Source organism: Barnesiella sp. ET7 (assembly GCF_024733785.1).
Classification (GTDB): Bacteria; Bacteroidota; Bacteroidia; order Bacteroidales; family Barnesiellaceae; genus Barnesiella; species Barnesiella merdigallinarum.
In genome coordinates this window covers 1-57,671 of the sequence record NZ_JANRHM010000011.1, presented here as the reverse complement: position 1 = coordinate 57,671, position 57,671 = coordinate 1, and the positions used below count along the sequence as shown (strand labels likewise).

General features: G+C 52.1%; 49 protein-coding genes and 1 pseudogene. 23 read left to right on the top strand and 27 right to left on the bottom strand.

Features of this window, described 5'->3' with window-relative positions:
• Positions 1 to 698 precede the first annotated feature (698 nt).
• Together NW211_RS08565 and NW211_RS08560 are read left to right on the top strand one after the other, a co-directional pair.
• Positions 699 to 1,280, top strand: a complete 582-nt coding sequence (locus tag NW211_RS08565) for a helix-turn-helix domain-containing protein (RefSeq protein WP_258327565.1) — start codon at positions 699 to 701, stop codon at positions 1,278 to 1,280.
• An 867-nt stretch (positions 1,281 to 2,147) separates the two neighbouring features.
• Positions 2,148 to 2,402: a hypothetical protein gene (locus tag NW211_RS08560; protein WP_258327564.1), complete on the top strand. Its 255-nt coding sequence runs from the start codon at positions 2,148 to 2,150 to the stop codon at positions 2,400 to 2,402.
• 79 nt (positions 2,403 to 2,481) lie between these two features.
• Here the strand turns inward: NW211_RS08560 and NW211_RS08555 are convergent, their stop codons facing one another.
• Both NW211_RS08555 and gyrA read right to left on the bottom strand, forming a co-directional pair.
• A complete protein-coding gene (locus NW211_RS08555) occupies positions 2,482 to 3,702 on the bottom strand; it encodes a lipopolysaccharide assembly protein LapB (protein ID WP_158096819.1) in 1,221 nt (406 codons plus the stop codon).
• A gap of 95 nt (positions 3,703 to 3,797) precedes the next feature.
• Positions 3,798 to 6,296: a DNA gyrase subunit A gene (gyrA, locus tag NW211_RS08550; protein WP_258327563.1), complete on the bottom strand. Its 2,499-nt coding sequence runs from the start codon at positions 6,294 to 6,296 to the stop codon at positions 3,798 to 3,800.
• A 212-nt stretch (positions 6,297 to 6,508) separates the two neighbouring features.
• Here gyrA and NW211_RS08545 point away from each other — a divergent pair, with 212 nt between their 5' ends.
• Positions 6,509 to 9,073 carry an ATP-dependent Clp protease ATP-binding subunit gene (locus tag NW211_RS08545; RefSeq protein WP_258327562.1) on the top strand — a complete coding sequence of 855 codons (2,565 nt, stop codon included), beginning with the start codon at positions 6,509 to 6,511 and terminating at the stop codon, positions 9,071 to 9,073.
• A gap of 102 nt (positions 9,074 to 9,175) precedes the next feature.
• Positions 9,176 to 11,230 (top strand): molecular chaperone HtpG, encoded by a 2,055-nt coding sequence (gene htpG, locus NW211_RS08540; RefSeq protein ID WP_258327561.1) that lies wholly within the window; start codon positions 9,176 to 9,178, stop codon positions 11,228 to 11,230.
• 156 nt (positions 11,231 to 11,386) lie between these two features.
• On the opposite strand, the gene NW211_RS08535 is transcribed toward htpG, so the two are convergent.
• Positions 11,387 to 12,298, bottom strand: a complete 912-nt coding sequence (locus tag NW211_RS08535; protein ID WP_087407448.1) for a dihydroorotate dehydrogenase — start codon at positions 12,296 to 12,298, stop codon at positions 11,387 to 11,389.
• Positions 12,286 to 13,065, bottom strand: coding sequence for a dihydroorotate dehydrogenase electron transfer subunit (locus NW211_RS08530; RefSeq protein WP_258327560.1), 780 nt, complete (start codon positions 13,063 to 13,065; stop codon positions 12,286 to 12,288). The genes NW211_RS08535 and NW211_RS08530 overlap by 13 nt, the downstream gene beginning before the upstream one ends.
• A 313-nt stretch (positions 13,066 to 13,378) precedes the next feature.
• Between NW211_RS08530 and NW211_RS08525 the strand changes: the two genes are divergently transcribed.
• Positions 13,379 to 14,581 (top strand): class I SAM-dependent methyltransferase, encoded by a 1,203-nt coding sequence (locus tag NW211_RS08525; RefSeq protein ID WP_258327559.1) that lies wholly within the window; start codon positions 13,379 to 13,381, stop codon positions 14,579 to 14,581.
• Here the strand turns inward: NW211_RS08525 and smpB are convergent.
• Both smpB and NW211_RS08515 read right to left on the bottom strand, forming a co-directional pair.
• Positions 14,571 to 15,023, bottom strand: coding sequence for an SsrA-binding protein SmpB (gene smpB, locus NW211_RS08520; RefSeq protein ID WP_087407444.1), 453 nt, complete (start codon positions 15,021 to 15,023; stop codon positions 14,571 to 14,573). The genes NW211_RS08525 and smpB overlap by 11 nt on opposite strands.
• Positions 15,024 to 15,047: 24 nt before the next feature.
• Complete coding sequence (locus tag NW211_RS08515; RefSeq protein ID WP_087407443.1) at positions 15,048 to 15,608, bottom strand: hypothetical protein; 561 nt, start codon at positions 15,606 to 15,608, stop codon at positions 15,048 to 15,050.
• Positions 15,609 to 16,027: 419 nt separating this feature from the next.
• Here NW211_RS08515 and NW211_RS08510 point away from each other — a divergent pair, with 419 nt between their 5' ends.
• Both NW211_RS08510 and NW211_RS08505 read left to right on the top strand, forming a co-directional pair.
• Entirely contained in the window at positions 16,028 to 17,236 is a 1,209-nt protein-coding gene (locus NW211_RS08510; protein WP_087407442.1) for a pyridoxal phosphate-dependent aminotransferase, read from the top strand.
• Positions 17,229 to 18,476 (top strand): ABC transporter permease, encoded by a 1,248-nt coding sequence (locus tag NW211_RS08505; RefSeq protein ID WP_258327558.1) that lies wholly within the window; start codon positions 17,229 to 17,231, stop codon positions 18,474 to 18,476. Before NW211_RS08510 ends, NW211_RS08505 begins: the two co-directional genes overlap by 8 nt.
• Positions 18,477 to 18,495: 19 nt before the next feature.
• On the opposite strand, the gene nhaA is transcribed toward NW211_RS08505, so the two are convergent.
• The 11 genes from nhaA to hisH all read right to left on the bottom strand — a co-directional run bounded on the left by nhaA (position 18,496) and on the right by hisH (position 28,971).
• Complete coding sequence (gene nhaA, locus NW211_RS08500; protein ID WP_258327557.1) at positions 18,496 to 19,845, bottom strand: Na+/H+ antiporter NhaA; 1,350 nt, start codon at positions 19,843 to 19,845, stop codon at positions 18,496 to 18,498.
• Positions 19,846 to 19,924: 79 nt separating this feature from the next.
• Positions 19,925 to 21,712: a translation elongation factor 4 gene (gene lepA / locus NW211_RS08495; RefSeq protein WP_258327556.1), complete on the bottom strand. Its 1,788-nt coding sequence runs from the start codon at positions 21,710 to 21,712 to the stop codon at positions 19,925 to 19,927.
• A gap of 179 nt (positions 21,713 to 21,891) precedes the next feature.
• Entirely contained in the window at positions 21,892 to 22,440 is a 549-nt protein-coding gene (locus NW211_RS08490; RefSeq protein ID WP_087407438.1) for an NADH peroxidase, read from the bottom strand.
• A gap of 37 nt (positions 22,441 to 22,477) precedes the next feature.
• Positions 22,478 to 22,894: a Fur family transcriptional regulator gene (locus NW211_RS08485; RefSeq protein ID WP_087407437.1), complete on the bottom strand. Its 417-nt coding sequence runs from the start codon at positions 22,892 to 22,894 to the stop codon at positions 22,478 to 22,480.
• An 89-nt stretch (positions 22,895 to 22,983) separates the two neighbouring features.
• A complete protein-coding gene (gene lysA / locus NW211_RS08480; protein WP_258327555.1) occupies positions 22,984 to 24,120 on the bottom strand; it encodes a diaminopimelate decarboxylase in 1,137 nt (378 codons plus the stop codon).
• A 62-nt stretch (positions 24,121 to 24,182) separates the two neighbouring features.
• The gene (locus tag NW211_RS08475; RefSeq protein ID WP_087407435.1) at positions 24,183 to 25,508 is read right to left on the bottom strand and encodes an aspartate kinase; all 1,326 of its coding nucleotides are present in this window, start codon (positions 25,506 to 25,508) and stop codon (positions 24,183 to 24,185) included.
• Between the two features lie 91 nt (positions 25,509 to 25,599).
• Positions 25,600 to 26,271, bottom strand: coding sequence for a cell division ATP-binding protein FtsE (locus NW211_RS08470; protein WP_087407434.1), 672 nt, complete (start codon positions 26,269 to 26,271; stop codon positions 25,600 to 25,602).
• Positions 26,272 to 26,277: 6 nt separating this feature from the next.
• Positions 26,278 to 26,871, bottom strand: coding sequence for a bifunctional phosphoribosyl-AMP cyclohydrolase/phosphoribosyl-ATP diphosphatase HisIE (gene hisIE / locus NW211_RS08465; RefSeq protein WP_087407756.1), 594 nt, complete (start codon positions 26,869 to 26,871; stop codon positions 26,278 to 26,280).
• A gap of 19 nt (positions 26,872 to 26,890) precedes the next feature.
• On the bottom strand, positions 26,891 to 27,646 hold the full coding sequence (gene hisF / locus NW211_RS08460; RefSeq protein WP_258327554.1) for an imidazole glycerol phosphate synthase subunit HisF: 756 nt from the start codon (positions 27,644 to 27,646) through the stop codon (positions 26,891 to 26,893).
• 6 nt (positions 27,647 to 27,652) lie between these two features.
• Positions 27,653 to 28,384 (bottom strand): 1-(5-phosphoribosyl)-5-[(5-phosphoribosylamino)methylideneamino]imidazole-4-carboxamide isomerase, encoded by a 732-nt coding sequence (hisA, locus tag NW211_RS08455; protein ID WP_258327553.1) that lies wholly within the window; start codon positions 28,382 to 28,384, stop codon positions 27,653 to 27,655.
• The gene (hisH, locus tag NW211_RS08450) at positions 28,381 to 28,971 is read right to left on the bottom strand and encodes an imidazole glycerol phosphate synthase subunit HisH (protein WP_258327552.1); all 591 of its coding nucleotides are present in this window, start codon (positions 28,969 to 28,971) and stop codon (positions 28,381 to 28,383) included. Before hisH ends, hisA begins: the two co-directional genes overlap by 4 nt.
• 325 nt (positions 28,972 to 29,296) lie before the next feature.
• Here hisH and NW211_RS08445 point away from each other — a divergent pair, with 325 nt between their 5' ends.
• Positions 29,297 to 30,187: a CPBP family intramembrane glutamic endopeptidase gene (locus tag NW211_RS08445; RefSeq protein ID WP_258327551.1), complete on the top strand. Its 891-nt coding sequence runs from the start codon at positions 29,297 to 29,299 to the stop codon at positions 30,185 to 30,187.
• Here the strand turns inward: NW211_RS08445 and lptB are convergent.
• Positions 30,159 to 30,896, bottom strand: a complete 738-nt coding sequence (lptB, locus tag NW211_RS08440; RefSeq protein WP_087407755.1) for an LPS export ABC transporter ATP-binding protein — start codon at positions 30,894 to 30,896, stop codon at positions 30,159 to 30,161. The two genes, NW211_RS08445 and lptB, sit on opposite strands and share 29 nt — an antisense overlap.
• A 325-nt stretch (positions 30,897 to 31,221) precedes the next feature.
• Between lptB and NW211_RS08435 the strand changes: the two genes are divergently transcribed.
• Together NW211_RS08435 and NW211_RS08430 are read left to right on the top strand one after the other, a co-directional pair.
• Positions 31,222 to 31,962 (top strand): ABC transporter permease, encoded by a 741-nt coding sequence (locus NW211_RS08435; RefSeq protein ID WP_162611666.1) that lies wholly within the window; start codon positions 31,222 to 31,224, stop codon positions 31,960 to 31,962.
• A complete protein-coding gene (locus tag NW211_RS08430) occupies positions 31,962 to 32,789 on the top strand; it encodes an ABC transporter ATP-binding protein (protein WP_258327550.1) in 828 nt (275 codons plus the stop codon). The genes NW211_RS08435 and NW211_RS08430 overlap by 1 nt, the downstream gene beginning before the upstream one ends.
• Positions 32,790 to 32,885: 96 nt before the next feature.
• Here the strand turns inward: NW211_RS08430 and NW211_RS08425 are convergent, their stop codons facing one another.
• Positions 32,886 to 33,947, bottom strand: coding sequence for a leucine-rich repeat domain-containing protein (locus NW211_RS08425; protein WP_087407427.1), 1,062 nt, complete (start codon positions 33,945 to 33,947; stop codon positions 32,886 to 32,888).
• Between the two features lie 130 nt (positions 33,948 to 34,077).
• A complete protein-coding gene (locus NW211_RS08420) occupies positions 34,078 to 34,917 on the bottom strand; it encodes a S1 RNA-binding domain-containing protein (RefSeq protein ID WP_258327549.1) in 840 nt (279 codons plus the stop codon).
• A 222-nt stretch (positions 34,918 to 35,139) separates the two neighbouring features.
• Here NW211_RS08420 and NW211_RS08415 point away from each other — a divergent pair, with 222 nt between their 5' ends.
• The 3 genes from NW211_RS08415 to NW211_RS08405 are packed head-to-tail and all read left to right on the top strand — an operon-like array spanning position 35,140 to position 37,265.
• Positions 35,140 to 35,985 (top strand): DUF3298 and DUF4163 domain-containing protein, encoded by an 846-nt coding sequence (locus tag NW211_RS08415; protein ID WP_258327548.1) that lies wholly within the window; start codon positions 35,140 to 35,142, stop codon positions 35,983 to 35,985.
• 6 nt (positions 35,986 to 35,991) lie between these two features.
• On the top strand, positions 35,992 to 36,621 hold the full coding sequence (rsmG, locus tag NW211_RS08410; RefSeq protein ID WP_258327547.1) for a 16S rRNA (guanine(527)-N(7))-methyltransferase RsmG: 630 nt from the start codon (positions 35,992 to 35,994) through the stop codon (positions 36,619 to 36,621).
• A gap of 5 nt (positions 36,622 to 36,626) precedes the next feature.
• On the top strand, positions 36,627 to 37,265 hold the full coding sequence (locus tag NW211_RS08405) for an MBL fold metallo-hydrolase (protein ID WP_087407423.1): 639 nt from the start codon (positions 36,627 to 36,629) through the stop codon (positions 37,263 to 37,265).
• Here the strand turns inward: NW211_RS08405 and NW211_RS08400 are convergent.
• The 3 genes from NW211_RS08400 to NW211_RS08390 form a co-directional block, all read right to left on the bottom strand.
• Positions 37,260 to 38,678: a tetratricopeptide repeat protein gene (locus NW211_RS08400; protein WP_258327546.1), complete on the bottom strand. Its 1,419-nt coding sequence runs from the start codon at positions 38,676 to 38,678 to the stop codon at positions 37,260 to 37,262. The two genes, NW211_RS08405 and NW211_RS08400, sit on opposite strands and share 6 nt — an antisense overlap.
• Positions 38,679 to 38,757: 79 nt before the next feature.
• Positions 38,758 to 40,464, bottom strand: coding sequence for a glutamine--tRNA ligase/YqeY domain fusion protein (locus NW211_RS08395; protein WP_258327545.1), 1,707 nt, complete (start codon positions 40,462 to 40,464; stop codon positions 38,758 to 38,760).
• Between the two features lie 110 nt (positions 40,465 to 40,574).
• Complete coding sequence (locus NW211_RS08390; protein WP_087407420.1) at positions 40,575 to 40,943, bottom strand: hypothetical protein; 369 nt, start codon at positions 40,941 to 40,943, stop codon at positions 40,575 to 40,577.
• Positions 40,944 to 41,069: 126 nt separating this feature from the next.
• On the opposite strand from NW211_RS08390, the gene NW211_RS08385 reads away from it, so the two are divergent.
• Entirely contained in the window at positions 41,070 to 43,550 is a 2,481-nt protein-coding gene (locus NW211_RS08385) for an endonuclease MutS2 (RefSeq protein WP_258327544.1), read from the top strand.
• 13 nt (positions 43,551 to 43,563) lie between these two features.
• On the opposite strand, the gene NW211_RS08380 is transcribed toward NW211_RS08385, so the two are convergent.
• Entirely contained in the window at positions 43,564 to 44,229 is a 666-nt protein-coding gene (locus tag NW211_RS08380; protein WP_258327543.1) for a DUF2461 domain-containing protein, read from the bottom strand.
• A gap of 213 nt (positions 44,230 to 44,442) precedes the next feature.
• Here NW211_RS08380 and NW211_RS08375 point away from each other — a divergent pair, with 213 nt between their 5' ends.
• Positions 44,443 to 46,401, top strand: a complete 1,959-nt coding sequence (locus tag NW211_RS08375) for an OPT family oligopeptide transporter (RefSeq protein WP_258327542.1) — start codon at positions 44,443 to 44,445, stop codon at positions 46,399 to 46,401.
• A 93-nt stretch (positions 46,402 to 46,494) separates the two neighbouring features.
• Here the strand turns inward: NW211_RS08375 and NW211_RS08370 are convergent, their stop codons facing one another.
• From NW211_RS08370 to NW211_RS08360, 3 genes are read right to left on the bottom strand one after another with little or no spacing between them, the layout of a single operon-like run.
• Entirely contained in the window at positions 46,495 to 47,253 is a 759-nt protein-coding gene (locus tag NW211_RS08370; RefSeq protein WP_258327590.1) for an MBL fold metallo-hydrolase, read from the bottom strand.
• Between the two features lie 9 nt (positions 47,254 to 47,262).
• Positions 47,263 to 48,276, bottom strand: coding sequence for a UDP-N-acetylmuramate dehydrogenase (gene murB, locus NW211_RS08365; protein ID WP_087407753.1), 1,014 nt, complete (start codon positions 48,274 to 48,276; stop codon positions 47,263 to 47,265).
• Between the two features lie 4 nt (positions 48,277 to 48,280).
• Positions 48,281 to 49,213 (bottom strand): hypothetical protein, encoded by a 933-nt coding sequence (locus tag NW211_RS08360; RefSeq protein ID WP_143240879.1) that lies wholly within the window; start codon positions 49,211 to 49,213, stop codon positions 48,281 to 48,283.
• Positions 49,214 to 49,384: 171 nt separating this feature from the next.
• Between NW211_RS08360 and NW211_RS08355 the strand changes: the two genes are divergently transcribed.
• The 8 genes and pseudogenes from NW211_RS08355 (at position 49,385) to NW211_RS08320 (ending at position 57,642) form a co-directional block, all read left to right on the top strand.
• Positions 49,385 to 49,813 carry a hypothetical protein gene (locus tag NW211_RS08355; protein ID WP_143240878.1) on the top strand — a complete coding sequence of 143 codons (429 nt, stop codon included), beginning with the start codon at positions 49,385 to 49,387 and terminating at the stop codon, positions 49,811 to 49,813.
• Positions 49,809 to 51,071, top strand: a pseudogene (gene bioA / locus NW211_RS08350) (adenosylmethionine--8-amino-7-oxononanoate transaminase); the annotation flags it as partial. The gene NW211_RS08355 and the pseudogene bioA, both read left to right, overlap by 5 nt.
• Complete coding sequence (locus NW211_RS08345; RefSeq protein ID WP_258327589.1) at positions 51,071 to 52,234, top strand: 8-amino-7-oxononanoate synthase; 1,164 nt, start codon at positions 51,071 to 51,073, stop codon at positions 52,232 to 52,234. The pseudogene bioA and the gene NW211_RS08345, both read left to right, overlap by 1 nt.
• The gene (gene bioC / locus NW211_RS08340; protein WP_258327540.1) at positions 52,231 to 53,616 is read left to right on the top strand and encodes a malonyl-ACP O-methyltransferase BioC; all 1,386 of its coding nucleotides are present in this window, start codon (positions 52,231 to 52,233) and stop codon (positions 53,614 to 53,616) included. Before NW211_RS08345 ends, bioC begins: the two co-directional genes overlap by 4 nt.
• Before the next feature lie 2 nt (positions 53,617 to 53,618).
• The gene (gene bioD, locus NW211_RS08335; RefSeq protein ID WP_258327539.1) at positions 53,619 to 54,266 is read left to right on the top strand and encodes a dethiobiotin synthase; all 648 of its coding nucleotides are present in this window, start codon (positions 53,619 to 53,621) and stop codon (positions 54,264 to 54,266) included.
• A gap of 191 nt (positions 54,267 to 54,457) precedes the next feature.
• On the top strand, positions 54,458 to 55,627 hold the full coding sequence (locus NW211_RS08330; RefSeq protein ID WP_258327538.1) for an NlpC/P60 family protein: 1,170 nt from the start codon (positions 54,458 to 54,460) through the stop codon (positions 55,625 to 55,627).
• 8 nt (positions 55,628 to 55,635) lie between these two features.
• Positions 55,636 to 56,766 (top strand): dipeptide epimerase, encoded by a 1,131-nt coding sequence (locus tag NW211_RS08325; protein WP_087407409.1) that lies wholly within the window; start codon positions 55,636 to 55,638, stop codon positions 56,764 to 56,766.
• A gap of 90 nt (positions 56,767 to 56,856) precedes the next feature.
• On the top strand, positions 56,857 to 57,642 hold the full coding sequence (locus NW211_RS08320; protein WP_258327537.1) for a formate/nitrite transporter family protein: 786 nt from the start codon (positions 56,857 to 56,859) through the stop codon (positions 57,640 to 57,642).
• The last annotated feature ends 29 nt before the right edge of the window (positions 57,643 to 57,671 follow it).

Genomic DNA, 57,671 nt, shown 5'->3' with positions numbered 1-57,671 from the left:
TTTTTTTTCTATTTCGTATTGGTTTGTATAGCTGTTTGTATTTGTATAATTGATTGTATATAAAAACAGTAGATTCGAAATTGTGCCGTTTTGATGCAAAATCCTTGAGCTATTTACGAAACGATTTACATCGGTACATCAAAAATAAATCGTAGGCGAGATAAGCCTCCAAAAAAGTAGGAGCGATGCAATTATTATTAAAATTACATTTGCAAATCAATAATTTACAAATACAACTCGATAAAAATTTACCGTTGTAGTTATTCTTTTAATTCAAATGTAAATAGAGTAGGGGGTGGGAGATAATTTTGTAAATACAGCATAAACAAGTCGATAAACATTAGTTATCTGTAATATTTTATGTTATATATGCTTATATATCAATATATTATATATATATATGTGTAGTTTTTATTTATAATAAAATATCATCATCAGTCAAAATCCTTATCAAATTGGCGTATATGATATTTTTTTATATACTTATTATCAATAACTTAAGATATATTTTATAAAGTATAAATTTAATATATGTGATACCCGAATTACAAATGTGACATCTACCTCGCATATTCAATTTGCAAATTTGCGGGTACTGCTGTTTACATCTGTTATTTACGAAAGCTACTCACAGGATTTTGATTTTTAAATTGTATTGATTACATTTGTAACGTTTTTCAGGCTTAAAAATCTGCTTTATGGGAAATGATAAAACTGTGGCACTTGCCGTGGCCGATCGTATCAAACAATTTATCGACTACCTGGGAATTACCATTACACAATTTGCCGACAACACCGGGATACAACGTCCGTCGATGTCGCAGATGCTAAGTGGTCGCAACCAGAAAATCAGTATCACGACTATCGGTAAGATACATGAGAGGTACCCCGACCTCTCTATTTATTGGCTGCTGTATGGTAATGGCCCGATGCTCCTGTCAGAGTCGAATGGCGCCTTTTCCGCAGCAATCGAATCGTCGACTATCATCCCGACCGAAGATGATTCGGGTTTACCTGCTGGTGGCTCTCCGTTCATGTCGCTATTCGATGACGAGAGTGGTAAAAATACGGCCGAGGATACGAGCAAACCCGAATATGCGAAGGAAAATAGCTCAAATAGGGCTATAAATTTTGCAAATTCTGCTGAAAATGAGAGTGAAAGATCGAAAAATATCCCGTATATTCCACCTCGTGAAGCCGATGCTAAAAATAGACGAATCGTCAAAATCATGATTTTCTACTCCGACAACACTTTCGAGAGCTTCTCTCCCGAGTCTTAGATTCAAGAGTTTCAATTACGCTCGATTTTTTTTGCTTTCAGGTTCTCCCTAACATCTGTTGGACCCCGTAAATCCAGTCTGGGCAAATTTTAAGCTAAACCCGCTCTCTTTATTGCGGTGCTCGCTATTATCCTGCTGGTACACCTCAGCTACAAGAACCATCGACTACATACGTCGGCCTCCATCGGTCAACCTTTCCGGTCAATCTATCCTGTCGATTCGGAAGATGCCGACCAGTGGGGGCTATTTTATGAATAGGACGGTCGCAGTGTGAGGCTTAAAGTAGGCTTAAAGAATGAGTCCTCGGCACGAGCTGGGATAATTTTCAGTGGGTGCATATCTCTTATAAACGAGAGTAGAATTGTAAAAAATAAAATGTTCTATAATTTATATTATGATAAATAGGCAATCGAGAGAAATATACGAAGATGAATATTTGTTGGAAACCGAGAGATGAATAGATGATACCTGACCAACAATGGATATCTCTGTTATAGCAGAAACGGCTTAATGGTGATTGCAGGTCTTCAAACCTAATCTACATTTGTGGCATTTGAGCCTCCTTTAAGCCGTTTTTATCGTAGTTATTTATTGCCGGTGATACCTTTCCCAAGCATGGAATAACGAGCGGTTATACGCGTATTTTCAATGGTTGCATATAATCTTTATACGTGAAGTGCAGAATTGTAAAAACGAAATGTTTTATGTTTTGTGGGTTTCAAGTGCTGCTTTGCGAGCTTTTATATGTTGCATGCGAGCCCTAAAATATTGCGGATTAGGTTTGTTTTTATCCTCTCCTTTCATATCTTTGGATGGATGTAATTTATTCTCGCTTTCTCGATTTATGGTATACTAAAAAGGAGGATTATGATGGAAAATATCGATTTGAAGAAACTGAGTGCTGAGCAGCTTTGCGACCTATTCAACGATGAAACTGCCCAGGTTAAGCATTGGGACATTATTCAGGAGTTTATCGATCGGAAAATATCCACAGTCAATATTCAACGAGCTTCGGGTAGTATGAATGGTCGCCCTATGCGCATCTGGTATAATGAAGGCCGGAATTGTATAGAGGTTCGTGGGCGTGTATTTTTCGAGGGCACAGATCTTTTACAATGGTAGCAAGTCGCTCCATCGGTATAAAAAAACAGCCACTCTCCGAAAGAATGGCTGTTTTTTTTATGGTTTTACCGATTGACTATTATTGGCCTTCGATAGCTTTCAGTTTCTCGGCATCGTTCAAGTTGTAATAGATGTTGCGCAACGCATACTTATAGTCCGGTTCATCGGGTTTCAGTTCGTATGCTTTTTCGTAGTACGGACGCGATTTTTCGAACAGAGGAATTACCTCTTTTTCACGAGCTTCGGTATATTTTACGTTGTCGGTAATCGAGCTGATTTCGTTGTTTTTCTGTACGGCGAGGTTGAAGTAGATACGACCCATGTTGCCCAGAGCATCGGCATAGGTAGGATTGATTTCGATAGCCTTCTCGAAGCACTCGATCGATTGGTCGTATTTCTTTTGCGACTCGTACAGATTACCTTTTACATTCCAATACTCGGCTTTGTCGGGTTCTTCGGCCAAGATGGCATCGAGCGTGGCGATAGCCTCGTCGTACTTACCGCTGTAGATATAGAGGTTAATCAGTTTCAGCGTGTAGGTATTTTCTTTTTGCATTTTGGGCTGGCCGTTCTCGTCCATCACCGTGTTGCCCATTTCGTCTTTAACCTCTACCATTTCGTTTTTGAACAGCTTCTCGCCTTCCTGGAGGGTTTGAATCAGGTTGACCGTGTCTTGAGTTTGCTCATATTCGTAAACGAGGTATTTGTAGATGTCGTTCTGGTTGTAGCCGTTGCCTTTAGCGTCGTTCAGTGCGCTGATAGCCAGAGCGTGATCTTGTGTCTGCAAGGCAGCCAAAGCCCGGTTGAACTCCAGAATGGCGATAGTCGAGTCGGCAGGAAGACCGCTTTTCTCACCCTTCATAATCGAGAGTTTGGGAATGTCCAGGTAGATACCCCACACATCGTAGGCTTTCTTGTAGTCTTTCTGTGTGAAATAGTATACGCCGGCATTGGCAAATCCATCGATGTTTTGTTTCAGTGTTTTACGAATGTCTTTTACATATTTGGGCTTTACTTTGCCTTTTTCGTTAGGCAGCGTATCGAGCGCGATAGATTTCAGGAAATACTCGTAGCTTTTTACCAGAGCGTCGTACATGGGACCGTCGCCGTCTTTCAACGTCATACCCAATGTTTTCTGAACATTGTCTTTTTCGAAATAGGTGTTTTCGATGAAACCGGCTACATACCAAGTCTTGGCATCGTCTTTCGATTCGGGATCGGTCAGTGCACCCTGAATGGTGGTACGGGCCTCCTGGAAGTTAGGATTCTCCATCTTGGCTTCGCTGAAAGCTCGGTTCACCGCTTTCTTTTGGCCAAATGCGCAAATGACTGAAAGCAGTAATACTGCGGTTAATGTTGTTTTTTTCATTGCGTGTTTATTTTAGGATTAACAATTTATTCTGCAATTTCGGTGACGCTGTCGTCCTGCATGTTCTCGTCGACACTGTCCGACAAGACTTTGCAGACCGAAGCAATTTCGTCGTTCCGTTTTTCGAGGTTGATTAACCGAACACCTTGCGTAGCTCGGCCCATGACACGCACGTCGGCTACCTTCATGCGCAACGTGATACCCGACTTGTTGATGATGACCAGGTCGTTCTCGTCGGTTACACACTTAATGGCAACCAGATAACCGGTCTTGTCGGTGATATTCAAGGTTTTCACACCCTTACCACCGCGGTTGGTTATGCGGTAGTCTTCGATGAGCGAGCGTTTGCCGTATCCCTGCTCCGAAACCACCATGATGGTCTCTTTCTCGGGGTCGTTTACGCAAATCATTCCTACTACGGCATCGTCGTCGTTGTCGAGGGTCATACCCTTTACACCGGTAGCATTACGTCCCATTTCACGTACGGCGCTCTCGTGGAAGCGGATGGCCCGGCCGTGACGGTTGGCAATGACAATCTGGCTGTCGCCCGTGGTGAGCCGCACTTGTATCACCTGGTCGTCTTCGCGAATGGTGATGGCATTCACACCGTTCTGGCGAGGACGCGAATAGGCTTCGAGTTTGGTCTTCTTGATGATACCCTTGCGCGTACAGAAGAGCAGGTTGTGCGACATGTTGTATTCGGGGTCTTGCAACCGTTTCACGCGGATAAAGGCATTTACCTTGTCGTCCGAGTCGATATTGAGCATATTCTGTATGGCCCTACCCTTCGAGCTCTTGGAGCCTTCGGGTATCTCGTATACCTTGAGCCAGTAGCATTTACCTTTCTGCGTGAAGAAGAGCATGTAGTTGTGCATCGAAGCGGGATAGATATATTCGATGAAGTCTTCTTCGCGGGTGTTGCTGCCCTTGGCCCCTACTCCACCCCGGTTTTGTGCACGGAATTCGGAGAGCGGCGTACGTTTGATATAGCCCATGTGCGAGATGGTGATAATCATCTCGTCGTCGGCATAGAAGTCTTCGGCATTGAACTCTTCGGACGAGTAGACGATTTCGGTCTTGCGCTCGTCGCCATATTTCTCTTTGATTTCGATAAGCTCGTCTTTTATCACCTTCATGCAGACCGCTTCGTCGGCCAAAATCTGGTGATAATAGGCAATCATCTTTTCGATTTCGGCATACTCGTTTCTCAGTTTGTCCTGGTCGAGACCGGTCAACTGACCGATACGCATATCGACAATGGCCTGAGCCTGCTTGTCGCTGAGCGAGAAGCGCTCCATCAGGCGCGTGCGGGCCTCTTCGCGAGTCTGCGAAGCTCTTACAATCTTGATAACCTCGTCGATGTGGTCCGATGCAATAATCAGACCTTCGAGTATATGGGCCCGCTCCTCGGCTTTGGCCAGGTCGAATCGAGTCCGGCGCAAAACCACTTCGTGACGGTGGTCAACGAAAGATTCGAGCAGTTGTTTCAGGTTCAAGGTTTGAGGACGACCATGTACCAGTGCAATGTTGTTGACGCTGAACGACGACTGCAGGTCGGTCATTTTGAACAACTTGTTCAGCACCACGCTGGCGTTGGCATCTTTCTTGACTTCGATAACGATGCGCATGCCGGCACGGTCGGACTCGTCGTTGATGTTCGAGATTCCGTCCAGACGTTTCTCTTCGACCAGGTCGGCGATTTTCTTAATCAGTTCCGACTTGTTGACGACATAGGGAATTTCCGATACGATAATCGATTCGCGACCCGTCGAGCTGTCTACCTCGATTTCGGCTTTGGCACGGATGACGATACGACCGCGGCCTGTTTCGAAAGCATCCTTTACACCGGCATAGCCGTAGATGATGCCCCCTGTGGGGAAGTCGGGAGCCTTGATATATTGCATCAACTCCTCGATGGTGATGTCGCGGTTGTCGATCAGAGCAACCGAAGCATCGATACACTCCGACAGGTTGTGAGGCGGCATGTTGGTCGCCATACCTACGGCAATACCCGAGGCCCCGTTTACCAGCAGTTGCGGTATGCGGGTGGGCAATACGGTAGGCTCTTCGAGCGTGTTATCGAAGTTGGGGGTAAAATCGACCGTATCCTTTTCAATATCGCGAAGCGTCTCTTCGGCAATGCGCGAGAGTCGCGCCTCGGTATAACGCATGGCGGCAGGGCTGTCGCCGTCGACCGAACCAAAGTTACCCTGGCCGTCGACCAGCGGGTAACGCAAGGACCACGGTTGGGCCATACGTACCAGTGCATAGTATACCGACGAATCGCCGTGCGGGTGATACTTACCTAATACGTCACCGACGATTCTCGCAGATTTCTTGTAAGGTTTATCCGATGTGTTTCCCAGTTTGTCCATACCGAACAACACCCGGCGGTGTACCGGCTTGAAACCGTCGCGCACATCGGGCAAGGCTCGAGCTACAATCACCGACATGGAGTAATCGATGTAGGCCGATTGCATCTCTTGATTGATGTCTATCTTTAGAATTCTATCCTGGTCAATCATTTATTAGTGAAAATTGGTTATACATTGATTCTTTAGCGTACAAAGATACCAATTTTTTGAAAAAACCGAGGTATCTCCCTCAATAAATAATCTTCGGCAAATGGGAAAATTCGGCATGTTATTTGTTATACACAAGAAATAATATTTACCTGCCAATATTTGGCGTAAAGGTGGTATATTTGCTAAATCAATATAAGGAGACAGATTTGTTTATGGAAAGAAACTTTTCACAACATGTAAAGGAAATTCTCGGTTACAGCCGGGAGGAAGCCGAACGCCTTCAAAATTCCAACATCGTTCCCGAGCATTTGTTGCTGGGGATTATACGCGATGGGGCCAATCGGGCTGTCGATGCCTTAGTGGGGCTGGGTGCTTCTCTTCGCACGATAAAGAGTTCGCTGGAAAATGAACTATCCGCTTCCAACAATCACATGGAACAGCAGTCGAGCGAGCTGACTATCAGTAAAAGCACAGACAGAGTGTTGAAAATGAGTATGCTCGAGGCTCGATTTATGAAGAGCCAAGAGACCGACTCGGAGCACTTGTTGCTGGCCATTTTGAAAGAATCGGATTCTCCGGCTGCGAAAATACTCCATACGAACGACATCACCTACGACGAAGTGTCGGCCTTTTTAAAAGGTGAAGCGACTGGCGAAGCAGAGGCCGAACAACACCCCTCCCCTCGTGGTATGGGAGCCGGTTTTACCGACGACGATGACGACGAACTGGAGGATGAGCGCAACTATCGCCGCGAACAACAGCAAGGCGGCAGTGGCAGCAGCGCTTCGACACAGCGCAGCAACAACGATACACCCGTGCTCGACAACTTCGGTACCGATATGACCAAGGCGGCCGAAGAGGGTCGTCTCGACCCCGTCGTAGGCCGTGACAACGAGATAGAGCGGCTGGCCCAGGTATTGAGCCGCCGGAAGAAGAACAACCCGGTACTCATCGGTGAGCCGGGTGTGGGCAAATCGGCTATTGTCGAGGGGCTTGCTCTGCGCATCGTGCAGCGTAAGGTATCGCGTGTGTTGTTCGACAAACGGCTCATTTCGCTCGACATGGCTTCGATTGTAGCCGGCACCAAGTATCGCGGACAGTTCGAAGAGCGCATCAAGGCTATCTTGAACGAACTCTCGAAAAACCCCAATATCATCTTGTTTATCGACGAGATTCACACCATCGTGGGGGCCGGTGGCGCTACCGGTTCGCTCGATGCGGCCAACATGCTGAAGCCGGCACTTTCGCGGGGCGAGATACAGTGTATCGGTGCCACCACGCTCGACGAGTATCGCAAGAATATCGAGAAAGACGGAGCCTTGGAGCGTCGGTTCCAGAAGATTATGGTCGAGCCTACGACACCCGAAGAGACCCTGCAGATTCTCAATAACATCAAGGGCCGTTACGAAGACCATCACAACGTAACCTATACCGACGCTGCGCTGGAGGCTTGTGTCAAATTGACAGACCGCTATATCAGCGACCGGAATTTCCCCGACAAGGCCATCGATGCCTTGGACGAAGCGGGAGCCCGGGTACATGTGTCGAACATTACGGTACCTAAGGAGATCGAGAGTCTGGAGGCTCAAATCGAGACTTGCCGCGAGGACAAGATAAACGCCGTGAAATCGCAGAATTACGAATTGGCAGCCAGCTTCCGCGACAAGGAGAAGGAGTTGCAGCTCTCTCTGGAGACGGCCAAAGACAACTGGGAGAAACAGATGCAGCAACACCGCGAGATTGTCGACGAAGAGAAAGTAGCCGAGGTGGTAGCCATGATGACCGGCGTGCCCGTGCAGCGTATTGCTCAGGCCGAAGGCAACAAACTGCTGGCCATGGCTGGAGAACTGAAGCGCGAAATCATCGGTCAGGATGAGGCTGTAGACAAAGTGGTGAAGGCCATACAGCGCAACCGGGTGGGATTGAAAGACCCCGACAAGCCTATCGGTACCTTTATGTTCCTGGGTCCGACGGGCGTAGGTAAAACGCATCTGGCCAAGAAGTTGGCCGAGTATCTGTTCGACTCGAAAGATGCCCTTATCCGCATCGACATGAGTGAATATATGGAGAAGTTCACCGTGTCGCGGCTCGTTGGTGCCCCTCCGGGATACGTGGGTTACGAAGAGGGCGGCCAGCTCACCGAGAAGGTACGCCGCAAACCCTATTCGGTCGTACTGCTCGACGAGATAGAGAAGGCTCACCCCGATGTATTCAATCTGCTGTTGCAGGTCTTGGACGAAGGCCGGTTGACCGACAGTCTGGGCCGTCGTATCGACTTCAAGAATACCATCCTGATTATGACTTCGAACATCGGTACCCGCCAGTTGAAGGATTTCGGCCAGGGCGTAGGTTTCTCGACCAATACCGTTTCGGAGAAAGACTACTCGCGGGGTGTCATCCAAAAGGCTCTGAACCGTGCCTTTTCGCCCGAGTTCCTGAACCGTATCGACGACATCGTCATGTTCGACCAGCTCGACAAGAAAGCCATCTTCCAGATTATAGACTTGGAATTGAGCGGCTTCTACAAACGGGTAGAGACGTTGGGGTATCACCTCGAAATCACCGATGCTGCCAAAAACTTCATTGCCGAGAAGGGGTACGATGTGCAGTTCGGTGCCCGACCCTTGAAACGGGCCATCCAGAAATATCTCGAGGATGAGTTGGCCGAGATGATTATCCGGGCTACCGTTCAGGAGGGTGATACGATACGGGTCGACTTCGACCAGGAAAATCACAAAATCATTTCGTCGATTATCGACTCGAAGAAAGAGGCGTGACACGACGGAAAGAGAATAAGCCAAAATGTCAGACTTTTTGAGTCTGGCATTTTTTTTGAAAAATTTTCGAGTAGAAAATTGTAACAATAAAAACATATAACCATGCAAAAAGGTACTATCGGGGTTACAACCGACAACATCTTCCCCGTTATCAAAAAGTTTTTGTACAGCGATCACGAAATATTCTTGAGAGAGCTGGTATCCAATGCCGTCGATGCTACGCAGAAACTGAAGACTCTGGCATCTTTTGGCGACTTCAAAGGCGAGCTGGGTGCGATGAACGTATCGGTTTCGATCGACAAGAAGGCCGGCACGCTTACCATCTCCGACCACGGTATAGGCATGACGGCCGAAGAGATAGACAAATATATCAACCAGATTGCCTTTTCGGGTGCTGAAGAGTTTCTGGAGAAATATAAAAACGATGCCAACGCCATCATCGGCCACTTCGGCTTGGGCTTCTACTCCTCCTTCATGGTTTCGAAGAAGGTCGAGATTCGCACCTTGTCCTATAAAGAGGGGGCAAAAGGTGTCATGTGGAGCTGCGACGGTTCGCCTGCCTACGAGATGACCGACATCGACAAGAGCGAACGCGGTACCGATATTGTGTTGTATATCGACGATGAGAACAAGGAGTTCCTCGAAGAGCAACGCATCGAGACGCTGCTGAAGAAGTATTGCCGCTTCTTGCCCGTACCCGTTGTATTCGGTAAAGAGCAAGAGTGGAAAGACGGCAAATATGTCGATACCGACAAAGACAAAGTCATCAACGACATGGAGCCGGCCTGGACTCGCAAACCGACCGACCTGACCGACGAGGATTACAGGAAATTCTATTCCGACCTCTATCCCGGCATCGACGAACCGCTCTTCTGGATTCACCTGAATATCGACTACCCCTTCAAGTTGACGGGTATTCTTTACTTCCCGAAAATCAAGAACAACATCGACATCAACCGGTATAAGATACAGTTGTATTGCAACCAGGTATTCGTAACCGATTCGGTCGAAGGCATCGTCCCCGACTTCCTGATGTTGCTGCAAGGTGTCATCGACTCGCCCGACATCCCGCTGAACGTATCGCGTTCGTACCTGCAAAGCGACTCGAACGTGAAGAAGATTTCGGGTTACATCACCAAGAAGGTGGCCGAACGTTTGCAAGAGATTTTCAACAGCGACCGCAAACAGTTCGAAGAGAAATGGGACGACCTGAAGATCTTCATCGAGTACGGTATGCTCTCGGACGAGAAGTTCTACGAACGGGCTCAGAAATTCGTTCTGCTGAAAGATACCGAAGAGAAATACTACACCCTCGACGAGTACAAGACGCTGATTGAAGGCAACCAGACCGACAAGGACGGACAACTCATCTACCTGTATGCCACCGACAAGGAGGCCCAATACAGCTACATCGAGACCGCTACCGCGAAGGGTTACGATGTGTTGCTGATGAACGGTCAGTTAGACCCCCACTTCATCGGTATGTTGGAGCAGAAGTTGGGTAAATGTCGTTTCGTACGGGTCGACAGCGACTTGATAGACCGATTGATTCAGAAGAGCGACAACAAGTCGTCGGTTGCCCTCAATGAGCAACAGCGCGAAGTGATGACTACGGTATTCAAATCGCAGATTCCTGTCATCGAGAAGAGCGACTTCCTGGTTATGTTCGAGCCCGTAGGTGCTACGGCACAACCTATCGTGATTACGCAGAACGAGTTCATGCGTCGTATGAAGGATATGGCTGCCATACAACCGGGTATGGCCATCTATGGCGAACTGCCCGACAGCTACAACCTCATTGTCAACACCGAGCACCCCTTGACGCAACGGATTATCGCCGACACCGAGTCGTCGTGCAAAGAGCAGTTGACCCCGATACTCGACGAGTTGAACACGATCAATGCCGAAATCACCCGTCTGCAAGAGGCCAAGAAAGACAAGAAGGACGAAGAGGTACCCGTAGCCGACAAAGAGGCTTTGAAAAGTGCCGAAGAGAAGGCCAAGGAATTGCGTGCCAAAGAGTCGGACGTACTGAAGAGCTATGCCGACAAGAACCCGCTGGTTCGTCAGTTGGTCGACTTGGCTCTCCTCTCCAACAACATGCTGAAGGGCGAGGCTTTGAGCAACTTCATCAAACGCTCTGTCGAGATTCTTTAATGACTTGTTGATGCCGGTGAGGGGAACAGATATGAAGTAATACTTTATATCACCCTCTCACCCAGCATATAAAGCAATACTCAAATAGCGAATATAGATTTGCTGCATTACTGCAATCTATATTCGCTATTTTTTATTTATCTGTTAATAAACAGCTTATAGAATAAGTCCGCCTATCAACTCTTTTACCGACGAGATATGATTTTTTTCGAGATATTCGTCGATTCCGTCGACGATTTTCTCCGAAATCTGAGGGTCTATGAAGTTGGCGGTACCTACCTCGATGGCCGAAGCTCCGGCCAACAGGAATTCAATGGCATCGGTGGCATTCATAATACCCCCCAGCCCCACAATAGGAATCTTCACGGCATGATAGGTCTGCCAAACCATACGCAGGGCAATGGGTTTGACACAGGCTCCAGACAGTCCGCCAGTGACGGTCGAGAGTACCGGGCGACGCCGCTGCGCATCGATAGCCATACCCAGCAAGGTGTTGATTAACGACACGGCATCGGCCCCTTCGGCCTCGACGGCTCGGGCTATTTCGGTAATGTCGGTCACGTTGGGCGACAGTTTCACGATCAGTGTCTTCGGGTAGGCAGCCCGCACGGCCCGCACAACGGCAGCCGCACTCTGGCACGAGGTACCGAAAGCCATTCCGCCCTCCTTTACATTGGGGCACGAGATATTCAACTCGATGGCCGGGATACGGTCCAAGGCTGCAATCTTCTCGGCGGTAGCCACATAGTCCTCGACCGAGGCTCCCGACACATTCACCAGAAAGTGGGTATCGATCTCCTGGATACGGGGATAGATGTGCTCGATGAAATAGTCTACGCCCTTGTTCTGGAGACCTACGGCGTTGAGCATACCCGCAGGCGTCTCGGCCATACGGGGATACGGATTGCCCTCGCGATGATGCAGCGTGGTACCTTTGACTATGATACCGCCCAGACGAGACAGGTCGATGAAATCGGCAAACTCTTCGCCATAACCAAACGTCCCCGAAGCGGTCATCACCGGATTTTTCAGGGACAGTGCACCTATATTAACTTTTAAATCTGCCATTTGAGTTTTTCTATATTAAAGATAGGACCTTCTTTACATACACACACATGGCCTTCGACTGTGTCTTCTACACAGCAGAGGCAGGCACCCACGCCGCATGCCATCGTATTCTCGAGCGATACCTCGCAAAAGATATTCCGCTCACGGGCATACCGGGCCACGGCTACCATCATGGGCTTGGGGCCACACACATAGAGTCGGTCGAACGGCTGCTCGAGCACCGAGTGCTGAGTCACAAAACCTTTTTCTCCCAACGAACCATCTTCGGTTGAGATGTAAACCTCGCCCCACTGCTTGAACTGCTCGTATTGCAGCAGGTCTTTGTCGCTGCGGAAACCCAGCAGGAACCGGGGCGTATAACCCTTTTCCTTCAGGTATTTACCCCAGTAGAGCATAGGAGCTATACCCACACCGCCACCTACGAGCAGAATCTTCTCGTTCGGGTTCTCGGGGGGTGTAAAGGTATTACCCAGCGGCAGAACCAGGTTCAAGGTTTCGCCGGCCGGCAGAGCACACAGGGTACGGGTTCCCTCACCGGCTTTACGGATGAGCAACCACAACTCGTTGCGGTCATAATCGACAAAATTGATGGAGATAGGACGCCTCAAAAAGGTGGCGGGAGAGCGATCGACCCGCACCTCGACAAACTGCCCCGGCAGCATGGGGGGCAACGGTTGCCCGTTGGCAGGTGTCAATTTCAAGAGTGCATAGTTGTCATGCAACTGTACATTTTCGGCTATTCGAAAATCGAGAATGTATTTTTTCATAAATCTGTTTTACTGGCAAAATCCGGTGGTGAGACTCTTGCCTGACACCATGCCGGCAAGCATCCGCAACCTTGTTTTGCATTTCTTTGCAAAGATAGTGAAAGGTGAGAGCAGAGACAAATGAAAACCAAGTTTTCAATTTGACTATGCCGAGCCGCATCCTATCTTCGTGTAACAAAGATAGTGAAAGGCGAGAGCAGAGACAAATGGAAAGCACAGTTTTCGACATTTGACTTTGCCGAGCGTCTATATGGATATGGAAAGGTGGAAACAAAAAAGCCAAACTTGCAGGAGTTTTTTCTATCTTTGCTCCATGAAATACCAGCGAACCATCCAAGATTTCATCTCCGAATATGCCGATGCCGATACCAATCGGTTGCGGCTGATGAATATACAGGCCGACTTCGATGTGGCGTGGGCCATTCTGCAAATCGAGGCCCGCAAAAAAATTCGCCACAAATTGCCGGACTGGGCAGCTAACCCGAATCTGGTATTTCCCTCACTCCTCTCGACCGAGCAATGCTCTTCCGAACAGACGGCCCGGTATAAGCAACGACTCATCCAATCGGGCGATTTGGCCGACCTGACCGGAGGCTTGGGCATAGATACCTGTTACCTGGCGCAAAAGGCCACGCAGGTCGTTTACGTGGAGCGCATGGCCGAATATTGCCAGGCTGCCCGCTCCAACTTCAAATGGCTGGGGGCCGACAACATCACGGTGGTCGAGGATGACAGTACCCACTTCATACAGTATTGTAACCGCTGTTTCGATACGCTCTATATCGATCCAGCCCGGAGGGGAAGCGGCAACAAACGGATTTTTGCCCTCGACGAATGCGAGCCTAATGTGGTGGCACTGATGCCCCAACTGTTGCGCTATGGCCGACGTATTGTCGTGAAGGTTTCGCCTATGGCCGATATTTCGGCTATTCTGACGCTTTTGCCCGAGGTCGGCGAGGTACATGTCGTATCGGTACGAAACGAGTGCAAGGAGCTGCTTCTGGTCATAAACTCAGATACTTCAACCCAAGAGATGGCCACGACGATTCACTGTGTCGATATGGATGCTGCGGGTCGGGAATCTACGTTCACTTTCCGTCTCGATGAAGAGAGGCAACTCTCCCACTCTGCCCCTTGCGATACGGTGGCCCGATACCTGTACGAGCCCAACTCGTCTATTCTCAAAGCGGGGGCCTATAAATCGGTAGCGGCTGCGTATGGAGTCGACAAGTTGCAAATAAACAGCCATCTATATACATCGGATTGTTACCTGCCCGATTTTCCGGGACGGAAATTCGAGGTGGTCGAAGTCATCGATTTCAACGCCAAGAGTTTGAAAACGGTTGGGAAACAATATCCCCGCATCAACCTCTCGACGCGAAACTTTCCGCTCACGGCAAACGAGTTGCAAAAACGACTCAAGTGCAAAGACGGCGGCGAATTTTATCTCTTTGCCACCACACTTGCCGACAATCGAAAGGTGTTGATTATTACCCGTAAAGCTATCAATGCTTGAACATGCGGTCCATCTGCCGCTTGTCTTCCCGCTCTTTAATCGAGTCACGCTTGTCGTACTCTTTCTTCCCTTTGGCTATGGCTATGGTCACCTTGGCCAGCCCCTTGTCGTTGATGAAGACCCGGGTGGGAATGATGGAGAAACCCGACTCGCGCGAGGCCCGTTCGATTTTCGCAATCTCCTTGCGGTTGAGCAGCAACTTGCGGTCGCGGCGCGACGAATGGTTGTTGTACGAGCCGTAGAAATATTCGGCGATATACATGTTCTTAATCCATACCTCGCCGTTGTTGACGTAGCAGAAAGAGTCGTTCAACCCCGCTTTGCCCAGCCTGATCGATTTGATTTCGGTCCCCGACAATACGATGCCGGCATTGAACGTATCGAGCAACTCGTAGTCGAAAGAGGCCCGTTTGTTGCGAATATTTATTTGTGGTAGTTTCATCGTTTAATCTTCATCTTTTAATGGTTACATGACACCGGGCATGAAAAAGTAGAGCAGTTTCTGTATGGCCATCGGGATAGCCAGAAACAACACTGTGGTAGTCACCACATACAAGATGCTTTTTTGCTCGGGTATTTCCATATATTTTTGACTGTTCCAAATGACATACGCCAGCAGCAGCGGCAGAAAATCGACTATGGCCGGTACTTCGCAGAAGTAGCGCACCACCAGAATGCAGATGTCGAACAACATGTACAACCCCAGGTTGTACCCTACGAATCGTTTGATTCGCGACTCGGGCTGTACCACCTCCAACAGGTGCGTCGATAAAACTTTCATCACATACACCAGCGCATAGAATCCCCCGAAAAATTTTACAAATTCGATGATGGCCAGTTGCAGAGCCCGCGACAGCGAAATGTCGTGGAAGAAATATCCCAGAAAACAGACCACAGCCGTAACCCCCATCAGCGGGTAAAGAAACTGATTCAGAAATAGCTGTGTAGCACAAGGTGCCTTGTCTGTTTTTTGCCAGGTCTTTTCGGGAAAAACCAGGAGCAAAAAGAGATGTTTCAATTCATCCATAGAACTCGCTTTATTCAGATTCGTGTAACAAAGATAGTGAAAGGTGAGAGTAGAGGCAAAGGAAAACGCAGTTTTCAACTTTGACTCTGCCGAACCGACTCCTATCTTATTCAAAGATAGCGAAAGGTGAGCGGAGAATAAAATATCGAAACTTGTTTCGGTATTTTTTATTCCGAATCACCCCTATCTTCTACAAAGATAGTGAAAGATGAGCGTAGAGACAAACGAAAGGGGCGCTTTCTTATCCTGATGATACGGGACAGCCCCTCTATAACATTCTGTAAATGGTCATATTTGTTCTATTTAACCCCCTGTCATGCACATTCTCTCTTTTTTATGGACGGATAGAAAAGTAAAATTTTTATCTTTGCATTTCAAAAAATTTCAGTTTAGTCTATTTATACATTAAAGAAGAAGATATGCCAACTATTTCCCATCGAGGTGAAATTATGCCGGCCTCACCCATACGTAAACTGGTCCCTCTGGCCAATAAGGCGAAAGAAAGAGGTATAAAAGTTTACCACCTGAACATTGGTCAACCCGACCTCCCTACCCCTCAAATCGGTCTGGATGCGCTCAAGCACATCGACCGCCGCACGCTGGAGTATAGCCCCAGCGAAGGGATAAAGAGCTTGCGGGAGAAACTGGTTCAATACTATGCCAAGTTCAACATACACGTAACCCCCGACGATATTATCATCACCACCGGCGGGTCCGAGGCGGTATTGTTCTCGTTCATGGCCTGCCTCGACCCGGGCGACGAAATCATCGTACCCGAACCGGCCTATGCCAACTATATGGCCTTTGCCATCTCGGCCGGAGCGGTTATCAAGACTCTGCCCTCCTCGATCGACGAAGGGTTTGCGCTGCCTTCGGTCGAAAAGTTCGAAGCCCTCATTACCCCGAAAACCAAGGCGATACTGATTTGTAACCCCAACAATCCCACGGGCTATCTCTATACGCAAAAAGAGATGAACCAGATACGCGACCTGGTGAAGAAATACGACTTGTTCCTCTTCTCCGACGAGGTCTATCGTGAGTTCTGTTACACCGGAGCTCCCTACATTTCGGCATTCCACCTCGAAGGTATCGAAGAGCAAGTGGTGCTTATCGACTCGGTATCGAAGCGGTACAGCGAGTGTGGTATCCGCATCGGTGCCTTGATTACCCGTCACAAGGAGTTGAAGAAGAATGTGATGAAGTTCTGTCAGGCACGACTCAGCCCACCGCTTATCGGTCAACTCATTGCCGAGGCGTCGATCGATGCCCCCGAGAGCTATATGCTTGCCACGTACAACGAGTATGTAGAGCGTCGCAAGTTCCTGATCGACGGTCTGAACCGCATCCCAGGCTGCTACTCTCCCATCCCCATGGGCGCCTTCTACACGGTGGCCAAGTTGCCGGTCGACGATGCCGACAAGTTCTGTGAGTGGTGCCTCTCCGAATTCGAGTATGAAGGCCAGACGGTATTCATGGCTCCGGCCTCGGGCTTCTACACTACCCCCGGGTTGGGAAAGAACGAGGTGCGTATGGCCTATGTACTGGAAAAAGAAGAGTTGGCCAAAGCCCTGATCGTATTGAAAAAGGCATTGGAGGCCTATCCCGGTCGTGTAGCCGTACATGAATAACTGGAAACTATATATTGCCAATCGCATTCATTTCGACAAAAGCTATCGGAAGAAGGCAACACCTCCGGCCATACGGGTAGCCGTGGCCGGGGTTGCATTGGGTTTGGCCGTTATGATACTCTCGGTAGCGATTGTCATTGGCTTCAAACAGGAGATTCGCGACAAGGTGGTAGGCTTCGGCTCTCACATACAGATAACCTCGTTCGACAGCAATACGACCTACGAAAAGCAGCCGGTACAATATACCGACAGCCTGCGTCAGGTTTTGATGGCTCACGAAGGGGTAGCCAAAGTCGAGCCCGTAGGTACGAAACTGGGAATGATCAAGACCGACAGCGACTTTATGGGTGTGGTTCTGAAAGGGGTGATGCCCGATTACGATTGGTCGTTTTTCAAGAAATATCTGGTTGAGGGTAATCTACCCCTCATAACCGATTCGGCAACCTCCAACGAGGTGATTGTCTCCAAGACTATCGCCGACAAAATGAACCTGCATGTGGGCGATAAAATCTATTGCTACTTCGTGCAAGACCAGGTACGGGCCCGCCGGTTTCTGGTGTCGGGTATCTATCAAACCGACTTCTCGGACTATGATAAACTGCTGATGATTGGCGATGTGCGCCAGGTGCAACGGCTCAACGGCTGGACCCCCGATCAGTATAGCGAAATCGAGTTACTGGTCAACGACTTCGACCAGGCCGACAATATCGCTTACGACCTATATACGCAGTTAATCGACCGCCCCGACGATTACGGCACCCACTACTACCCGCAATCTATCCGCACGCTGAACCCTATCTTTTTCGGGTGGCTCGACCTGCTGGACATGAACGTGTGGATTATTCTCATTCTCATGGCTGCCGTATCGGGCTTTACCATGATTTCAGGCCTGCTGATTATCATTCTGGAGCGGGCCAACATGATTGGTATTCTCAAGGCGCTGGGCGCAAACAATACCTCGATACGCGAGATATTCCTCTATGTTTCGACCTTCCTCGTGGGGAAAGGTATGATTTGGGGCAATGTCATCGGTCTGGCCTTGTGTTTCCTGCAACAGCAGTTCCACATTATCAAACTCAACCCCGAGGCCTACTACGTGCCTTATGTGCCCATCGAACTCAATTTCTGGTACATCCTCTGGCTGAACATCGGCTGTATGGCCATCTCGGTGCTGATGCTGATTGCCCCCTCGTATTTAGTTTCGCTTATTCGTCCGGCCAAGTCCATCAAGTTTGAGTAAACCCGGCTTCCCGGTTGGGTCAATCCTCCTCTTCTACCTGTCGGGGCAATGTCATATTCAAGAAAATATATCCCAGTATTCCTGCCGCCAACGAACCGGCTACAATACCCAGTTTGGCCCGCTCGAGCAGTGCAGCTCCTTCGGGCCCCATGTCGCCAAACGAGAGGTTGGCGATGAAGAGCGACACGGTGAATCCGATACCACCCAATACCGATACGGCTGCCAGTGACTTCCAGGTGGTGCGGGTGGGCATCGGCACGATTTTCAGTTTGATGACCAGCCACGACGAGAGGAAGATACCCAGGAATTTTCCCACCAACAGACCCACGAAAACAGCCAGACTGATACCCGAGAAGAGCGAGGAGAACTCGAGACCCGAGAGCACAATGCCGGCATTGGCAAAGGCAAAGAGCGGAATGATAAGATAGTTGATGACGGGGTGCAGCGTATCTTCCAAATCCTGCAGCGGGCTGATGACCTTATCCGAGGCCGACTCGATGCTCTTCAGGCAGTTGATTTGCTCTTTCGAGAGCATAATCGAGCGGTCGCTGTCTTCGAATTGTTCTTGCGGAAAATTGGCAATCTCCTGGCGTATCGTGCAGATAAAGTGCGAGGTTGCCAACACCGGCTTGGCCGGAATACAGAAGGCGACCAATACCCCCGCAATGGTGGGGTGAATGCCCGAATTGAGGAACAGGAACCACACGACACCGCCCAATGCAAAGTAGAAGAGTTTGCTGTTTACGCCGGCCCGTCCGCCTATCCATAGCACCAGGAATACCCCTACGGCATAGAGCAGATAGGTCACCTCGATGTGTGTCGAGTAGAAGAAGGCAATCACCAGAATGCCGCCTATGTCGTCGACAACCGCCAGCGTAGTGAGGAATATCTTCAGGGCAATGGGTACCCGCTTGCCCAGCATCGCCAGTACACCCAGCGAAAAGGCTATATCGGTAGCCATCGGTATGGCACTGCCCCGCAGAAAATCGCTTCCCCGCCCTACATACATGAAGAGCAATACCGGCACCACCATGCCGCCGATAGCTGCGACAATGGGCAGCAGGGCCTGCTTCAGAGAGGTCAACTCGCCCACCAGCACCTCGCGTTTGATTTCGAGGCCGATAGAGAAAAAGAAGATGGCCATGAGTGCATCGTTAATGAATGTCATGACCGTCATCGGTTCGCCACCGTGACTGAAGAGGTTGAACCCGCCCACCTGAAGGGATATGGGTTGTGCCCACCACGAAAAATAGAGATCGGCGAGCGGTGAATTGGCTATGATAAAAGCTAAAAGTGTAGCTACGATCAACACGTTACCGCCGCTGGCGTAGTTCTTGATCGATTTCTTTATGGCATACAAGCTGTCCATATGGGTTGTTTTTGTAGTTTAAACAAAAAAAGCTCGTTACAGTTTTTCTGCCTCGGAATCAAAAAAGGGATAACCCCGCTTAGTCGAGTTTCAGCACCGCCAGGAAAGCCTTTTGAGGCACCTCGACCGAACCGATTTGCTTCATCCGTTTCTTTCCTTTTTTCTGTTTCTCCAACAGTTTGCGCTTACGGCTTATATCGCCGCCGTAACATTTGGCCGTTACATCCTTGCGTACCGGCTTGATGGTCTCGCGGGCGATAATCTTGGCACCGATGGCGGCCTGGATGGCAATCTCGAACTGCTGACGCGGAATGAGCTCCTTCAACTTCTCGCACATGCGCCGGCCAAAGGTGACGGCATTGTCTACGTGGGTCAAGGTCGACAGGGCATCGACCGACTCTCCGTTGAGCAGAATATCGAGTTTCACCAGCTTCGACTCTCTGAAGTCGTGAATGTGGTAATCAAACGAGGCATACCCCTTCGATATACTTTTCAGCTTGTCGTAGAAGTCGATAACGATTTCGCCCAGCGGCATGTCGTAGATGATTTCTACCCGGTTGCCCGAGATGTACTCCTGCTTTACCAGTTCGCCCCGTTTGCCCAGGCAGAGGGTCATAATGGGGCCTATGTAGTCGGTAGCCGTGATGACCGAAGCCCGGATGTAGGGCTCCTCGATGTGGTCGATCAAGGTTGGGTCGGGCAATCCCGACGGGTTGTGAACCTCAATCATTCCGCCCTTCTTGTCATAGACTTTATACGATACGTTGGGTACGGTCGTAATCACGTCCATGTTGAACTCACGGTCGAGACGCTCCTGCACAATCTCCATGTGGAGCAGCCCCAGAAATCCGCAACGGAATCCGAAGCCCAGCGCAGCCGACGACTCAGGCTGGAAGGTGAGCGAAGCATCGTTCAACTGCAGTTTCTCCAGCGACGAACGCAGGTTCTCGAAGTCCTCGGTCTCGATGGGATAAACACCGGCAAAGACCATGGGCTTCACCTCTTCGAATCCATCGATAGCCTCCGAACACGGGCGGTCTATGTGGGTAATGGTATCGCCCACCTTCACCTCACGCGAGGTCTTGATACCCGAAATGATATAGCCTACATCGCCGGCCAGCAATTCGTTGCGAGGCACCATGTCCAGTTTGAGCACCCCGATTTCGTCGGCCTCATACTCCTTGCCCGTAGCTACGAATTTCACCTTGTCGCCGGTCCGTATACGGCCGTTGCATATCTTGAAATAAGCGATAATTCCGCGGAACGAGTTGAATACCGAGTCGAAAATAAGACACTGCAGCGGGGCATCTACGTCACCCTTGGGCGGCTCTACCCGCTCGATAATGGCGGCGAGAATCTCCTCGACACCCTGCCCCGTCTTACCGCTGGCCCGGATAATCTCTTCGCGTTTGCAACCCAGCAACTCGACAATCTGGTCTTCCACCTCGTCGGGGCGGGCGCTCTCCAGGTCGATTTTATTGATTACCGGAATAATCTCCAAATCGTGCTCGATAGCCATATAGAGGTTCGAAATCGTTTGTGCCTGAATGCCTTGCGAAGCATCTACAATGAGTAGAGCTCCTTCGCAGGCGGCGATGGAGCGAGAAACCTCGTACGAGAAATCGACGTGCCCCGGAGTATCTATCAGGTTCAAAATGTATTTTTCACCTTGGTAGAGATACTCCATCTGTATGGCATGGCTCTTGATGGTGATGCCGCGTTCGCGCTCCAAATCCATATTGTCGAGTACCTGGTCTTGCAGGTCTTTCTCGGCTATGGTTTTGGTGTACTCCAACAAGCGGTCGGCCAAGGTACTTTTACCATGGTCTATATGGGCTATGATACAAAAGTTGCGTATATTCTTCATTGAGATTAGTCTGATAATTGCGACAAAGATACAAAAAGATGAGTGGAGAATAAAATATCGAAACATCGTTTCAGATATTTTTCATTCCGGTCGGTCTGTATTTTATTGCGACACAGCAGACAAAAAAGAGAGGGCAACTCTTTCGGGCCGCCCTCTCTCTGTAAACTAATGGCAATTTTTTATTTCTTGAAATAGCGGTTGTACAGACCTTCGAAGCCTTTGCCGTGACGAGCTTCGTCTTTGGCCATTTCGTGTACCGTGTCGTGGATTGCATCGTAACCCAGTTCTTTGGCACGTTTGGCGATACGCATCTTGTCGGCGCAAGCACCGCTTTCAGCCTCCATACGGGCTTTTACGTTCTTCTCGGTGTTCCAAACTACTTCACCCAGCAATTCGGCAAATTTCGAAGCGTGTTCAGCCTCTTCGAAAGCGTAGCGTTTGAAAGCCTCGGCAATTTCGGGATAGCCTTCACGATCGGCCTGACGGCTCATAGCCAAGTACATACCTACTTCGGTGCATTCGCCAGCGAAGTGAGCTTTAAGACCTTCCATAACCTCGGCGTCTTCTACAACACCGTCGCCAATATGGTGTTCGGTTACGAAATCGAGTTTGTCCGACTCAACCAATTCTTTGAACTTCGAACGGGGTTGGTGGCATTGGGGGCAAAATTCAGGAGCTTCTTCACCTTCGTATACGTAACCGCATACAGTACAAATAAACTTTTTCATGATTGGTTATTTTTAGTTGTTAATGCTGTGTTATTGATTAGTTGATGTTCTCTTTCTTTTTCTGGCACGACGGACATACGCCCTTGCAATACATCTGAATGTCGGTAACTTCGAACTCCTTGAGTGCATCCATCGCAAAAGGAGGCAAATCGAAATCGAATATTTCGCCGCATTCATTGCACCTGAAATGCAAGTGAGGTGTTTCACGGGCATCGAAACGGGCATTCTTTTCGTCGATTGTAATCATTTGAATGACGCCTTGCTCGGTCAGCAAATTCAACGTGTTGTAAACGGTTGCCTTCGACAGTGTGGGAATAGACGGATACAAAGCATTGAATATTGTATCGGCCGTCGGATGTGTGTGATGAGTCATCAGATAATCCAACACGGCCATGCGCTGTACCGAGGGCTTTATGTTGTAACGACGTAGTTTGTTTTGAGCCGATTCTTTCATCTTTCTTTATTTGTAATGATTACAATTTTGTAATCGCAAAAATACTATATTTCTGAATACGAAAGCAAAAATTATTGTTAATAATTATTTTATTCTATCAAATGTCCGGGCAATGGGCGGCAGTTGTATTGCGAAGCCATGATTTCGCCGTAGGCTCCGGCCGACCGGATTGCAATCAAATCGCCTCGCTCGGTAGCATTCAGCATGACATTTTTCCCGAAGCAGTCCGACGACTCGCAGATGGGCCCCACTACATCGTAGGGCTTCACGGCCATATCGGAGGTAATGTTCTCGATATGATGATGGGCCTGATACAGAGCCGGACGAATAAGGTCGGTCATACCGGCATCGACGATGACAAATTGCTTTTTGAGCGATTTCTTCACATAGAGTACTCGTGTGATGAGCGAACCGCACTGGCATACGATAGCACGTCCCAGCTCGAAGTGCAACTGTTGGCCGCTGCGCAGGTCGAGCGTGTCGCGGAATACATTGAAGTAGGTTTCAAAATCGGGGATGGGGTTTTTATCCGGATTGTCGTAATCGACACCCAGGCCGCCTCCTACATTGATGTGCTTTACCTGGATATTCCGTTTCACCAGATCGTCTTGCAGGCGGTTGATGCGTTCGCAGAGTACCCGGAAAGCCTCCATGTTCAAGATTTGAGATCCGATATGAAAGTGGAAGCCGATAAGCTGTACATGCGTATAGCCTTGCAATTGGGCAAGTACGCCATCGAGCATCTCGATGGGAATACCGAATTTGTTTTCACTCAGGCCCGTCGTGATGTACTCGTGGGTATGTGCGTCGATATTGGGGTTCAGCCGCAAGGCAATCGAGGCTACCGTCTCTTTTTTGCGGGCCAGCTCTTCGATGACGGCCAACTCTTCGGCCGACTCTACATTGAAGCAGAATATTTTGTTATCGAGCGCGTACTCGATTTCCCAGTCGGCCTTTCCTACGCCGGCGAATACAATCTTTCGGGCCGGGAATCCAGCCTCCAGAGCGGCCTTTATCTCGCCGCCGCTTACGCAGTCGGCCCCTACTCCCGAAGCGGCAATCAGTCGCAATACCTCGGGATTGGCATTGGCTTTGATGGCATAGTGTACCTGAAAATTCCGTTCTTCGGCCAGGCGGGTAAGTGTAGAGAGTGTATTGTTCAACAGCGTCTTATCGTAATAATAAAACGGAGTTTTTTCTTGATTGAAATGAGTAATAGGAAACATGTGTCACAAAAAGTAAAGTGTCATGCAGAACACATTCTGCATGACACTGTGTTATAATTTATTTATTTGTTTTCAAAAAGATACTGGCTGAGCGATCGTAGCGCTTTCACCTTGTCTTGCCGGCGAACCAGGAAAGATATATTGTAGTTGCTGCCTCCGTAAGAGATCATGCGCACGGGTATATCTTTCATGGCCTGGACGGCTGCCGATTCAAACCCTACATTGTTCCACTCCAAATCGCCTACAACACAGATAATCACCATGTCTTCGTCGACCGTAACCGTACCGAACTTACGCAAGTCGTCGAGAATCTCCTGCAAATGTTTCGTGTTGTCGATAGTCAGCGACACCCCTACCTCCGAGGTGGTAACCATATCGATCGAGGTCTGGTAGCTCTCGAATATCTCGAATACCTTGCGCAGGAAACCGTAGGCCAGCAGCATGCGGCCCGATTTTATCTTGATGGCCGTGATGTTCTCTTTGGCGGCGATAGCCTTGATCTGGCCGTTGGTATTTTCGTGAGTATCGCAAATCAGGGTACCGGGAGCATCGGGCTGCATCGTGTTGAGCAACCGTACCGGTATATTGTTCAACTTGGCCGGGAGCACACAGGTAGGATGCAGAATCTTGGCACCGAAGTAGGCCAGCTCGGCAGCCTCTTCGAATTGCAGGTGACGAACCGGTTTCGTATTCTCCACGAATCGGGGGTCATTGTTGTGCATGCCGTCTATGTCGGTCCAGATTTGTATCTCCTCGGCATTGATAGCAGCACCTATCAGCGAAGCCGAATAATCACTGCCACCGCGTTGCAGGTTGTCAATCTCGCCGTAGGCATTGCGGCAGATATAGCCTTGAGTGATATAGATTTCGGCATCGGAGTTCTCTTGCAACAATGCCGTAAGTTTGGTTTTGATAAACTGGTTGTCGGGTTCCGAATTCTTGTCGGTACGCATATAGTCGAGAGCCGGGATAAGGACCGACTTCACCCCTTGTTCCAACAGGTAGTTGTGCATCATGGCCGTCGACATCAATTCGCCCTGTGCCAAAATAACCTTCTCTTCGAACAGCGTGAAGAGATCTTTGGTAAACGAGCGTATATGGTCGAAGCAACCCTTCACTACATCGAGGGCCTTTTGCTTATATTCGTCGGTGCTGTACAGTTCATCGATGACTTTGATGTACTTTCGTTCCAGACTTCCAATCGTTTCCCGGGCTCCATCGGTATTCTTCTTATACAGATAGTCCGATATTTCCACCAAGGTGTTCGTTGTCCCGGCCATGGCCGACAACACTACGATTTTTTGATTCCCGTCACAAATTAATTTGGCAACATCTTTCATACATTGGGCGCTACCAACAGAAGTTCCACCAAATTTGAGTACTTTCATTTCTATTCTACTTGTTTTAAAATGTAAATTTATACTTATCGCTGGGCAAAAATAATTTTTTTTCGCCGGATTATCAACTATTCGGGCCAAATTAAACTTCGACAAGACTCTTGTCTTCGCATTTCAAGATGCGCCCGGGGAACTCCTCGACCAGATTCAGGTTGTGCGTTGTCATGATTACAGCCGTTCCCGTTTCGCAGATGCGGTGAAGCAGCGAGACAATCTGCTGCCCGGTCTGGGGGTCGAGGTTTCCGGTAGGCTCGTCGGCCAGGATAATCTTGGGCGAGTTCAACAGAGCCCGTGCGATGACGATACGCTGCTGTTCGCCGCCCGACAGCTCGTGCGGCATCTTGTACGACTTCTTGCGCATGCCCACCTGGTCGAGCACCTCGGCTACCCGGGTATCAATCTCCTCTTTATCCTTCCAGCCGGTGGCCTTCAGTACAAAAGCCAGATTCTCATAGACCGAGCGGTCGGTAAGCAGTTGGAAATCCTGGAAGACTATACCCAGTTTCCGACGCAACAGGGGTATCTCCTTGTTGCGGATATGGCGCACGTCGAAGTCGAGCACCGAAGCCTCTCCTTCGCTGATGGGCAAATCGGCATACATGGTCTTTAACAGCGAACTCTTACCGCTGCCCACGCGCCCGATGAAATAGACAAACTCGCCGCTGTACAACTCGAAGTTTACATGATCGAGTATGGTCAACTCCTCCCGGCAAATCTGCACATCGGTATATTTGACAAGCAATTTCTTTTCCATAGTGTCTTATTTATGCCTCTTTTTTAATTCACGAGCTAAATCTTCTATACGATACCCCTTCGAGGTAAGCAGCACAATCAGGTGATACAGCAGGTCCGAAGCCTCGTAGATGAGCCGTTCGTCGCTCCCGTTGGTGGCCTCGATGACCGTCTCGACCGCTTCCTCGCCTACCTTTTGAGCCATGCGGTTGACTCCCGAATTGAAGAGCGAGGTGGTGTACGACCCCTCGGGCATCTCGGCCTTGCGCTGTTCGATGAAGTCTTGCAGATAGGTGATAAAGGCCATATCGTCGCGGTTGGTCTCGCCGAAACAGGTATCGGCCCCCGTATGGCACACCGGTCCACAAGGGTGGGCCTTGATCAGCAGCGTGTCGTTGTCGCAATCCTTCTGTATCGATTTCACCAGCAGGAAGTGGCCGCTCTCCTCGCCCTTGGTCCACAATCGGCCCTTGGTCCGGCTGAAAAAGGTTACCCGTCCCGTATCGATGGTTTTACGCACCGCCTCGGGATTCATAAAGCCGAGCATGAGCACCTTTTGTGTCACGTCGTCTTGAACGATGGCCGGCACCAGGCCGCCCATCTTGTCGAAATCCAGTTGCATCGTCTCTTCGTTCATATCGTCATAATCTTATGGGAATGCCACATCCCGATAAATATTTTTTCAGTTCCGGGATGGCAATCTCCCCGAAATGGAATACGCCGGCAGCCAGTGCGGCATCGGCTTCGCCCTCCACAAAAGCCTCCTTGAAGTGGGCCATCGTCCCTGCTCCACCCGAGGCAATCACCGGTACAGGCAGCTGCCGGTGCAACTCGCGCAGGGCGTCACAAGCATAGCCGCCGTGCGTGCCGTCGTGAGCGATACTGGTAAACAGTATCTCGCCTGCCCCCCGGTCGGTCGCCTCGGCGGCCCATTCGAAAAGCGTGCGACGGGTCGGCACACGACCGCCGTTCAGGTAGCATATCCAATTTCCGTCCTCAAAGTTAGCATCTATTGCGATAACACATACTTGTGAACCGAAATTTTTTGCAACCTCTTCGATAATTTGGGGATTTTTCAAGGCTGCAGAGTTGAGCGACACCTTGTCGGCCCCCGCATTCAGCAACCGGTCCACATCGGCCAGCGAGTGAATGCCACCCCCTACCGTAAACGGTATGTCGATACGGGCAGCGATACGTTTCACCAGGTCGGTAAAGGTGGCACGCCCTTCGTACGAAGCCGTAATGTCGAGGTAAACCAACTCGTCGGCTCCCTGCCGGCTGTAATACTCGCCCAACTCGACCGGGTCGCCGGCCTCTCTGAAGTTCACGAAACGGGTTCCCTTCACAGTCATACCCTCTTTTACATCGAGGCAAGGTATAATTCGTTTTGCCAACATGATACGTCAGTTGTTATGTATGATGAATCGGGCTATTTCGTCGAGCGAAATGCGCCCTTCGTAAATGGCTTTTCCCAAAATGACGGCCGGGACGCCCAGCGACTGCAGTGCCTCGATGTCGGCCCACGAGCCCACGCCACCGCTGGCAATCAGGTAAATGCCCGGCAATTCGGCCAGCATCTTGCGATACAACTCTACGGAGCACCCCTGCAACATGCCGTCGCGGGCAATGTCGGTCGTAATCACCTGTTCGATGCCCGCCTGCATGTAGTCGCGCACAAAGGGTATCAACTCCACATCCGAGTCGTCGAGCCAGCCGCCGGTCGAGATTTTCCCGTCCCGCACGTCGGCTCCCAGGATGATGCGCTCTTTGCCATACTGCTCGATCCATCCGGCAAACCGGTCGCGGTCGCGCACGGCAATGCTGCCGCCCGTCACCAGATGGGCTCCGCTCTCAAAAGCGATGTGCAGGTCTTCGTCGCTTTTCACACCGCCCCCGAAGTCGATTGTCAGGCTCGTGTGGCCGGCAATCTGTTCCAGTGTTTTGTAATTGACCACGTGGCTGGCCTTGGCACCGTCCAGGTCGACCAGGTGCAGACGGGTCACCCCGCTGTCTTCAAACGCCTTGGCCACCTCGAGCGGATTCTCGTTGTAGACCTGCTGCCGGGAATAATCGCCCTGCGACAACCGCACGCAGCGCCCTCCAATAATATCGATAGCCGGAATCAGTTGAATCATAGGGCCAGGAAGTTTTCAAGGATGCGCACCCCCACTGCCCCACTTTTCTCGACGTGGAACTGAGTGGCATAGAAATTGTTCTTGTTCATAGCCGCACAAAACGGGTTTATATAGTCACATGCTGCTATGCAATCGGCCGAAACCGGGACATAGTAGCTGTGCACGAAATAGACATGGCTACCCTCGTCGATGCCGTGAAAGAGAGGGCCACGCAGACCGCGCAAGGTATTCCACCCCATGTGGGGCACCTTTTGCTCGCTGGTCTGCGAAACAAAGCGTCGCACTACGGTATCGAAGAGGCCGAGACAATCGACATCACCCTCCTCGGAGTGCGAGCAGAGCAGTTGCATGCCTATGCAGATGGCCAACACCGGCTGGGTGAGACCGACAATCACCCGGTCGAGCCCATGCTCTCGCAAATACACCATGGCCGATGATGCCTCTCCCACCCCGGGGAACAGCACCTTATCGGCACGCGAGAGCACCTCGGGCGAATCGCTCACCACCGGTTCGATACCCAGGCGGCGCAAAGCGCACAAAACCGAATAAATATTCCCTGCATTGTATTTTACAATGGCAACCTCCATAAAACTGTTATTTTGTCATATTTTAAAGTGCAAATATAGACATTTATCCAACTCTTCAAAACAACAAGTTGACAAAATAATAAATTTATGCAATTTTATTTGCTTTTTGTTATATGTAATTTATTCACGGTTTACCGTTTGCCTATTGTATATTCTTTTATTTATACATTCCAATAAATCAACCGGACAGACACTTTGCGCTTTTTAGATTAAAGGCTTATACAAAGAAGCACAAAAATAATCTTATGCACCAACTAAAACGACGTTTTTCTCTGGGCCGCCTTTTATTTTTGTACTATCTTTACCCACGAAAAAAATGAGCATTATGAAGATTACCGAATACATTCGCCATTCGTCGGTGGGCGTAAAGCTCATCGTGTTGCTGCTTTTGATTTTGTGCGGCGTGTTTGTCATTGCCATACCCATGCTTTTCGTGCGGGGTGAATATGCCCTGTTGATTGGCATATATCTGCAAAACATAGGCATGTTCATCTTGCCGGCCTTGGTGGCCGCCATGCTCTTTTGGGGCGATGCCAGTCAGGGTCTGCACTTGAACAAGGCACCCCGCCTGGTCGAGTTGCTGTGTATCGTGGTGCTCTATTTCGTGGCCACCCCCATGTTCAACCGGCTGGTGGAGTGGAACGAGTCTATCAGCCTGCCCGCAGCATTCAGCGGCATCGAGGCGTGGATGCGACAACAGGAAGAGGCGGCCGCCGCAGTGACCGAACAGATGCTGCAAATCAAATCGTTTGCCCATTTCCTGGCCGTGGTATTGGGTATAGGATTACTCACCGGCATGGGCGAAGAGATGGTTTTCAGAGGGGTACTCCAGCAAGTGGTACAGGGCAAAAGCCGCCGGGCTCACTGGGCCATCTGGACCTGCGCCTTCCTGTTCAGTGCCATACACCTGCAATTCTACGGATTCTTCCCCCGGTTGCTGCTGGGTGCATTTTTCGGTTATCTGCTCGTGTGGAGCTGCAACCTGTGGCTGCCCATCTTCGGACATTTTCTTAACAACAGCATGGTGGTCTGCATCGCCTACGTCACCGGCAACGCATCGGACAATACGCTGGAAGCACTGGGCACGGCACAATCGTCCACGGGGTGGCTGGCCTGGGTAAGTCTCGTTGCCACCGCCCTCCTGCTCTATCTCTTTTATAAGAAAGTGTTCGTAGCCGATCGCGAGGTTAAAGGAATTTCTTCCGATGGAAGATAAAGTTACGGCCTAAGTATTTCTCGCGCACGATAGGATTCTCGGCCAACTCCTCCGAGGTACCCTGGAAGAGGATTTTCCCCTCGAACAACAGGTAGGCACGGTCGGTGATACTCAAGGTTTCGGGCGCGTTGTGGTCGGTAATGAGGATACCGATATTCTTCTCTTTCAGTTTGTAGACAATCGACTGAATATCTTCTACGGCAATGGGGTCGACACCGGCAAAGGGTTCGTCGAGCATGATGAACTTGGGGCTGATGGCCAGACAGCGGGCTATCTCGGTACGCCGCCGCTCGCCACCCGACAGTTGGTCGCCCAGGTTCTTGCGCACTTTTTGCAGACGGAATTCGGCAATGAGGCTCTCCAGCTTCTCGCGCTGGTACTCCTTGGTGGTAGGGGTCATCTCGAGTACACAGCGTATGTTGTCCTCGACCGACAGCTTGCGGAATACCGAAGCCTCCTGGGCCAGGTAGCCGATACCGATTTGAGCCCGCTTGTAGACGGGATAGTCGGTAATATCGAGATCGTTGAGATAAATATGTCCCTGATTGGGTGTAATCAGACCCGTAGTCATGTAGAAAGTGGTCGTTTTACCGGCGCCGTTCGGGCCCAGCAGACCTACGATTTCGCCCTGTGTCACATCGATTGACACATGGTTGACCACCGTGCGCTGGCGATACTTCTTCACCAAGTCCTCGGTACGCAGCACCATGTTGTTGCCCGTGGGTTCCGAGGCCGGCTGTTGTACTTCGGCCGTCGTCTTGGGTGCGGCATCGGCAGCTTCGGCCCGATGTTTGAATAGTTTGGAGAACATATTTTATCTATTAGCGTTTTACTCAACAAGAGAGGTGTATGCCTTCGATCGACCGCATACGGTCCTGCTCTATCTCGTGCAAAGATACGGAAATAGAGATATTCATGCGCCACTTTTACAAAATAAAATAATGTCAAGTTCATTTCAAGGGGCAAAGCATTGCTGTACATCAATCTTTTTCACTACTTTTGTTCCTTGATATTCCAAAACGACGGATATGATTATAGACGATTCACTACGAAAATTCGGGGATTACGTCCTGCTGATGAGGCGGGTCTTCACCCGACCTGACCGCTGGCGGGAGTTTTTCAAACGATACATTGCCGAAATCTACAAACTGGGCATCGACTCCATTCCCATCGTCATCACCATCTCGGTCTTCATCGGTGCGGTTATCGCCATTCAGATGCAGAAGAATGTGGTGTCGCCCCTCATACCGGCATACGCCGTGGGGTTGGCTACCCGCGACGTGATTCTGCTGGAGTTCTCCTCGTCGATACTCTGCTTGATTCTGGCCGGCAAGGTGGGTTCGAACATTGCTTCGGAGATAGGTACCATGCGGGTAACCGAGCAGATCGATGCCCTCGAAATCATGGGTGTCAACTCGGCCAACCTGCTCATCCTGCCCAAGATTGCCGCCATGGTTTCGTTCATCCCGGTGCTGGTTGTCTTCAGTATGGCCAGCGGTATCGTGGGCGGCTACCTCATAGCCCAGTTTACCGACATCATTTCGGTCTCGAAATATATCTACGGCCTGCAAAGTTTCTTTGTCGAATACTACATTTGGCAAGCCATATTCAAAGCCCTCTTCTTTGCCTTTGTCATCAGTAGCGTAGCCTCGTATTACGGCTATCGGGTCAAAGGTGGCGCCTTGCAGGTGGGTCAGGCCAGTACCGATTCGGTTGTGGTCAGCAGTGTAATCGTGTTGCTCCTCGATGTAGTGCTCACTCAAATCTTGTTCTGATGATAACGGTAAATAACATATACAAGCAATTCGACGGGAAAGAGATTCTGCACGACGTTTCCGCCAAATTCTACTCCGGGAAAACCAATCTGATTATCGGACAGAGCGGCTCGGGAAAAACCGTATTGATGAAATGTCTCGTAGGTCTGTTGCGACCCGACCAGGGGAAGATTCTCTACGACGGCCGCGACGTGATGGCCATGACACCGGCCCAGACCAAAGTGCTGCGTACCGAGATAGGCATGCTGTTTCAGGGGTCGGCCCTGTTCGACTCGGAGACGGTGCTGGGAAATGTGATGTTCCCCTTGCGCATGTTCACCCGCGACAACTATGCCACCTGCAAGAAGAGGGCCGAGTTCTGTCTCGAGCGTGTAAACCTGAAAGGGGTGAATGACCTCTACCCCTCGGAGATAAGCGGCGGTATGCAGAAACGGGTGGCCATTGCACGAGCCATTGCCCTGAACCCCAAATACCTGTTTTGCGACGAGCCCAACTCGGGCCTCGACCCCAAGACCTCGATTCTTATCGACGAACTGTTGAGCGACATCACCCACGAATACAACATGACGACCATCATCAACACCCACGACATGAACTCGGTTATCGGTATCGGTGAAAATATCGTTTTCATCAACAAGGGCCATCGGGAGTGGGTCGGCAACAAAAACAAGATATTCACCTCGTCGAACGAAGCCCTGAACGACTTCGTATTTGCCACCCGACTCTTCAAGGAGGTCAAGGGGTATATGATCGAGGAGTATCGCAAGCAAGAGGCTGCCGAAGAGCAATCGGCCCAATCGCCGGTCCACGACAGCAAACACCAGTAAAAGCCCCAACACCCCTATACGACAAGAGCGATTGCACGGCCCGGCATGCCGGGCCGTGCAATCGCTCTTTCGGTCAAGATAAGGGGATATGGTTGGTTAGTAGTTCCACTGGCAGGCAATCATGCGCAGGTTGCTGTCGCCCATGGTGCGCAGGTCGATAATCTGGTTGTACCGGCAGTTGATATAGACCAGATTGGGACAAAACGAAACGTCGAGCGTATTCAGCTGGTTGTTGTTGCAGATGAGCCGTTGCAGCATGGTGCGGTTGCTCAAGTCGAGATTGGTCAGGTCGTTGTACGAGCAATCGACAAAATAGAGGTTGTTGCTCCCGTCGAGACTCAACGTCGTGAGGTCGTTGTACGAGCAGACTAGGTCGGACAAGGCGGTACAGTCGAGCAGACCCAGTGTCTTCATGTTGTTGTCGCTGCAAACAAACGAAGTGAGCGAAGGCAGTTTCGAGATAACCATATTGGCAATTTCGTTGTCGTCGATATTCAAGTTCGAGAGGCTCACCGTACCGAAGAGGTTGAGGCTGGTCAGTTTGTTGTATCCGCAATAGAGGTTTTTCAAGTTCTCGCAACTGTCGACCATCAGCGATTCGAGGTGGCACCCCTGCACATTCAGACTTTGCAGTTGCTGGGCTCCGTTCACATTAAGTTCGACAAACAGATTGTTCGAGCAGTTCAGATTTTTCAATCCCGGCAGCTCCGCGAGCGACAGGTCGGTAAGCCGATTCTTATAGCAATCGAGCTTGATCAGGGCCGGACAGTTGTCGATATTCAACGTCGAGAGTTTGTTGCGGCTTACGTTCAAGGTATTGAGTGCCGTACAGCCCGACACCTCGATACCGGTAAGCTGGTTGCGCGAGCAATCGACCTTTTGCAGGGCGGTAAAGCCGGCCAGGTCGAGCTCTCCGGCCAGATTCTTGTCCGACCACTCAATCGAGATTACCCGACCTCCGCTCCAGGTCACCCCCTTCCAAGAGGTCGGATTATTGATATTGGTGATTTCCAAGCGCACATAATTGGCATCGCCTTTGGCCGAGGTCTGCTGCAAGAAACTCTGCAGTTGTTTTACCTCCTTTTGGTTGCTTTTTTGAGCGAATAGCAGTCCCGCGCTTCCCAGCACGACGACCAACATAACGAAAACTCTTTTCATAACTGTTTTTGTTGTTTAGTACCTATTAAAAGTTGTTTGATTTCCTCAAGGGGAAACTTTACAACTCTTAAACAACAGTTGTAGAAAAAAGTTCTTTTAACTTGTCGAAAGATAATGGAACCGATACGAATCAGGCCTTGCGTATCTCCCGCTCGTCGATAACGATGCGGCGGGCCTTGTAGAGAGCCCCTATCGCCTTCTTGAAACTCTTCTTGCTGCACTGGAAGTAGCGGGCTATCTCCTCGGCCGGCGATTTGTCGGAGAGGGGCAGACAGCCACCGGCTTCGTCCAACCGTTTCAAAATGGTTTCGCTCAACGGGTCAATGCGCTGCTCATAACCGATCGGTTGCAGCGACACGTCTATTCGCTCGTCGTCGCGCACCTGCTTGATGTAGGCTTGCAGATGTTCGCCGATGGCAACGGGGCGGAAAATCTCGTTGTGATAGATTACACCCCAATGCAGGTTGTTGATGATGACCTTGTAGCCGAGTTGGGTCTCTTGCACCACCAGAATCTCGACCGGCTGGTTGGGGGTATACTCGGGCGGGACATTATCGAGAAACTTGTCGAGCTTGGCCGATGCGACAATACGGCCGGTAGCAAAGTCGAGATAGACATACACGATATAATATCGGTCGGGCTGCATTTCGCCATGCTGTTCGCGAAACGGCACCAACAGGTCTTTGGCCTCTACGCCCCAATCGAGAAAGGCTCCCACCTTCGTGACCGACTTTACCTGCAAGCGGGCAAACTGCCCCACCTGCACGTACGGCTTACGGGTAGTTGCAATCAGTCGGTCCTCCGAATCGTAATAGACAAAGACCGACAGCTCGTCGCCCTCGGCATACGGCTTTTCGGGGAGGAATTTGCGGGGTAACAAGATTTCGCCTTTCTCGCCACCGTCGAGATAGAGCCCAAAATCGACCGTCTTAACGACCTTGAGTGTATTGAATTTTCCGATTTGTAACATACCGATTCTATTTGCAATACCCGTTTCATTATGGGATTCGTGGGCAAAGGTACACAATTCTTTCGACTCTGCTCGCAGCTGTTTGCAGAAAAACATCGTGCCTGTTCTGGGTACAGTTTGCTTTCATATCGGCGACCCCATCACCCACATCAATTTGCTTTTTTTGCACTTTTCCCTTGCCGAGCCCGGTAAAAGGCGTATTTTTGTAAAAAACTTGTAGCTATGAAAAAGGTATCGTTACTGAGTATAATCGCCTTGGTAGGCTGTTTATATTCCTGCAATTTCAAGAGCAACAACTCGACCGACGACGCAACGGCCGATACGGTCGCCGTGAAAGAGGTCGTCATCAAAGAGAGCTATCATCTCGCTGGCGATACGGCCATGCCGGCCTGTAAAGTTTCGGTAACTATCGACGTTCCTACGAAATATCGGCAGGTGGGCGACGGTATTCGGTTGCAAAAGATGCTGGCCCCTCTGGTATTCGGCGACGATTATGCCAGCGACTCCCTCTTCGAAAGTTCGGCTCAGAAAGCCGTGGCGTCGCACATAGCCGCCTACAAGGAGCTCGAACCCGAGTTTGAAAAAGAGATGAAAGAGAACGGTCCCTCCTACTCGTGCGAGTGGGAGTTCGATTACAACCTCTCTACGGTCTATAACCGCAACGATTTTTTCTGTTACAGCCTCTCCACCTCGGAGTATACGGGTGGAGCCCACGGCATGTACTCCGACCTGTTCTACACGATAGACCTCTCGAACTGGCATCGCATCGTTCTCGAAGATATTTTCCTGCCCGAATCGACCGACCAGGTAAATCGCGTATTGCTGGACCAGTTGCTTAAGAGTCTGAACCTGGCTTCGCCCGATTCCCTGCTGGAGTTGGGATTTTTCGATACCGAAAACATTGCGGCCAACGAGAACTTCTACCTCACCGACGACAGCATCTGCTGGGTATTCAACCCCTACGAGATTGCCTGCTATGCTACCGGTCAGGTGCAGATAGCGGTCCCGTTCAAGGAAATCGAGATGTACATGCTCCCCGAGAGCCCTGTTAGACGACTGATTAAATAAAATCTCATGCAATATATCAAGACCTATTTCCCCAATCTGACCCCTGCCCAGGAGAGCCAATTCGAGGCTCTGGGCCCCTTGTATACCGACTGGAATGCGAAGATTAACGTAATCTCGCGCAAAGATATAGACAACCTCTATCTGCACCACATACTCCACTCGCTGGGTATCGCCAAGGCCATCGACTTTACCGACGGCACCACGATACTCGACGTGGGTACCGGCGGCGGATTCCCGGGTATTCCTCTGGCCATTCTCTTTCCCCAGTGTCGTTTCCACCTGATCGACCGGGTGGGCAAGAAAATCAAGGTGGCCCAGAGTGTAGCCGAAGCCATCGGGTTGCAAAACGTCACCTTCCAGCACGGCAGTGTAGAGGAGCTCAAGACCGAGTATGATTTCGTGGTGAGCCGGGCCGTCATGACCCTGCCCGACCTGCTGAAACTGATTCGAAAGAACATCCGGCGCGAGCAGCAGAACGCGTTGCCCAACGGATTGCTCTGCCTCAAGGGTGGTGACTTGCAGAGCGAACTCGCCCCGGTGAAGAAGACGTCGATTCTCTTCAACCTGAGCGACTACTTCAAAGAGGAGTATTTCGAGACGAAGAAGGTCATCTATGTACAGATTGTAAAAAGATAGAGACTATGAAGATAAACCGTTTCTACTTCAACATGCTCCCCGTGAACAGCTACGTGCTGTGGGACGACGAGAGCCGGGAGTGTGCCATTGTCGATGCTGGGTGCTACTACCCCAAAGAGGAGGAGACTCTGGCCCGATTTATTGCCGACAACCGGTTGACGGTAAAATATCTGCTGGCTACCCACCTGCATTTCGACCACTGCTTCGGCAACGCCTTTGTGGCCCAGCGGTACGGAGTCGCCCTCAGTGCCTCGCAAGCCGACGAGTTTCTGTTGCAGCACATGCCCCAGCAGTGCCAGGCATTCGGTATCCCGTTCAAAGGAGAAATCGAGCCCATCGGCCACTACATCGACCACGGCGACATCTTCACGCTCGGGACGGAAGAGATTCGAGCCATTGCCGTGCCGGGACATTCGCCGGGCAGTCTGGCCTTCTATGCCCCCGAATCGGGTTTTGTCCTTTCGGGCGACGCCCTCTTTCAGTTGAGTATCGGACGCACCGATTTCCCCGGCGGAAATCACCGCCAGCTAATCGAGTCGATTCATAAAAATCTATTGACATTACCCCCCGAAACGGTGGTCTATCCCGGGCACGGACCCGAGACCGAAATAGGCATCGAACGCAACGAGAACCCCTTTCTATGAGAGGGGTTCTTTGTTTTCATCGGGTTTGATATTCCCCAGCAAAAACTCTTTGAGCGACTGGATGGCCGTCTGTACGTTTTTCCATTGCTGCTGCTCCTCGGCCGGCAATTCGCTGAAGTCGAAGGTGTGGGCCATCTTGTCAATCAGTTCGACCTGATGCTCGGCTGCGGCCTCGTTGTGGTTGCGGGCATAGGCCAACACCAGATTGAAACGGGTCTGCAAGTCGTACATGTCGCCCTGAAGCACCTCTTCGAAAGCCTCGATGGCCTCTTTGTAATTCTCCAGATGCAGACAGGCCACCCCCTTCAGCCGCAAGGTCTCCCGATCGTTGGCATTCAGCGCCAGCGAACGGGACAAATGACGATAAGCCTTTTCGTAATCGCCCACCTGCAAAAATATTTCGCCCAGAAACGAATGGGCCTCGTCGTCCCGTTCGTCGAGACTAATTGTGTCCTGCAGATAGATGATGGCTTCCCGAATCTTCCCCAGGTCGTAATAACACGTGGCCAACTGGTAACAGATATTCGAGTTTGCGGGATCGGCTTCGAGAGCCTTGTGAAAATAGGTCAAGGCGTTGTTGTAATCCTCCCGCTTGATGTAACACTCCCCTATCAGTTCATAGGCTACCGACTTGTCTTTGGTCACCTCGGCATACTCCTTGAACTGTTCGATGGCCTTGTCGTATTGGCCCGAGTCGTAGTAACAATACCCTTTGAACGAAAGCACCGCCTCGTCGTCCTCCTTCACGGCCAGGGCAAAATCGCAAGCCTCGATAGCCTTGTCGTAGTGCTTGAGCAGAGCCTCGACCTTGGCCAAAGAAAACCAGTCGGCCACCGAATAGGGATCTTTGTCAATCAGCTTGTTGTAAATCACGATGGCCCGGTCGTACTCCGACCGGTCTTCGCAAAGGGCAGCCATCTCGCGCAACAGCTCACGACTGTCGGGCAACACCTTCTCGGCCTTGTGTACGAACTCGACCAACCCGTCGAAACAATTATAGTCGGCATAGATGTCGATGGCTTCGAAACAAATATCCTCCTGCAACTCATCACTGTCGAGCAACGTGAGCATCAACCGGTGAGCCTGTTTCACCTGCCCGTCAAGGAAGAGGAGCTCGGCCCGTATGAGGGTGGCATCGGGACTGTAATCGGCCAACTCCGACATAATCTTTCTGGCTTCGGTAGTCCGGTCGAGATAGAGCAGATAGCGGGCCTGTTTGAGGCGCAGGTCCACATCGTCGGGGTGCAGCTTCAACCCGAACTCGATGGCATGCAGAGCCTTGGGCATCTGCCCTTTGGACTCGTAATGGTCGGCAATCTCGTCGATTTCGTCGGAATCGAAATAGCAACTGCCCGCCCCCGACACCATCTGTTCGTACCGTTCTATGAGTTCATTGGATTTTTTAGACGACATTCTTGCTTGGCTTTCAGATAAAAACTGCCGGACTCCTTGCCTGGCAAGGAATCCGACAGTATGGAAATGGAATGGTATCTTATTTCGATTTCAGTTTTTCCCAGCTGTCTTTCAACGACACGGTGCGGTTGAAGACCAGATGACCTTCGGTCGAATCGGGGTCGACACAGAAGTATCCCGTGCGTTGGAACTGGAAGCGGTCGCCCGGTTTGGCATTTTCGGCCAGATAAGGCTCGATGCGGCAGTTGTCGATTACCTTCAACGAATCGGGGTTCAACAGCTCTCTGAAGTCGACATCCTTCTCTTCCGAGGGGTTCTCCACGTTGAAGAGTCGGTCGTAAAGCCGTACTTCGGCCGTAGAGCTGTATTGGGCCGATACCCAGTGCAACGTGCCTTTCACCTTGCGCATGCTGCCCGGCATGCCGCTGCGGGTATCGGGGTCGTATTCGCAATAGATCTCCTCGATGTTTCCGTCGGCATCTTTCTTCACACCGGTACATTTGATAATGTAGGCGGCTTTCAGGCGCACCTCCTGATCGGGAGCCAGGCGGAAGAATTTCTTCGGCGGATTCTCCATGAAGTCGTCGCGCTCGATGTACAACTCGCGCGTGAAAGGAATCTTGTGTGTTCCGGCTTCGGGATCCTCGGGGTTATTCTCGATGTCGAGGTATTCGACCTGTCCTTCGGGATAGTTGGTAATAATCAGTTTCACAGGATTGAGCACGGCCGATACGCGAGTAGCGGTCTTGTTCAAGTCTTCGCGAATGCTGTGTTCGAGCAGCGATACGCTGATGATACCGTCGTACTTGGTGTAACCGATTTTCTGGATAAAGTTCTTGATAGACTCGGGCGTATATCCGCGACGGCGCAAACCACAGAGAGTCGGCATACGCGGGTCGTCCCAACCGGCTACCAGCCCCTCCTTGACCAGTTGCAGCAATTTGCGCTTGCTCATCACCGTGTAGGTGAGGTTCAACCGGTTGAACTCGATTTGTCGCGGGCAGTAGCTGTCGTCGGCCAGCTCCTTCACGAAATACTCGTACAAGGGGCGGTGCACCTCAAACTCCAGCGTACAGATCGAGTGCGTCACACCCTCGAAGTAGTCGGACTGTCCGTGGGCAAAGTCGTACATGGGATATACGTTCCACTTCGTGCCCGTGCGGTGGTGCGGGTGCTTGATGATGCGGTACATGATGGGGTCTCTGAAGTGCATGTTGGGCGAAGCCATGTCGATTTTGGCACGCAATACGAAACGGCCCTCCTCGAATTCGCCTTTGTTCATGCGCTCAAACAGGTCGAGGTTCTCTTCGACGCTGCGGTTGCGGTAAGGGCTCTCGATACCCGGTTGCGTGGGGGTACCCTTCTGGCGGGCAATCTCCTCCGACGACTGTTCGTCGACATAGGCTTTGCCCTCCTTAATCATGCGGATGGCCAAATCCCACAGTTTGGGGAAGTAGTCCGACGCATAGTACAACCGGTCGCCCCAGTCGAAACCCAGCCAATGAATGTCTTCCTTGATCGAGTCGACATATTCGACATCCTCCTTGACAGGGTTGGTATCGTCGAAACGCAAGTTGCAGGTACCGCCGAACTTCTCGGCAATACCGAAGTCGATGCAAATGGCTTTGGCATGACCTATATGCAGGTAGCCGTTCGGTTCGGGCGGAAAACGGGTGCTCAAACGACCTCCATTCTTACCCGCCTTCAAGTCGGCCTCTACAATCTGTTCTATGAAATTGAGACTTTTCTTGTCTTCTCCTTCGTTATTGGTTTCAATCTGTGTCATAAATGCGCTTATTTATAGGGCGCAAATATAACAATAAATATCCAAAAACAGTTTTATTAAGCAAAAAATAGCAGATAGTCGGTAATAGTTTGCAAAAGTACAGCCCCCGATTATATCCAGTTCATCTCGCTGTAATAGCGCATCAGGTTGGCAATGGCCTCTTGCAAATCGGCATGTAACTGGTGAGTCATGCGATGAATGGAGATTCGGCCGTGACCATTCATCTTGGTCAGCAACAGGGCCGAAAAGAGACGTTTTCGAGCCTCCTCGCCCAACTTGTTGTTGAAGCCTACGGTCACACTGTCGTCGTGTTTGGCTACATATCCCAGCAACTCCTCCGAGCTTTGCGATTGACCAGCCTGTTGTTTGATAGCCCACACTTCGTAGTGGTAGTCGTCGTTGATTGTAGCTACATAAGGCGGAACTGCCGACTGGAACATCCGCCGAATATCTTTGTAAATCGAGCTTATTGAATCCATCTCTTTTTTCAATTAACGGTTATACGCGCTTTATTACACCTAACCGCTGTGTTTTGTTCAGAGACAAATATCGATTATCCCCACGCTTTTTATTACTTTTGCATACGTTTTTCTAAATTATAAAGTGTGATATATCCGCAGAATTTCGAGCAGAAGATAGGTTTCGACCAGATACGGTCGCTCATTAAAGAGAAGTGTCTCAGCAGCCTGGGAACGGACTATACCGATAGAATGCAATTCTCTACCGACTACGACGCCATACGCAAGCAGCTGAACTGCACATGGGAGTTTGTACACATTATCGAACAGGCCGACGATTTCCCGGCCGATTTCTTTTTCGACGTACGAGCTTCGCTGAAACGGGTTCGCATCGAAGGGACCTTTCTGGAAGAGAGCGAACTGTTCGACCTGCGGCGTTCGCTCGACACGATTCAGGCCATCGTGCGCTTTCTTCGTCCTGGCGAAGAGGAGGAGATTCGCTATCCCTACCTGCACGAACTGGCCCAAGAGGTAGAGGCATTCCCCCAGCTGGTCAAACAGATCGATGCGATTCTCGACAAATTCGGCCATATCAAGGATAACGCTTCGCCCGCCCTGGCCCAGATTCGCAGCAGCATCGCCTCGACCCTCTCGAGCATATCGCGCAACCTGAACTCCATCCTGCGGGCGGCACAGAGCGAGGGGTTCGTCGACAAAGAGGTGAGCCCCACCATGCGCGACGGCCGGCTGGTGATACCGGTGGCCCCTTCGTACAAACGGAAAATCAAGGGTATCGTGCACGATGAGTCGGCCAGCGGCAAGACCATATTCATCGAACCGGCCGAGGTAGTCGAAGCTAACAACCGGGTGCGTGAACTCGAGAACGAGGAGCGACGCGAAATCGTGCGTATACTCACCGCCTTTACCGACACCCTGCGTCCCTATATCGACGAAATCATCTACTCCTATGAATTTCTGGCCGAGATAGATTTCATCCGGGCCAAGGCCCTCCTGGCACTGGAGACCGGCGGGACATTGCCTCGCTTTGAGAACAAACGGCAAATCGAGTGGTACCACGCCGTGCATCCCATGCTCTACCTCTCGCTCAAGCGACAGGGCAAGACTGTTGTTCCCCTCGACCTGACTCTCGACGAGAAAAACCGCATCCTGCTCATCTCGGGTCCCAACGCCGGCGGTAAATCGGTCTGCCTCAAAACGGCCGGACTGCTGCAATACATGTTGCAGTGTGGTCTGCTGGTGCCCATGTACGACAACTCCCGCACCGGCATCTTCAAGGACATATTCATCGACATCGGCGACGAGCAGTCTATCGAGGACGACCTGAGTACATACAGTTCACACCTCACGCACATGAAATTTTTCGTGCGGAATGCCAACGAGAACAGTCTCCTGCTCATCGATGAGTTCGGTGGCGGCACCGAGCCTCAAATCGGTGGGGCCATTGCCGAAGCCCTGCTCGACCGTTTCAACCAGAAGCGGGCCTACGGAGTCATCACGACCCACTACCAGAACCTGAAACATTTTGCCGAAGATACCGACGGCATCGTCAACGGCGCCATGCTCTACGACCGTCACCTCATGCAGCCGCTCTTCAAGCTATCCATCGGTAACCCCGGCAGCTCGTTTGCCATCGAGATAGCCCGCAAGATAGGTTTGCCCGAAGATGTCATCGCCTCGGCCTCCGAGAAGGTGGGTTCGGCCTACATCGATATGGACAAGTATCTGCAAGACATCGTGCGCGACAAACGCTACTGGGAGAGCAAACGCCAGAACATACGCCAGCGCGAGAAGAAGCTCGAGGAGCTCACCGCCCGCTACGAGGCCGACCTCACCGCTCTGGAAAAGCAACGCAAGGAGTTGCTGAAACAGGCCAAAGGCGATGCCGCCCAGATTCTGGCCGAGGCCAATGCCCGCATCGAGAACACGATACGCGAAATCAAGGAGGCGCAGGCCGAGAAGGAGAAGACCCGTGCCGCCCGCCAAAAGTTCGAGCAGTTCAAAGCCGAGCTGAGCGAAGAGTCCGAACCCGCAGCCGACGACCTGGTGAGCCGCAAGCTCAAACAGATAGCCGAGCGGAAGAAACGCAAGCAACAGCGCAAGAAGAGTGAAGAGCCCCAACCGCAGGCCGCAACCGCCTCACCCCTCGCCGCAGGCGATGCCGTGCGGCTGAAGGGCCAAACCTCGGTGGGCGAAGTGCTCGAAGTGAATGGCAACAACGTAACCGTGGCTTTCGGCATGCTCAAGTCGACCGTCAAGGCCGACCGGCTGGAGCGGGTAAGCAAAAGCCAGATCAAAAAGGAGAATGCCAAGGCTACCTTCCTGGGGGTACAGACTACCGAAGATATGAGGGAGAAGCAGCTCAACTTCAAACAAGAGATTGATGTGCGGGGCATGCGGGCTGACGAGGCGTTGCAGGCAGTCACCTACTTCATCGACGATGCCATACAAGTGGGCTGTACCCGCGTGCGCATTCTGCACGGTACGGGCACTGGTGTGCTGCGGCAGGTCATCCGGCAATACCTCAAGACCGTGCCGGGCGTAGCCCACTTTCAGGACGAGCACGTGCAGTTGGGTGGCGCCGGCATTACGGTAGTCGAGCTGAACTAAATACCTCGGACGGTTACAGGTTATACACCTCGTCGACCGTATAGTTGAAGAAATCGTTTACCGGTTTCATTATCTCGAAAGCGTGAGCCGTCTGTTCCACCCAGTCGGGGGCATCGAAGAAGTTGTCGGGGGCGAAATGGACCATCACATAATCTTTCCGTTTGAGCCACTCGGCCTGCTCGCAATCGCGGGGGAACGGCCGGGGTACTACCTTGAGGGTCTCACCCTCCCAATCGGGATAAAGCGTCTTGAACTGCGGGCGGCCGATGAGTTCCTGAAACTCGTCGTAGTTGTCGTAAATCGCCTGTCGCAAAGCCTTCAGCAGTTTCGGCTCGGGGCACCATACCCCGCCGCTAATCATACAGTTGCCCGGCTCGAGATGGAAATAGTAACCGGCCCGCAGGCTCTTGCGGCCGCCCTTGGCCATGTAGGCCGACATATAGGTTTTATAAGGTGTCTTGTCGGGCGAGAAACGAATATCGCGATAGATGCGGTACATGCACGATTTCGCCTCCAGCCCCGCAATCTCGTCGTCGAACTGTGCGATGCGGTCGATCAGTTGCTGCACCTTGTCGATAAAGATCGGGCGCAACCGGTCATACTCCTCTTTGTGGGCTTGGAACCACTCCCGATTATTGTTTTCTCTCAGTCGAGTCAAATAAGTCAATATATCTTTCATATTCTTTAGCATTATATCGGTTCTATATCGAGTAATTACACTTCTTATTTGTGAAGCAAATATAGATTTTTTTGTTCGTTCTGTCACGTAAAAACGCATTTTATGCTCCCCCGTGGCAAAAAACAAGCGCAATAATACCCGCTATGTTTCCATTTTTTACTAACTTGCCACGATTTTGTAAAAAGCAATACACAAAAACAGAATAAAAATAAGATGGAAACAAACGAAAAACAACCTGTCGACTTGCCCGAAAACGCGTTTCGGGAGTTGAAACCGGGTGAAGAATACCGTCCTATTCTCTCGCCCGACAAAGTCTATCCCGAGGCGAATGCCTGGTCGGTGACCTGGGGTATCGTCATGGCGATTATCTTCTCGGCCGCCGCTGCTTATCTGGGATTGCGGGTAGGACAAGTGTTCGAGGCCGCCATACCTATCGCCATCATTGCCGTAGGTCTGTCGGGAGCCGCCAAGCGCAAGAATGCCCTGGGCGAAAATGTGATTATCCAATCGATCGGAGCCTGCTCGGGCGTCATCGTGGCCGGTGCTATCTTCACCCTGCCTGCCCTCTATATCCTGCAGGCCAAGTATCCCGAACTGACCGTCAACTTCATGGAGGTATTCCTCAGCTCGCTGCTGGGTGGTATCCTGGGTATCCTGTTCCTGATACCTTTCCGTAAATATTTTGTATCCGACATGCACGGCAAATACCCCTTCCCCGAAGCTACGGCTACGGCTCAGGTACTCGTGTCGGGCGAGAAGGGCGGCAGTCAGGCCAAACCCCTGATTCTGGCCGGTCTCGTGGGCGGTATCTACGACTTCTGCCTCTCGACCTTCGGCTGGTGGAGCGATGTGCTCACGACCCGTGTAATACCCTGGGGCACCGAGTTGGCCAACAACGTGAAGATGGTGTTCAAGGTCAATACCGGCGCCGCCGTGTTGGGCCTCGGCTACATCGTGGGTTTGAAATACAGCCTCATTATCTGCTCGGGCTCTCTCTTCGTGTGGTTCATCATTATCCCGCTGCTGGGCAGTGTGCCCGGCAGTGAACTGGCTGCCGCTGCTCCCGAAGAGATTTTCACCAACTACGGCCGCTACATCGGTATCGGCGGTATCGCCATGGCCGGTGTTATCGGCATTATCCGTTCGTGGGGCATCATCAAAGGTGCGCTGGGACTGGCCACGAAAGAGTTTTCGAGCAAGAAGGATAGCGACGACAACAAGGCACCGCGCACCCAGCGCGACCTCTCGATGAAATTCATCGTCGGGGCCATCGTCATAGCGCTGATTGTGACCTTCCTCTTCTTCTACCTGGGTGTCATCAACAACCTGCTGCAAGCCGTCGTTGCCTTTGTCGTGGTAGCCGGCATCGCCTTCCTCTTCACCACGGTAGCCGCCAATGCCATCGCTATCGTAGGTACCAACCCGGTTTCGGGCATGACGCTGATGACCCTGATTCTGGCCTCGGTTATTCTCGTGGCCGTAGGCCTGAAAGGTACCAGCGGAATGGTAGCCGCCCTCGTGATTGGCGGTGTGGTTTGTACGGCTCTCTCGATGGCCGGTGGCTTCGTGACCGACTTGAAAATCGGTTACTGGATAGGTTCTACGCCCCGCAAGCAGGAGTCTTGGAAATTCCTCGGTACCTTGGTTTCGGCTGCTACCGTAGGCGGTGTGATTCTGCTGCTGAACAAGGCTTACGGATTCTCGGGCGAAGATGCTCTCGTAGCTCCTCAGGCCAATGCCATGGCCGCCGTTATCGAACCCCTGATGATGGGACAAGGTGCCCCCTGGCTGCTCTACGGGATCGGTGCCATTCTGGCCGTGATACTTACCTGGCTGGGCGTTCCTGCCTTGGCTTTTGCCCTGGGTATGTTCATCCCCATCGAGTTGAATACCCCGCTGGTAGTCGGTGGTCTTATCAGCTGGTATGTGGGTAGCCGCTCGAAAGATGCTGCTCTCAACAAAGCTCGTGTAGACCGCGGTACCTTGCTTGCCTCGGGATTCATTGCCGGTGGTGCCCTGATGGGTGTAGTCAGCACCGGATTGAGCCTGACCAGCTTCAAATATCAACACACGTTGAGCGAAAGCACGATGCAGATTGCCGGATTGGTGATGTATCTGTTGCTGATTGCCTTCCTCACGGCGATGAGTATGAGAGCTAAAAAGACGAACTAAAACAGGTTCGAACCCATAAACGAAGAGCGGGGTTGAAATGTACAAGTTTCAACCCCGCTCTCGTTTTATTACTTATTATACTATCGACATAACTTACCTGCTCTCGACCACCAGCCCGTCGTAGGCAAAGTGAACATGAGGCGGCAACTCCTTTTCGACATCGGCCGTGAGCCCCATGTGGTGACTCATGTGCACCAGATAGGCTTCGCGCGGCTTCACCCGCTCGATTACCCGCAACGCCTCGGCCAAGGTCTGGTGCGAGAGGTGCGGCTGTTTGCGCAGCGCGTTGATGACCAGTACATCTACCTGCTTCATCTTTTCGTATTCCGTCTCGGGAATCGTGAGGGCATCGGTAATGTAGACCAGGTCGTCTATGCGGTAGCCCAGAATAGGCAACTTGTAATGCATCACCCGTATGGGAGTAATCTCGATTCCCTTGATCGAGAAGGGCTCGACGCCTATCTCCTGCAACATGATGTTGGGCACTCCGGGATAAAGGTGGTCGCCAAAGCAGTACGGTAACCGCGTGCGAATGCCCTCGGCCACCGGGTGCTCCAGATAGATGGGCAACGTGTGCGAACCGCCGAAGGGGCGCAGATCGTCGATACCGCCCGTGTGGTCGTAGTGAATGTGTGTAATGAGTACCGCATCGATTCGCCCCAGATGTGCACGGAGCATCTGCTGCCTGAAGTCGGGACCGCAGTCGATGAGTATGTTTTTACCGCCTACCGTAACGACGGCCGAAGTTCTCAGCCGGTTATCGTGTGGGTCTTTCGACGTACAAACCGGACAGGTACAACCGATTTGCGGTATTCCGGTCGAAGTGCCTGTCCCCAAAAATGTGATCTGCATCATATCTATTTATCCAATATAATTCACTTCGGGATTGATGGTAATGCCATAGGTCTCCTGTACCGACCGTCTTATTTTCTCGGCCAGTCTCACCACGTCGTCCGGGCGGGCATTGTGTTTGTTGATGAGCACCAGGCACTGCTTTTCATACACGGCAGCGCCGCCCTCCTCCTTGCCCTTCCAGCCGCAACGGTCAATGAGCCAGCCGGCAGGCACCTTCACATGCGCCTCGTCTACGGCATAGTGCGGCATATCGGGGAATCGTACTTTCAGCTGTTCGTACTGCTCGACCGGGATGACCGGGTTCATAAAGAAACTGCCGGCACTGCCGTATTCGTCGGGCTCGGGTAACTTGGAGCGACGGATGTCGATTACCGCCCGGCGTACATCGGCGATGGTGATGTGGTCGCCGGATAGCGAACTGCGCAGATTGCCGTAATCGAGATGCAGTTGCGGATGCTTCTGCAACCGATAGGTCACCGCCGTAACGATATATTTCCCCTTCAAGGCGTGTTTGAAGATACTGCTGCGGTAGCCATACTCGCACTCGGCATTCTGGAATACCCGAGGCTGCCCGGTAGCGATTTCGATGGTCTCGACCTCGGCGATAATATCCTTTACCTCCACGCCATAGGCCCCGATGTTCTGCACGGCACTGGCCCCTACCTCGCCCGGGATATACGACAGATTCTCGGCTCCACCCCACCCTTGGGCTACACAATGGGCCACGAAGTCGTCCCACACGACACCTGCACCCACCTTGATGAAGACCTCCGAGTCGGTCTCGCTCAGCAGTTCGACCGTGCGGATGGCCGAGTGCAGCAGCACCCCGTTGTAGTGCTCGTGAACAAACAGCAGATTGCTCCCCCCGCCCATCGGCAGGAAGGGGTGATGCTGCAACAAATCGGAGTGCAGCAACGAGACCAGGTCGTCTACCCGGTCGTATTCGACAAACCAACGGGCATACACCGGCATACGGAAGGTATGCAAGGCCTGTATAAAATAGTTTTCTTCGATTCGTATCATACTATAATCTATATTCGGTCAGCAAGCCATCGACAAAAAAGAGATAGGCCCCCGAGTTATATATCCATTGTTCTCTCAATCCGCTGTAAGTGGGTATCTTCTTCACCTCGTCGGGGTTGCCCAGCGACAGCTTGCACTCGGCCTTGGTCATGCCGGCCTTTACCCGGCTCAAGGTGATTTGCTCCCAAGCCTCGTCTTGTATCTCCTTGTATTGCAACCGGGGATTCTCGAAGGAGAAGAGCCGGTCGAACGTAATGTATTGCGAGCGTGCCGAAGTCAACAGCGACATGAATACCCCGGCCTCGTTGCCTTTGTCGTCCTTGAACCACACCTCGACCGGCAGCACGTTGTTGCCCGGGCGGATGTCGAGCACCTCGACCGGTATCAGCTTGCGGCCGTCTATCGCATCGCCGTTGCGGTCGTACCACATGGGGGTCTTGATATAGAGGGTGCGCCCTTTCAACAACGAGCGGGCCATGTTCAGGTCGTCGAGGTCGATAAAGGGCGGTATCAGCGGCGTGTATTTCATTCGTGCGATTTCGGCCCGAGTCTTGTCGGTATCGTAGCGGAATTTGTACCCTTCGCACTCAAACAGGAGCACCACCTTCTTCTCCCCACCGAAAGGGCTCTCTTCGACACTCCCCGTGTAAGTGAAGATTTTACCTTTCAGCGATACGCTGTCGGGGAAGGTAGGTCGCTCGGCCTGAAAGACAAACGAAAGTTTTTCGTCGGTATAGTAAAACGCCTTCCCCACGCGCCACGAGTCGCACCCCTGCGGTACGAAATACGATTCGATAAAGGCATCTTCGGGGCTCTGTTTCTCGGCCCGATTCTCTTCGGGCAAGGTGATTTTACCGGTACTCTCGACCCCCGTAAAGCACGAAGTCATCGACAGCAGGCTTAATATCGTTATATAAATCAGATTTATCCTCATATTTCATTTCTCTTATTCCGCCTTGCTCCATCGCAAGGCGAGATACATCAGATTTCATAGCTGTGCATGAGCAAAGATACGAAGAAACTGCCAATGTAAAGAAGAAAGATTTATGAAATTCTCTCTTCACAACCAATAAACGAAGATTATTTTTTGTACTTTTGCCCACGTATGAAAACCGTCACTCCCATTTTGATTCGCCGTGTGCGATTCCGCCGATGGAACCGCCACAGCTATTCGACCTTTTGCAGCATAGGCCGCTGCATCAACATCGGGAGTGTGCGCAAGGAGATAGCCGACCAGTCGCTCAAGAAGGGACTAGTCTCACTCGATGCTTGCAACCGGAAAGATACCGTATGGACCGAACACGATGAGGGTCTGCCCGACGACTCCTCGCCCGAGTTGTCCGAACTGCAACCCCAGGCCATGGAGGCCCTGGCTCTTCGTTCGGTGTCGCCCCTTGCGGTCGATGCCCCTGCCCGGTCTGTATCTGCTTCTATGGTATATACTCGATTCCGACATAACGGTCCGACGACCGCCTTATGCCGGATTTTCTATTTTTGTCACCCCTTAAAATCGTATGCTTATGGACAATTTTGATGCCGAACATTTGTGGCACCCCTATACCTCGACCATCAATCCGCTGCCTTGTTATCCGGTAAAACGGGCCGAGGGGGTTTATATCGAACTCGAAACCGGCGAGCGGCTCATTGACGGTATGTCGTCGTGGTGGGCTGCCGTCCACGGATACAACAACCCGGTATTGAACCAGGCGGCCGAAGAGCAACTCAAGGCCATGTCGCACGTGATGTTCGGCGGGCTTACCCACCGCCCGGCCATCGAGTTGGGCAAACTGCTCCTGCAGATCGTACCCTCGACCATGCAACACATCTTCTACTGCGACTCGGGGTCGGTATCGGTCGAAGTGGCTCTGAAAATGGCGGTACAATACTGGTACTCGCGCGGCGAATCGAAAAAGTGCAATTTCATCACCATACGGTCAGGATACCACGGCGACACGTGGAATGCCATGTCGGTATGCGACCCGGTGACGGGCATGCACTCCATCTTCGGCAGCGCACTGCCGGTGCGCTATTTCGTGCCCTCCCCCTCCTGCCGATACGACGGTGAGTGGGACCCCGCCTGCATCGAACCCCTCAAAGAGGCTATCGAAGCCCATCACGACGAACTGGCCGCCCTTATCCTCGAACCCATCGTGCAAGGGGCCGGCGGCATGTGGTTCTATCACCCCCAATACCTGCGCGAGGCCCGTGCCTTGTGCGACCGCTATGGCCTGCTGCTTATCTTCGACGAGATTGCCACCGGATTCGGCCGCACCGGCAAACTCTTTGCCTGGGAACATGCCGGCGTTACCCCCGACATCATGTGCATAGGCAAGGCACTCACCGGCGGCTACCTGACCATGGCGGCTACCCTCACCACACACGAGGTGGCCGACACCATATCGCGCGGCACACCAGGCGTATTCATGCACGGTCCTACCTTCATGGGCAACCCGCTGGCTTGTGCTATTGCCCGGGCTTCGGTCTCGCTGCTGCTCTCGTCGGGCTGGCAGGAGAAAGTGGCTGCCATCGAGGCCCAGTTGATACGCGAACTGGCCCCTGCCGCCACCCTGCCCCAGATGGCCGATGTGCGCGTATTGGGAGCCATCGGTGTCATCGAGACGAAGAAGCCGGTCGACATGGCCTCCATTCAACGGCAGTTTGTCGAGCACCGGGTGTGGGTACGACCTTTCGGCAAGCTGGTCTACATCATGCCTCCGTTTATCATCACGAGCGAACAGCTCACCTTCCTCACCTCGGCTCTGGTCGATGTGGTTAAAAATCTGGAATCATGATGGATAGCTACGCTTCTCAACTCGATGCGCTGGCCCGGAAAGGGAACTTGCGCAAACTGCCCGAGATGGAGCCGCAAGGGCTCTATCTGGTGCGCGACGGGCAGGAAATGCTGAACCTCTCGTCGAACGACTATCTGGGATTGGCCGACAACGTGGCGCTGAAGAGCGAATTTCTGCAAACACTCGACCCGCTGGAATGCCGCTTCTCCTCCACCTCGTCGCGCCTGCTCACGGGCAACTATCCCGTATACACCCGGCTCGAGGAGCGGCTGGCCCAACTTTACGGGGCCGAGAGCGCCCTCGTCTTCAACAGCGGCTACCACGCCAACAGCGGCATCCTGCCGGCCGTGACCGACAGCCGGTCGCTCATCCTGGCCGACAAGCTGGTCCATGCGAGTATCGTCGACGGCATCGGTCTCTCCAAGGCCCGCTGCATACGCTACCGTCACAACAACTACAAACAGCTGGAGCGGCTGGTGGCCGAGAATGCCGGGGAGTACGACCGCCTGTTTGTCGTTACTGAAAGTATCTTCAGCATGGATGGCGACGAGAGTGACCTGCCTCGGCTCGTGGCGTTGAAACACCGCTACCCCAACCTCTATCTCTACCTCGACGAGGCGCATGCCTTCGGGGTGCGCGGCCCGCACGGACTGGGTTGTGCCGAAGAGCACGGGGTTATCGGCGACATCGACTTTCTGGTAGGTACATTCGGCAAGGCCGCCGCCTCGGTAGGAGCCTTTGTCATCTGCTCCGAAGAGATGAAGCAGTACCTGGTCAACACCATGCGTACTCTTATTTTCACCACGGCACTCCCCCCAATCAACCTCGAGTGGACCCTCTTTATTGTCAACAAGATATGCGACATGACGGAGCGTCGGGAGCACTTGGCCCGGATAGGCCGCCGCGTGCGCGAAGTACTCAACCCGTTGAACGGCGGCATCCTCAGCAGCAGCCACATCATACCCTATGTACTGGGCGAATCGGAACGGGCCGTCGACGTGGCCCTGCGGCTGCAACGCGAAGGGTTTTACCTGCTGCCGGTGCGTCCGCCCACGGTTCCCGCGGGCACGTCGCGCCTGCGCATTTCACTCACCGCCGAGTGTAGCGAAGCCGACATCGAGCGGCTTGTCTCGACCATACAACAGATACAATCGAGCCTATGATACAGCATTTCATTTCACGCCGAGGCAGCGACGACCTGATTCTCTTCTTTGCCGGCTGGGGCATGGATACCCGCCCTTTTGCCGAACTCGAGCACATCGGGTGCGACTGCTGCATCTGCTACGACTATACGACGCTCGACTTCGACACGAGCCTGCTTGCCGGATACAAAAATATCGAGCTCTATGCCTGGTCGTTCGGGGTATGGGCCGCCTCGGTGGTCTTGCCCGATACGGACCTGCCCATCCGGCATGCAACGGCCATCAACGGCACCCCCTGCGGCATCGACCCGGAGCGGGGCATATCGCCCGAGATATTCCAGGCTACCCTCGACCACCTCGATGCCGCAAGCCTGAACAAGTTTTACCGCCGCATGTGCAACGACCGCGACTCCCTGAGCCGCTTCCTCGAGGTGCTCCCCGACCGCAGCATCGACAGTCTGCGCAGCGAACTGATGGCTATCAGTAGCGGTATAGCCCGGCATCCGGCCCCCCGATTCCACTGGGACCGGGCCATCGTCGGGACCAAAGACCGTATATTCCCGCCCGAGAACCAGTTGAAGTCCTGGAAGGAAAACACCCCGGTCACAACTGTCGAAGCGGCTCACTACCTGCCATTCCGCCCTATCGTGCTCGAACACCGATTCGACAAGGCGGTTATCCGGAGCCGGTTCGAAAGCGCCGCCTCTACCTACGAGCAAGAGGGACTTATCCAAGATCGGATAGCCCGCCGCTTGAACGAGATGGTGCCCGACCAACCGGCCGACGAATGCCGTCGCATTCTGGAAATCGGGTGCGGCACCGGCAAACTGACCCGCCTGCTGGTCGAGCGCTTTCCGCAGGCCCGGTTCACGCTGAACGACCTCTCGCCCGAGATGAAACGCCATGTCGAAGGGCTCCCCTTCGAACAGCTCGATTTCGTAGCCGGCGATGCCGAGCGAATCGACTTCGCAGGACCATACGACCTGATAGTATCGGCCTCGACCATCCAATGGTTTACCGATTTGGAGAGCTTCCTGAAACGCATTTCGGCCCGTCTCTCCGACTCGGGAACGATTGCTTTCAGCTCGTTTGTCGCCGGCAACTTGCCCGAGATTCGCACCCTGGCCTCCGTCGAGATGCCCTATTGGGAATACGACGACCTGCAACGGCTCTTCGGTCGCTACTTCCAACTCGACACCTTCGAACGCGAGAGCTACACGCTGCGTTTCGATACTCCGGTCGACCTGCTGCGCCACCTGCGCAATACCGGTGTAACGGGGACTCCGGGCAACCGACACAAAGGATTCAACTTTATCAAACGCTATCGCGAGACATTCGGCGAGGCTCACTCGTGCACGCTCACCTATTGTCCCGTCTATATCATTGCACACAAAAAGAGATAACTATGAAAGGAACTTTTTTCATTACCGGCATCGATACCAACATCGGTAAAAGCTATGCCACCGGCTGGCTGGCCCGCGAATGGAACCGCCAGGGCATCAAGACCATAACCCAAAAGATGATTCAGACCGGCAACGTGGGCCACTCCGAAGACATAGACCTGCACCGCGAAATCATGGGCATACCCATGACCGAGGAGGATAGGCAGCACATCACCTTCCCCATCGTCTACTCCTACCCGGCCTCACCGCATCTGGCTGCCGAGATAGACTACCAGACAATCCCCATCGACCGGATCGGCGAGTCGACTCGCATCCTGCGCGACCGCTACGACGTGGTTCTGCTCGAGGGTGCCGGCGGTCTCATGGTCCCCATTACCCGCGACTACCTCACCATCGACTATGTGGCCGACCAACATCTGCCGGTTATTCTGGTCACGTCGGGCCGGCTGGGCAGCATCAACCACACGTTGCTCTCTATCGAGGCTCTGGAGAAGCGGGCGATTCCCCTCTACGGACTCGTATACAATACCTACCCCAAAGCCGACGAACTGATCGATGCCGACACCGAGGCGTACCTCCGGGACTATCTGGAGAAACATCACCCCGAGAGCCGGTTCTGGGTATTACCGCAGATTGATCTGACCCGCTAAATTCGACAAAAAGGTAACGGGCTATACATTTTGCAGGACAAAAAGACAGGATTTTTAAGATTTCTTGTTACCTTTGGAGGAGATAAGATGCGGTTTGGTATAAAAATCAAATGAACTTGTTTTTTTACTTTCGACGTTTGCATCTTTATCATACAATTTGTATCGTGCTAATTACCTTGAAATTCGACTTTATGCTCAGAACTCTATTCAAAACAATCTGCTGTGTGCTGCTCATTCTTCCCGCTATGGCGCAAGCTCAAACCGATTTTGTAAAAACAGCTATCGACGAGACGAAACGGCAATATGCCCCCGACTCACGTACCGCAATCTTTGCCGTAGAGGGCGAACTGCTGAACGACTCGCTGTGTGTACTGAAAGGCCGCTGCAACAACCGGCTGGCTGTCGAAGCCCTGCTGCACCGGCTCGATTCGGCAGGCATCGCCTGTGTCGACGGTATCAAGATGCTGCCCGATAAGAATCTGGGCTCGCTCACCCGCGGACTTGTCACCGTGTGCTGTGCCAGCCTGAGAGGTGGCCCCCGGCATGCGGCCGAGATGATGACCCAGGCCATCATGGGCACTCCGCTTCTCGTCCTGGAACGCGACAAGGCCTGGCTTCTGGTACAGACCCCCGACCACTACATTAGTTGGGTACCGGCCAACTCGGTAACCCTGCAGGACGAAGCCGGCTGGAAGGCCTGGCGAGAGTCTGCCCGGTATGTCTACACCGGCTACCAGGGCTTTGTGTATGATGCGCCCGACCGCAACGCCGGCATCGTGTCGGACATCGTGGCCGGTGCCATTCTGCAAGCCGACGGGAAAGCCCGCAAGGGGTTCGTTCCCGTTCGCTTCCCCGACGGCCGCAAAGGTTTCCTGAAGAGCGACGAGTGCTGCGACCTGGCCCAATGGGCTGCACGTCCCCTCGACATGAAGGTGGTGGTGCGGACGGCCCGGCAGATGATGGGCTCGACCTATCTCTGGGGCGGGACTTCGGTCAAAGGGGCCGACTGCTCGGGCTTCGTCAAGACCGCCTACTTCTGCAGTGGTGTGATTCTCTCGCGCGACGCTTCGCAGCAGGCACTTACCGGCGACATCATCCCGGCCGACCAATGGCAATCGTGCCAGACGGGCGACCTGCTCTTCTTCGGCGATGAGCGGGGCCGTGTAGACCATGTGGCTCTCTATTTGAACGACGGCGAGTACATCCACTGCTCGGGACAGGTAAAGCTCAACAACCTCGACCCGGCGGCGCCCGATTACCGGGAATCGAATTTCGTGAGCATCAGTCGTATGAAAACCAAAATAGGAACACCCGGAATCACGGCCGTAAAGGCTCACCCGTGGTATTTCGACCAAAAATAATCGTGACGATGGACCGACGGAATTTTTTACTGAAAAGTGCCATGGGCACTCTGGGGTTGAGCCTGGCGCCTACCCTTTTCAGCGGTTGCGGCAGCTCCGCACCCCAAGCGACCGGACGCGACCGGCTGGAACTTTCGTTCAAGCCCTATGACTTGAAGTTGAAACACGCCTTCAACCTGGCCAAGAACTCGCGCACGCATACCCCCGACGTGCAGGTGCAACTGCGCTATGGCAACTACATCGGTTACGGCGAGGCCTCCATGCCGCCCTATCTGGGCGAGACGCAAGAGTCGGTATGCCGGTTTCTCGGACAGCTCGATCTGTCGCAATTTACCGACCCCTTCCGTATCGAAGAGATTCTCGACTATGTCGACTCGGTAGCCCCCGACAACCGGGCGGCCAAAGCCTCGGTCGATATTGCCCTGCACGACCTGCTGGGAAAAATCATGGGGCAACCCTGGTATAAAATCTGGGGGCTCTCGCCCGAGAAGGCCCCGGCCACCTCGTTTACCATCGGCATCGATACCGAAGAGGTGGTGCGGCAGAAGTTGAAAGAGGCCGCCCCCTACCGCATCCTGAAGATAAAGATGGGGCTCGACAACGACAAGGAGTTGGTGCGCATCATTCGCTCCGAGACCGACCGGCCCATCTGCGTCGATGCCAACCAGGGGTGGAGCTCCAAGGAGTATGCCCTCGAGATGGTCGAGTGGCTCAAGGAGCAGAACTGCCTGTTTGTGGAGCAACCCATGCCCAAAGAGATGATCGACGAGCAGGCCTGGCTGCACGAGCGTGCCTCGCTACCCCTCATTGCCGACGAGTTCCTGCAACGTCTGCCCGATGTGCGCCGGGCCTACGGCCTCTACGACGGCATCAACATCAAGCTGATGAAGAGCACGGGCATGCGCGAAGCCTACCAGATGGCCATATTGGCCCGAGCCCTCGACATGAAGGTAATGGTGGGCTGCATGACCGAAACCTCGTGTGCCGTGTCGGCCGCCGCGCAGCTGTCGCCGATGGTCGACTGGGCCGACCTCGACGGGAACCTGCTCATATCGAACGACCTCTTCGACGGCATGAAGATTGTCGACGGCATGATTTCGCTTCCCGACCGTCCCGGTATCGGCGTCGTTCCCCTCTAAGGGGCTATGAACCTATCGAGCTGCACCCTTCACGATGCAGCTTTTTTTAGGCTTTGTACATTCTGTAAAACGTATAATTCAAATTTTTCCATGTCATTCTCCACACCCTCCGAAATCGTTGCCCAAGTCGAACGGGTATCACTCAGTAAAGTAACCCTCTCTACCCCGCGCACTCTCGTCGCCGCCATGCTGGCCGGCATCTACATTGCCATGGGCGGCCTGCTGTCGCTGCTCATTGGCTACGGCTTTCCCGAGTGGACCGCCGGCAATCCGGGACTGCAACGCCTCCTCTCGGGCTGCATGTTCCCCCTGGGCCTCATTCTGGTGGTATTGGCCGGGGCCGAACTCTTCACCGGCAACAATGCCGTGTTAATTCCGGGACTGATGAACCGGAAATACGGCATCGCCCCCGTGTTGCGCAACTGGGTGCTGGTCTATGTCGGCAATTTCATCGGGGCCCTTTTCTTCGTCTACGTAATGATTTGGTGTGCCGGCATTGTCGATGCCGACCCGTGGAAGAGCGCTATCGTGCAGATAGCCCAGACCAAGACGAGCCTGCCGTGGGGTGTGGTATTCGTCAAGGGCATCGGGGCCAACTGGCTGGTATGTCTGGCTGTCTGGCTGGGATTCAGCGCCCACTCTACCGCCGGGAAGATGATGGGTCTCTGGTTCCCCGTGATGTGTTTCGTGGCCATCGGTTACGAGCACAGCATCGCCAACATGTTTTTCATTCCGCTGGGCATGTTGCAGGGGGCCTCGGTCACTTGGGGGCAATTCCTGCTCGACAATCTCGTACCGGCCACACTCGGCAATATCGTGGGTGGCGCCCTCTTCGTCGGGTGCGTCTATACCTACCTCTATCTCTCCCGCAAATAACCCGTTCACAAACCCACCATACCAATCGA

Bases quoted from the DNA above. Each gene is read 5' to 3' on its own strand.
- NW211_RS08565 (WP_258327565.1), top strand. From the start codon at position 699: ATGGGAAATGATAAAACTGTGGCACTTGCCGTGGCCGATCGTATCAAA.
- NW211_RS08560 (WP_258327564.1), top strand. From the start codon at position 2,148: ATGATGGAAAATATCGATTTGAAGAAACTGAGTGCTGAGCAGCTTTGC.
- gyrA (WP_258327563.1), bottom strand. From the start codon at position 6,296: ATGATTGACCAGGATAGAATTCTAAAGATAGACATCAATCAAGAGATG.
- NW211_RS08545 (WP_258327562.1), top strand. From the start codon at position 6,509: ATGGAAAGAAACTTTTCACAACATGTAAAGGAAATTCTCGGTTACAGC.
- htpG (WP_258327561.1), top strand. From the start codon at position 9,176: ATGCAAAAAGGTACTATCGGGGTTACAACCGACAACATCTTCCCCGTT.
- NW211_RS08535 (WP_087407448.1), bottom strand. From the start codon at position 12,298: ATGGCAGATTTAAAAGTTAATATAGGTGCACTGTCCCTGAAAAATCCG.
- NW211_RS08530 (WP_258327560.1), bottom strand. From the start codon at position 13,065: ATGAAAAAATACATTCTCGATTTTCGAATAGCCGAAAATGTACAGTTG.
- NW211_RS08525 (WP_258327559.1), top strand. From the start codon at position 13,379: ATGAAATACCAGCGAACCATCCAAGATTTCATCTCCGAATATGCCGAT.
- smpB (WP_087407444.1), bottom strand. From the start codon at position 15,023: ATGAAACTACCACAAATAAATATTCGCAACAAACGGGCCTCTTTCGAC.
- NW211_RS08515 (WP_087407443.1), bottom strand. From the start codon at position 15,608: ATGGATGAATTGAAACATCTCTTTTTGCTCCTGGTTTTTCCCGAAAAG.
- NW211_RS08510 (WP_087407442.1), top strand. From the start codon at position 16,028: ATGCCAACTATTTCCCATCGAGGTGAAATTATGCCGGCCTCACCCATA.
- NW211_RS08505 (WP_258327558.1), top strand. From the start codon at position 17,229: ATGAATAACTGGAAACTATATATTGCCAATCGCATTCATTTCGACAAA.
- nhaA (WP_258327557.1), bottom strand. From the start codon at position 19,845: ATGGACAGCTTGTATGCCATAAAGAAATCGATCAAGAACTACGCCAGC.
- lepA (WP_258327556.1), bottom strand. From the start codon at position 21,712: ATGAAGAATATACGCAACTTTTGTATCATAGCCCATATAGACCATGGT.
- NW211_RS08490 (WP_087407438.1), bottom strand. From the start codon at position 22,440: ATGAAAAAGTTTATTTGTACTGTATGCGGTTACGTATACGAAGGTGAA.
- NW211_RS08485 (WP_087407437.1), bottom strand. From the start codon at position 22,894: ATGAAAGAATCGGCTCAAAACAAACTACGTCGTTACAACATAAAGCCC.
- lysA (WP_258327555.1), bottom strand. From the start codon at position 24,120: ATGTTTCCTATTACTCATTTCAATCAAGAAAAAACTCCGTTTTATTAT.
- NW211_RS08475 (WP_087407435.1), bottom strand. From the start codon at position 25,508: ATGAAAGTACTCAAATTTGGTGGAACTTCTGTTGGTAGCGCCCAATGT.
- NW211_RS08470 (WP_087407434.1), bottom strand. From the start codon at position 26,271: ATGGAAAAGAAATTGCTTGTCAAATATACCGATGTGCAGATTTGCCGG.
- hisIE (WP_087407756.1), bottom strand. From the start codon at position 26,871: ATGCAACTGGATTTCGACAAGATGGGCGGCCTGGTGCCGGCCATCGTT.
- hisF (WP_258327554.1), bottom strand. From the start codon at position 27,646: ATGTTGGCAAAACGAATTATACCTTGCCTCGATGTAAAAGAGGGTATG.
- hisA (WP_258327553.1), bottom strand. From the start codon at position 28,384: ATGATTCAACTGATTCCGGCTATCGATATTATTGGAGGGCGCTGCGTG.
- hisH (WP_258327552.1), bottom strand. From the start codon at position 28,971: ATGGAGGTTGCCATTGTAAAATACAATGCAGGGAATATTTATTCGGTT.
- NW211_RS08445 (WP_258327551.1), top strand. From the start codon at position 29,297: ATGAAGATTACCGAATACATTCGCCATTCGTCGGTGGGCGTAAAGCTC.
- lptB (WP_087407755.1), bottom strand. From the start codon at position 30,896: ATGGTGCTGCGTACCGAGGACTTGGTGAAGAAGTATCGCCAGCGCACG.
- NW211_RS08430 (WP_258327550.1), top strand. From the start codon at position 31,962: ATGATAACGGTAAATAACATATACAAGCAATTCGACGGGAAAGAGATT.
- NW211_RS08425 (WP_087407427.1), bottom strand. From the start codon at position 33,947: ATGAAAAGAGTTTTCGTTATGTTGGTCGTCGTGCTGGGAAGCGCGGGA.
- NW211_RS08420 (WP_258327549.1), bottom strand. From the start codon at position 34,917: ATGTTACAAATCGGAAAATTCAATACACTCAAGGTCGTTAAGACGGTC.
- NW211_RS08415 (WP_258327548.1), top strand. From the start codon at position 35,140: ATGAAAAAGGTATCGTTACTGAGTATAATCGCCTTGGTAGGCTGTTTA.
- rsmG (WP_258327547.1), top strand. From the start codon at position 35,992: ATGCAATATATCAAGACCTATTTCCCCAATCTGACCCCTGCCCAGGAG.
- NW211_RS08405 (WP_087407423.1), top strand. From the start codon at position 36,627: ATGAAGATAAACCGTTTCTACTTCAACATGCTCCCCGTGAACAGCTAC.
- NW211_RS08400 (WP_258327546.1), bottom strand. From the start codon at position 38,678: ATGTCGTCTAAAAAATCCAATGAACTCATAGAACGGTACGAACAGATG.
- NW211_RS08395 (WP_258327545.1), bottom strand. From the start codon at position 40,464: ATGACACAGATTGAAACCAATAACGAAGGAGAAGACAAGAAAAGTCTC.
- NW211_RS08390 (WP_087407420.1), bottom strand. From the start codon at position 40,943: ATGGATTCAATAAGCTCGATTTACAAAGATATTCGGCGGATGTTCCAG.
- NW211_RS08380 (WP_258327543.1), bottom strand. From the start codon at position 44,229: ATGAAAGATATATTGACTTATTTGACTCGACTGAGAGAAAACAATAAT.
- NW211_RS08375 (WP_258327542.1), top strand. From the start codon at position 44,443: ATGGAAACAAACGAAAAACAACCTGTCGACTTGCCCGAAAACGCGTTT.
- NW211_RS08370 (WP_258327590.1), bottom strand. From the start codon at position 47,253: ATGCAGATCACATTTTTGGGGACAGGCACTTCGACCGGAATACCGCAA.
- NW211_RS08360 (WP_143240879.1), bottom strand. From the start codon at position 49,213: ATGAGGATAAATCTGATTTATATAACGATATTAAGCCTGCTGTCGATG.
- NW211_RS08355 (WP_143240878.1), top strand. From the start codon at position 49,385: ATGAAAACCGTCACTCCCATTTTGATTCGCCGTGTGCGATTCCGCCGA.
- NW211_RS08345 (WP_258327589.1), top strand. From the start codon at position 51,071: ATGGATAGCTACGCTTCTCAACTCGATGCGCTGGCCCGGAAAGGGAAC.
- bioC (WP_258327540.1), top strand. From the start codon at position 52,231: ATGATACAGCATTTCATTTCACGCCGAGGCAGCGACGACCTGATTCTC.
- bioD (WP_258327539.1), top strand. From the start codon at position 53,619: ATGAAAGGAACTTTTTTCATTACCGGCATCGATACCAACATCGGTAAA.
- NW211_RS08330 (WP_258327538.1), top strand. From the start codon at position 54,458: ATGCTCAGAACTCTATTCAAAACAATCTGCTGTGTGCTGCTCATTCTT.
- NW211_RS08325 (WP_087407409.1), top strand. From the start codon at position 55,636: ATGGACCGACGGAATTTTTTACTGAAAAGTGCCATGGGCACTCTGGGG.
- NW211_RS08320 (WP_258327537.1), top strand. From the start codon at position 56,857: ATGTCATTCTCCACACCCTCCGAAATCGTTGCCCAAGTCGAACGGGTA.